Genomic DNA, 57,671 nt, shown 5'->3' on the forward strand with positions numbered 1-57,671 from the left:
TTCCAGTTCGCGAGGCAATTCCCGCGAAACGAATTACGAGGCCTCGGCGGCAATCCCCGCCACCAGAAGCCCATGCAGAAAATCGGCAGCGACCCGCTGCCCCTCTTCATCCTGAATGAGGTCGTTGCGAACCTCGATCATCACGTTCAAAAGACCGTTCGGCAGCGCATGAAGGCGCAGCGTGTGGGTCACACCGTCCTCCGGCCCATAGGGCTCGTTGCGCTCGACCTTGAAGGATGAACCCGCGGCATGTGCCAACATCGCATCGGCAAGCCGGGCGTCTGTATCGTGCAGAATGCCGATTTCCACCGCGCGCTGCTTGCCGTGATAGACCGGCGTAAAACTGTGGATCGTCACCAGAACGGGATTTTGCCGAGCCGCGACAAGCTCGCTGATGCGATCATGAAACGGAATATAGAGCGCCGAGGTGCGGGCGAACCGTTCCGCGTCACTCAAATCCGCATTGCCGGGAATGTCGTAGATTTCGCTGGCGACGGGCATGGCCGAGGGCGATTCCGGCGGGCGATTGCAGTCATAGATCAGCCGGGAATAGTTTTGGTAGACGACGGTCGCATCGAGACTGGCCGACAGGAGACGGGTGACGGCGAGAGCGCCGGGATCCCAGGCAATATGGCTTGCAAGCACGTCTTCGTTGAGGCCAAGGGTGCCGAACCGGACGGGCAGCCTGCGTGACGCATGTTCGCACACCAGCAGCACACGGCTCTTTCCGTCAGCATTTTCCACGGCAACAGGCCCTGCCTCATCGCTTGTGAAAAACTGGCCTTGCACCATCATGGTGAACCCCGCTGCCAACATCACTGTCCCCCGACAGCTAAGAAAAGAATTCTTCACTCACGACAAAGTGTCAAATGGTTTTTGAAATTTTCTCTTCATTTTTTCGATTGACTCTGCGCTACGCCCGTATCTTAATCAGTGCTAACAGACCGGCGAAAAGACCGGCTAGGGGAAAAATTTGCACAGTTCGGCCGCGACCGTTTCGGACGTCATTCAGGCTCATTACGAGAGCCTGACGCGTGCTGAAAAGCGTTTGGCGGAAAGTCTTCTCGGTAATTATCCGGTCTCGGGGCTGGGCAGCATCACCACCGTTGCGGAAAATGCAGGCGTTTCGACGCCGACTGTGGCACGAATGGTGCAGAAGCTGGGCTTTAAGGGTTACCCCGATTTTCAGGCGCGGCTGCATCAGGAGCTGGAAGCCACCATTTCCAACCCCATCGCCAAGCATGACCGCTGGGCTAGCAATGCGCCGGGCCTCCACATTCTCAACCGCTTTGCCGATGCGATAACCAACAATCTGCGCGATACGCTGAGCGACCTCGACACCGCCGATTTCGACAATGCCGCAGCCCTGCTGTCTGATCGCAAACGCAGCCTCTATTTCGTCGGCGGGCGCATTACCGGGGCGATTGCCGAATATTTCTTCACCCATATGCAGGTCATCCGCCCCAAGACGGCGCTGATGTCGTCCAACTCCAGTTCATGGCCGCAATTCATGTTGAACATGAATGCGGGCGACGTGCTGGTGATGTTCGATATCCGCCGTTACGAGCAGGACATGGTGACGCTGGCGCAGGTGGCACATGACAACAATGTGCGCATATTGCTGTTCACAGATCAGTGGACATCACCGGTTTCGCGCTTTGCCGAACATACGTTTCGCGTGCGCATCGAGGCCCCATCGGCCTGGGACAGCTCCGTTGTGACCCTGTTCGTGGTGGAAGCGCTGATCGAGGCTGTGCAAAACAACAGCTGGGACGAGACCCGCCAGCGCATGAACTCTCTCGAAGGCCTCTTCGAGCAGACACGCCTATTCAGAAAACCGGAAAAGGGAGAAAAATAGGAGGGCCGGGCGCAGCGCAGAATTCTGACAAACGGCGCAACACGAATTTTTTATGTCGTTTTTTAAATATCATGGCGACGACAGGGCGCAATGATGGCAATAAAACGGCAGGGGCCAGATGAGGGCGAAAACTCGCCTGAAAAAACCGTCACATAACGTTCATGCAACCCACGTATCAGCGTCGCCAGACGCATGAGACACAAGAGGAGACTAAACGTGATCTCGCACAGCCGCCGACTGCTATCGCTGACAACAGCACTGGTCATCGCATCTACCGCGATTGCCTCTGCCGCACCGAGCGAAGAACTCATCGCTGCCGCCAAGAAGGAAGGCATGCTGACGACCATCGCACTGCCTCACGACTGGTGCGGTTATGGCGACGTTATTGCCTCCTTCAAAGCCAAGTATCCTGAAATTCAGGTGAACGAACTGAACCCGGACGCCGGCTCTGCCGACGAAGTGGAAGCCATCAAGGCCAACAAGGACAACAAGGGCCCACAGGCTCCTGACGTGATCGACGTTGGTCTCGCATTCGGCCCGCAGGCCAAGAAGGAAGGCCTTCTTCAGCCTTACAAGGTCTCCACCTGGGACGAAATTCCTGACAATGTGAAGGATGCCGAAGGCTACTGGTACGGCGACTATTACGGCGTCATGTCCATCTTCGTGAACAAGGACCTCGTCAAGAATTCTCCGAAGGACTGGGCTGACCTTCTGAAGCCGGAATATTCCGGTCAGGTCGCTCTTGCTGGTGACCCACGCGCTTCCAACCAGGCTATTCTGGGCGTTCTCGCTGCCGGTCTTTCCACCGGTGCCAAGGACGGCAAGGAAGCTGGCGAAGCCGGTCTGAAGTATTTCGCCGAGCTCAACAAGGCTGGCAACTTCGTTCCCGTCATCGGCAAGGCCGGTACGCTGGCACAGGGTGCAACACCGATCGTCGTTGCATGGGACTATAACGCGCTGTCCTGGGCGAAGACGCTGAACGGCAACCCTCCGACAGAAGTCGTCGTTCCTGAAAAGGGCGTTCTGGCTGGCGTTTACGTGCAGGGCATCTCCGCCTACGCACCGCATCCAAACGCTGCAAAGCTCTGGATGGAGCATCTCTATTCGGACGACGGTCAGCTTGGCTGGCTGAAGGGCTTCTGCCACCCAATCCGCTTCAACGCTCTTGCCAAGGCAAACAAGATTCCAAAGGATCTCTTGGACGCCCTGCCACCAGCAGCAGCCTATGAAAAGGCAATCTTCCCGACACTCGAAGACGTCGATGCCAACAAGGCTGCCGTCACCGCCGGTTGGGACAAGGTTGTCGGCGCAAACGTGAAGTAACGACCAAAACAGCCGCCCCGATCTTTTCAAAGGCTAAGGCCTTTTCAAAAGCCGGGGCGGCTGATTTTATAAGAAAAGCCACGATAAGAGCGGCATTCGGGAACTTGGTATGACACCAGACAATATTGGCGCACCATTGCGGCCATCAGGACGTTTCCGCCTGAAGCTGGAATGGCTTGGCGTTTTGCCATTTGCAATTTTCATTCTGCTTTTTTTGATCATGCCGACGATGAAAATCGTCATCGGCGCTTTTCAGACGCCGGATGGCGGCTTTACGCTGCAAAACCTCGCGGATCTGTTTACGCCGTCGATTCTCTCGGCCTACTGGATTTCCATCAAGATCAGCGTCGCCTCGGCAGCCCTTGGCTGTCTGATCGGTTTTGGCGTGGCCACGGCCGTGGTGCTGGGCGGTCTGCCACCGAAAATCCGCGCACCTCTGCTGACATTTTCCGGTGTCGCATCGCAATTTGCAGGCGTGCCGCTGGCCTTTGCCTTCATCGCCACGCTTGGCCCAGTCGGTCTCGTCACCGTATTTTTGAAAACCCAGCTCGGCCTCGATCTGCGCCTCCTGGGCTTCAACATTCTGTCCTTCTGGGGCCTGACCGTTACCTATCTGTTTTTCCAGATCCCCTTGATGATCCTCATCATCACTCCGGCGCTGGACGGGTTGAAGCGCGAATGGCGCGAGGCTGCGGAAATTCTGGGCGCCAGCGGCTTTCAATATTGGCGCATGGTGGCCTTCCCCATTCTGCTGCCCTCTATTCTCGGCACATTTTCGCTGCTGTTTGCCAACGCTTTCGGCGCGGTTGCGACGGCAATTGCGCTCACCGGCTCATCGCTCAACATCGTGCCTATTCTGCTGTTTGCGCAAATCCGCGGTGACGTGCTGGGCAATCCCAACCTCGGTTATGCGCTGGCCTTCGGCATGATCCTTGTGACCTGCATTGCCAACACGCTCTATATCTGGATGCGCACGCGCAGCGAAAGGTGGCTGAAATGAAGCGGTTCTTCGCCTGGGGCGCGCTGCTTTTCGGCCTGCTCTATTTCGCCCTGCCGCTCATCGGCATGACCAATTTCTCGCTGAAAATGCGTCGCGGCGAATATTCCTTCGACGCCTACGCCAAGGTTCTCGGCGATCCGCGCTTTCAGGAAACCTTCAGCTTTTCCGTCATGATGGCGCTGGTTACCATCATCTTCGGTGTGCTGCTGGTGGTGCCGACGGCCTATTGGGTGCGGCTGAAACTGCCCGCGCTGCGGCCCGTCATCGAATTCATCACGCTTCTGCCGCTGGTCATTCCGGCCATCGTCATCGTCTTCGGGTACATCAGGCTCTACAACACCTCCAGCTGGCTGCCGCTGACGGGAACGACATCTGGCACCAACCTGCTGTTGATGTTCGGCTATACCACGCTTGCCCTGCCCTATATGTACCGCGCCGTCGATACCGGGCTTCGCACCATCGACATCACCACGCTGACGGAGGCCGCGCAAAGCCTCGGTGCCGGATGGACGACCATTCTCGCACGCATCATTCTGCCGAATGTGCTGGTGGCTGTTCTCTCCGGTGCATTTTTGACCTTCGCCATCGTCATCGGTGAATTCACCATGGCAGCGCTTTTGAACCGCCCGGCCTTCGGCCCTTACATGCAGTTGCTGGGTGCCAACCGCGCCTATGAGCCAGCGGCGCTCGCCGTGATTTCCTTCGGCATCACCTGGGGCTGCTTAGGCCTGATCCAACTCGTTTCGCGATACCAAAAAGGCACGCCTCCCAAGGCCTGAGGATATTTTATGAGCTTTTTGACACTTCAGAACATCAAAAAATCCTTCGGTCAGGTTCAGGTCGTCCATGATTTCAACATGGCGATCGAGCAGGGAGAATTCGTTTCCTTCCTCGGACCATCAGGTTGCGGCAAAACCACCATCCTGCGGATGATTGCCGGTTTCGAGACGCCGAGTGCTGGCAGCATCGTCGTCAAGGGCAAGGACCAGACGACGCTGAAACCGAACCAGCGCAACATCGGCATGGTGTTTCAGGCCTATGCGCTGTTTCCCAACATGAACGTCTACGAAAACGTTGCCTTCGGTCTGAAAATTGCTGGCAAGCCCAAGGCGGAAATCGATGCGCGGGTGAAGGAAATGCTGGCGCTGATCCATCTGGATCACTTGGCCGACCGTTACCCCTACCAGATGTCCGGCGGGCAGCAGCAGCGCGTGGCGCTGGCGCGCGCGCTCGCTCCCAAGCCGCAGGTTCTGTTGCTGGATGAACCGCTGTCTGCGCTCGACGCCAAAATCCGCGTCTCGCTGCGCGAAGAAATCCGCAGTATTCAGCGCAAGCTCGGCATCACCACCATTTTCGTCACCCACGATCAGGAAGAGGCGCTTACGATATCCGACCGCATCGTGGTGATGAATGCCGGACGCGCCGACCAGATCGGATCGCCCTTCGACATTTATAACAAGCCCGCCACGCGTTTCGTCGCATCCTTCGTGGGTACGTTGAACCTCATCGACGCCACCGTTGTGGATGCATCGACCAGCACGATCCTGATCGGTGATCAGCAGGTTTCGCTGAAAAAGCCGCTGGGCAAAGGCAATGGCGAGAAGGTCACTGTGGCATTGCGGCCCGAGGCCGGTTCTCTGGGTGAAGCCAATGTCGGCGATGTCGCAATTTCCGGCACCGTGACCTCCAGCCACTTCCTCGGCTCGGTTATCCGCACACGCATGGATGTGGGCGGAGCGACGCTGTCATTCGATATGTTCAACGATCCCGGCAAGACACCGCCCGCCATCGGTGAGCGGATCACGCTGAAATTTGCATCAGAAGATTTGATGATTGTGGCAGACTGACAGCGCAGGGCGGTCTGCACGTCTTTCACCGCAATGGATGGCAGCGGGTGTGGCTCACCCCCCTCTGTCCTGCCGGACATCTCCCCCTCAGGTGGGGAGATCGACGTGTTGCGACCTCTTGCCCATCTTGAAGGCTGCGAAATAGAGCGGCGAGCATGCGCCTTGCCGATCTCCCCCCTTGAGGGGGAGATGCCCGGCAGGGCAGAGGGGGGTAAGCCACACGCGCTGTCACCCAATGTATTTCAACGCGCCAAGCAAAGAACATCTTCTCAAAAAGAGATTCCGATTGTCACTCCAACGGTATAGTGACGACGGTATCAGGAGAGACACCACCGGCCATCGGTGAACGGGTAACGTTGAAACTCGCATCAGAAGATTTGATGATTGTAGCAGACTGACGCACTGTTTCTGACTGGGAGATCGGGCTAGACAAGGTCACCTCAGGAGAAAACGCATGCGCGCATTGTTCTACGAACGCTTCGGTGAAGCACCACTCATCGCCAACCTGCCGGACCCGGAGCCGACGCCGGGCGGCGTGGTGATTGCTGTAAAGGCCACCGGCCTTTGCCGCAGCGACTGGCATGGCTGGATGGGCCATGACAGCGACATCCGCCTGCCGCATGTGCCCGGGCACGAGTTTGCGGGCGTGATTTCCGCAGTCGGCAAAAACGTCATGCGCTTCAAGGTCGGTGACCGCGTGACGGTGCCGTTCGTCTCCGGCTGCGGCCACTGCCAGGAATGCCGTTCTGGCAACCAGCAGGTTTGCGAAACGCAGTTCCAGCCGGGCTTTACCCATTGGGGTTCCTATGCCGAATATGTCGCCATCGACTACGCCGACCAGAACCTCGTCCATATGCCCGATGAGATGGCGTTCGCTACCGCCGCCAGCCTCGGCTGCCGCTTCGCCACCTCGTTCCGCGCTGTTGTCGATCAGGGTCGACTGAAAGGTGGCGAGTGGCTGGCGGTGCATGGCTGCGGCGGCGTGGGCCTTTCCGCCATCATGATCGGTGCCGGGCTCGGCGCACAGGTGGTCGCCATCGACATTGCCGAAGACAAGCTGGCGCTGGCGAAACAGCTGGGCGCGACCGCCACGATCAACAGCCGCGAGGTGGCTGACGTGGCCGAAGCGGTGCGCGACATCACCGGCGGCGGCGCGCATGTCTCGGTCGATGCGCTGGGCCACCCGCAAACCTGCTGCAACTCCATCACCAACCTGCGCCGTCGCGGTCGGCATGTGCAGGTGGGGCTTATGCTGGCCGATCATTCCATGCCGCAAATTCCGATGGCGCGCGTCATTGCCCATGAGCTGGAAATCTATGGCAGCCACGGCATGCAGGCCTGGCGTTATGATGATATGCTGGCGATGATCAGGTCGGGCAAGCTGATGCCGGAAAAGCTGATCGGCAAACACATCTCGCTCTCCGACGCAGTGACCGCCCTGCCCGAAATGAACAGTTTCAAGGATAGCGGCATCAGCATCATCGACCGGTTTGAGTGAGGCCCAACAAACAGGAAACCGCATGCTCTATCTCGACAGCATCACCGCAAAAGACGCTTTCGATAACGCCGCGGAATACCCCTTCTCCGTTCCGGCCCTCAAAGGCCTTGAGCGGCTTGAAAAAAAGACGCCAATCACCTTCTTTGCCGGAGATAATGGCTCCGGCAAATCCACCCTGCTGGAAGCGATTGCGGCTGGCATGAAGGCCTATTCCATTGGCACACATGGCCAGGTGGCGGGCGACATTTATCTTCAACATGCGGAAAAGCTGGCGGGTGCACTTTACTTTGCCAGAAAGAAATATCCCAAGGTGCGCATGTTCATGCGATCCGAGGATGTGCTGGGATATGTGCGCCGCCTGAACGAGGAAAAGCTCGATGACTTCAGGTATTATAGGGACAAAGCGTTACAGGAAGGCGACTCCCTCCCCGAGGAAACACCCGATACCTTCGGCAACATCGTTAGAAACAACCCTCTCGAGCAGCGCTCCCATGGCGAAGGATTTCTGGATATTTTAGAGGAGAGGCTGCACGGCGCGGGTCTCTATTTCCTCGATGAACCGGAAAGTCCTCTTTCACCGCTGAAGCAACTGACGCTTGCCACCATCATCCAGCAGGCCGCCGATAGTGGTGCGCAGTTGATTATCGCGACCCATTCGCCGGTGTTGCTGGCGATACCGGAAGCAACGATCTACTCCTTCAGCGAGGGTGGCATTACAGAGAAGCTTTACGACGAGCTGGACAATATCCAGTTTCTGCGCCGCTTCCTCGACCGCCCTACCAAGTTTCTGGACGACTAATCAATCGGCATCGTCCCGGCGGCTATGCTCACGTCAGGCTGCGGCCATAACCGCCAAAATCGTCATCAGCGCTGAAATTCGATTGATCTTGCTGGCCGTGTAAGACGCAACCCCATCCCTGCCACGCACCAGACGGGCGCCGAGATAGAGTACGGTGTGGGCCACGAAGAAGAAGACGAGCGGGCCGATGATGAGGGCGCCGACGCCCTCGCCCCATTTGCCATCGCTTGCGGCACCGGTCACGACATGGGCGCTGAGGATCGTGAGGGTGATGAAGACCAGCAAGAGAGAAGAAAGCTGCTGCACGTTAATCTCCAATGAGGACACCAATGGAAGTCACAACCTTTGAATACATTCAAATAGTCTAATATTATATAAAGGCGTTATCAACAATTGTGCCTTCTGGCGGAAACTCACGGCAATACTTAGCGCCAAAACAGCAAAAAGCGCGGAACGATCCGCGCTTTTTCTGTGTCAAATCAATGCTTAAGAGCCGACTTCGGAATCAGGCCCACAATCCCCTGAAGCGAATTATCAGGCGGCGGTCTCCACCTCTTTTTCGGCCTCGGTCGGCACATAGTTGAGGACAGGGCCGAGCCAGCGCTCGACTTCTTCAACCGCCATGCCCTTGCGCTGGGCATAGTCCTGCACCTGATCGCGTTCCACCTTGGCGACGCCGAAATAGTAGCTTTCCGGGTGACCGATGTAGATGCCTGATACGGACGAGCCGGGCCACATGGCATAGCTTTCGGTCAGCACCACGCCCGTTTCTTCCGTCGCATCCAGCAGGCGGAACAGGGTTTCCTTTTCGGTGTGGTCGGGCTGAGCCGGGTAGCCCGGGGCTGGACGAATGCCAGCATAGGCCTCACCGATCAGATCGTCAGGGCCGAAGCTTTCGTCAGCCGCATAGCCCCAGAACTCCTTGCGCACACGCTCATGCATGCGTTCGGCAAAGGCTTCGGCGAAACGGTCGGCCAGTGCTTTGACGAGGATGGAGGAGTAATCGTCATTGGCCCGCTCGAAGCGTTCGGCAATCGCCACTTCCTCGATGCCCGCCGTGACAACAAAGCCGCCGACATAATCGGTGACGCCGGTGTCCTGCGGCATGACGAAATCAGACAGCGCCACATTGGGACGGCCATCGCGCTTGGACAGCTGCTGGCGAAGCGTGAAGAAGGTGGCGAGGTCTTCCTTACGGCTTTCATCCGTAAACAGGCGGATATCGTCGCCCACCGCATTGGCAGGCCAGAAGCCTATGACGGCGCGCGGGCGGAACCACTGCTCGTCGATGATCTGCTTCAACGTGGCCTGCGCATCCGCAAACAGTTGCCGCGCCGCCTCGCCCTGTTTCTCGTCCTGGAGAATGGCGGGGTAACGTCCCTTCATTTCCCATGTTTGGAAGAAAGGCGTCCAGTCGATGTATTTTGCCAGCTCTTCCAGATCATAGGCCTCGAAGGTCTTGGTGCCCAGGAACTGCGGTTTGACCGGCTGGTAGGCCGTCCAGTCCACCTTGTGGGCATTGGCGCGAGCGCGCGACAAAGGCAGGCGCAGCTTTTCCCGCTCGTTGCGAGCGTGAGCTTCGGCCACCTTGGCATATTCAGCGCGGATACCATCGATATAGGCGGGCTTCTGATCTTCCGACAGCAGCGCTGACACCACACCCACTGCGCGTGAGGCATCGGTCACGTAGATCGCCTGACCTTTTTCATAACGCGGATGGATTTTGACCGCCGTATGGACGCGGCTGGTCGTGGCACCACCGATGAGCAGCGGAATGTCGAAACCCTGACGCTCCATTTCAGCGGCCACATGCACCATTTCATCCAGCGACGGCGTGATGAGGCCGGATAGGCCGATGACATCGACCTTCTCGGCAATCGCCGTTTCCAGAATCTTGGTGGCGGGCACCATGACGCCGAGATCGATGATCTCGTAATTGTTGCAGGCGAGAACGACGCCGACAATGTTCTTGCCGATATCGTGCACATCACCCTTCACGGTCGCCATTAGCACCTTGCCGGCGGCCTTGCGCTGATCGCCGCCATTGAGGCGCTTCTCTTCTTCCATGTACGGCAGAAGAACGGCGACAGCCTGCTTCATGACGCGGGCGGATTTGACCACCTGCGGCAGGAACATCTTGCCCGAACCGAATAGATCGCCGACCACATTCATGCCTGCCATCAGCGGACCCTCGATGACATGCAGCGGACGGGCAGCACTCTGGCGCGCCTCTTCCGTATCGGCATCGATGTAATCGGTAATGCCGTTGACGAGTGCATGTTCCAGACGTTTTTCCACCGGCCATTCACGCCAGGCCAGATCCTGCACCTTGGCTTCGCGGCCCGGACCGCCACGGAACTTTTCAGCCACTTCCAGCAGCCGTTCGGTGCCATCAGCGCGGCGGTTCAGCACCACGTCTTCGCAGGCCTCGCGCAGTTCCGGGTCGATGCTTTCGTAAACTGCCAGCTGCCCGGCATTGACGATACCCATATCCATGCCGACCTGAATGGCATGGTAGAGGAACACGGCGTGCATGGCTTCGCGCACCGGCTCGTTGCCACGGAAGGAGAAGGACAGGTTGGAAACACCGCCGGAAATATGCACCAGCGGCATGGTTTCGCGAATGGTGCGGGTGGCGTTGATGAAATCGACGCCGTAATTGTTGTGTTCCTCGATACCGGTGGCGACGGCAAAGACGTTGGGATCGAAGATGATATCTTCTGGCAGAATGCCCGCTTTTTCGGTCAGGAGCTTGTAGGCGCGGGTGCAAATCTCCACCTTGCGCTCGTAGGTGTCGGCCTGCCCTACCTCATCGAACGCCATGACGACGACGGCGGCACCGTAATGGCGCACCAGACGCGCCTGCTCCAGAAACTTCTCCTCGCCTTCCTTCAGCGAGATGGAGTTGACGATGGATTTGCCCTGAACGCATTTCAGGCCAGCCTCGATGATCTCCCACTTGGAGCTGTCGATCATGACAGGCACGCGGGCGATATCCGGCTCGGCGGCGATGAGGTTGAGGAACTCGACCATGGCCTTCTGGCTGTCGATCAGCCCTTCATCCATGTTGATGTCGATGATCTGCGCGCCGTTTTCCACCTGATCACGGGCGACAGCGAGAGCGGCGGTATAATCACCAGCGGTGATGAGCTTGCGGAACTTGGCAGAGCCGGTGACGTTGGTGCGCTCACCCACGTTGACGAAGGGAATGTCCTTGGTCAGCACGAAGGGCTCAAGGCCCGACAGCGACATGAAGGAGCGGTGTTCCGGCACCTTGCGCGGCGGATATTTGGCAACGGCTTCCGAGATCGCGCGGATATGCTCCGGCGTCGAACCGCAGCAGCCGCCGACCACGTTGACGAGGCCTTCGCGGGCGAATTCCTCGACCTGTGCCGCCATCATTTCGGGCGTTTCGTCATACTGGCCAAATTCGTTTGGTAGGCCTGCATTCGGGTAAGCGCAGATGAAAGTGTCGGCCACTTCCGACAATTCCTGCAAATGCGGACGCATCGCGCTGGCACCCAGCGCGCAGTTCAGGCCGATGGTGAAGGGGTTAGCGTGGCGAACGGAATTCCAGAAGGCGGACGGCGTCTGGCCGGACAGGGTGCGGCCGGACAGATCGGTGATCGTGCCCGAGATCATCACCGGCAGATGAATGCCCTTGGCGGCGAAGCGCTCTTCGCAGGCAAAGATCGCGGCCTTGGCGTTCAGCGTGTCGAAAATGGTTTCGATCAGAATGAGGTCGGCACCGCCATCGATCAGGCCGTCGATCTGCTCGCCATAGGCAATGCGCAGATCATCGAAGCTGACGGCGCGGTAGCCCGGATTGTTGACATCCGGCGAAATGGATGCAGTGCGGTTGGTGGGGCCAATGGCACCGGCCACGAAACGGCGGCGTCCGTCTTCACGCTCCGCGCGCTGGGCGGCACGGCGCACGATGAACGCGCCTTCGCGGTTCATGTCATAGACGGCACCTTCCATCTCGTAATCCGCCTGCGCAATGCGCGTGGAGGAAAACGTGTTGGTTTCGAGAATATCTGCACCCGCCATGGCGTAGCGATAATGGATTTCCTCGATAGCATCAGGCTGGGTCAGAATCAGAAGGTCATTGTTGCCCTGCTGGTGACAGGCGCAGCCGATGAAGCGATCACCACGGAAATGGTCTTCATTGAAACCAAGCCCCTGGATCTGCGTGCCCATGGCACCATCGAGAACAAGGATACGCTCCTGTGCCGCCTGACGCAGCGCCTTCAGGATTTCCGCGCCGTCTCTTTTGCCCCCTACAGGACCAAACAGATCATCCAACATCGGCACACTCCTCATTCTCTTGCTGATTTGCAACATCTCAGTCACATAAAGATATCTTTATGTCAATATATGGCCGATTCACAGCGATACGATTGCGTTCTACCTCAAGGGTACGAAATTTCCGTTATGGATGACACTGTTACGTCCTAAAGATATAGACAATCGCAACAGGCATATCACGAGGAGGAAATGATGACCGAGGCGGAACACGCGAAAACCAATTGGAGCACCCTGCCCTGGCACCGGCAATGGCTGGTCAAGCAGGCCGAGGGTCTGTTCGACTTCTTCCAGTACCGCGCCATCAATCCCAAGGGTGGCTTTTTCGATCTCGACCGGCAGGGCGCGCCGTTGCAGCCCGACAATCCGGTTCGCGGCATTCACATGTCGGCGCGCATGGTTCATTGCTTCTCCATAGGCCATCTGCTGGGCCGCCCCGGCTGCGGCGATGTCATCGACCACGGCATGACTTATTTGTGGAACCACCACCGCGATACGGAGCATGGTGGCTACTTCTGGCAGGTGGATGAGAACGGCCCTGTCGATGCCAGCAAGCAGGGTTATGGCCATGCCTTCGTGCTGCTTGCCGCCTCCTCGGCGAAGGCCGTGGGCCATCCGCTGGCAGACCAGATGCTGGCGGACATTACCGAGATTCTCGACACGAAATTCTGGGAACAGAAACACGGCGCCATCAATGAAGAATTCTATCGCGACTGGTCTCCCATCGAGAATTATCGCGGCCAGAACTCCAACATGCACCTGACCGAAGCGCTGATGGCGGCGTTTGAGGCAACGGGCGACAAGACCTATCTGACCAAGGCCGAGCGCATCGCCGACCTCGTCATCCGCCGTGCGGCCGGTGCCCTCGATTTCCGCGTGCCTGAGCATTTCGACGAGAACTGGGTGCTGGACAAGGATTATCGCGGCAACGAAATGTTCCGCCCCTCCGGCTCCACCCCCGGCCACTGGCTGGAATGGGCACGCCTCATCCTTCAGCTCTGGGTGCTAGGAGACCGCAAGCATGAGTGGATGCCGACAGCGGCGAAATCGCTCTTCGTGCAATCCATGTCGCTGGGCTGGGACCGCGAAAAAGGCGGCTTCTTCTATACGCTGGGCTGGGACAATGTGCCCGCCAAGCGCGAGAAGCTCTGGTGGCCGATGTGCGAGGCCGCCGGTGCGGCCCACTTCCTCAACGAGCATCTGCCCACCGACGAATTCTACGAAGACAGCTATCGCCGCATCTGGAGCACCATCGCCACCAGCTTCCTCGACCATCAGAATGGCGGCTGGCTTGAGGAGCTGACGGAAAATCTGGTACCCGCCAACACAATCTTCCCCGGCAAGGGTGATATTTACCACGCGCTGCAAGCCTGCCTTATCCCGCTATTTCCAGCGGATGGCAGCTTGACGAAGGTGATTTCGGATAAGGGCGGGCGGTTTTAAAGAACATGTGAGATTGGCAGGGGAGCCAGCCTCTCCGCCGTCACCCTCGGGCTTGTCCCGAGGGTTTAACGAATCCCAACGTTCAATGTGATTAGATCCTCGGCACAAGGCCGAGGATTGTTTGCTGCTATCAAGCTATTGTCGGTGCGGGACTGCGCGCCCTTCACAGCGCGCAGTCCCGGCAGCAGGCGACCGTCCGAGGATTGGGACAACACCCCACGTCATCAAGGTTCCCTGCCGCCTTTGCTTCACCGCTTGGAGAGTTGATTGGGCCGCTGATTGCCACGCCCGCAAACAATCCGAAGCCTGCAAAGGATAGCAGACCTATGGACTTTTTGCACACACCACCCCTTCGTTGCCTCGGCGTCGATGTCGCCAAGGACAATCTTGTTGTCAGCGATGGGAAACGCATCATCACCTTTGCCAACGATCGCTGCGGCATCCGTAAGCTGCGCAAGGCGATGCAGCCCGACTTCATCATATGCGAGCAGACCGGTGGCTACGAACTCATGCTTCTGGAGGCGTGCCTCAAGACCGGCATCGCCTGCCATCGTGCCGATGTGATGAAGCTCAAAGCCTATATCCGTTCTCTCGGAACTTTGGGCAAAAGCGATGCTATCGACGCGACACACATGGCCGCCTATGGCTATGAGCGATGGGCAAGACTGGCGTTATGGCACGCGCCAGACCCCGATGAGGTTGAATTACAGGCGCTTGTGCGGCGCCGGGCCGATCTTGTGGCATTCAAAGTCGCCGAGCAGAACAGAGCGGGTGCGCCGGGTGCCAAGGCCGTGGCCGCCTCGTTCAAAGCCATGCTCGCCACCATCAAGCGCCAGATAGACATGCTCGACATCCAAATCGCTGCGCTCGTCGCCAGAAGCATCAATCTTGCCCGGCGCATCAGGATTTGCACAACGGTGAGCGGCGTTGGCACAATCAGCGCCGTAAGCCTTGTTGCCCAGATGCCTGAGCTCGGCTCCTTGCATCGCCGCCAGGCCGCAGCCCTGGCAGGAACCGCTCCACATCCCAGTGAAAGCGGAAACGCCAAGGGCCGGCGACGACAGCGCGGCGGAAGACCTCAGGTCAAAACCGCTCTGTTCATGCCGGCAATGTGCGCCGCCCAGGGAAAGGGACAATTTGCCCCCTTCTACAAACGCCTCATCGAAAGCGGAAAACCGCCAATCGTCGCCATCGCCGCAACCATGCGCAAAATCATCATAACCATAAACGCAAGGCTCAGAGACGACTTAGCGCAACAGAGTTGATGACGAAAGTCGTGGTTCAGCCCTGCGTCAAAACCCTAGCGTTTCCTCGAAATCGTCCCAGGACTGATACATCTCATAACGACCGACGCCCTTGATCGGCACGTGGCCGTAATAGGGAGACAGCTGAAACTCGGCAGCGCTTTCGCTCTTTTTGGCAACCGCGCCGACATAGATAGCCGAGGCGAGCCCGGTGCGGTTGGCGCCGTGTTCGCAGTGGATGAGGATGGGCTTCGGCGCATCCTTCATGATGCGCACCAGTTCTTCGGCGCGGGCCTGCGGCAATTCCTTGCTGGAACTCAGCGGGAAATCGATGAGGCTGACGCCATTGGCATTGGCCGCGGATTTCTCGTCGTCGTACCACCCTTTCGGGTTCTCATCGCGCAAATTGATGATGGTCTTGATGCCGAATTGCTGCGCGTATTTCGCCACATCCGCACCGCTTGGCTGAGCCGAGCGGTAGAGTTCTCCCGGCAGCACTTCATGGAAGTTTCCGGTCAGCTGGTTGATGCCCATATGTGCACCGACCGATGCGGGAACCGCGACGAAGCAAAGCACGGCTATTTTCAAAACCTTGGACAGGGAAACCAAAATGCAGACCTTCTGGAGCAATTCAAGAATTGCCCGGCAGATGGCATCGCCGCCAGTCACATACAAGCCCCTAAAGGTTGCAGGCCGGTCTGGGCGGGTTAACGCGGCGCAGCCGTAGTCACGCTACAAGTGTTACGGGCTGGCTCTTATTAGCAGATTTTCCGACACCGATATTCGGCTTCAAAAAATCGTGAGAAAATCCGCTACAGCATCGTCAACGCGCTATTCGAACTCCGCCGAATTGATGGTGACTCGCCATTCGAGATTCTTCGGATCGACATTTTCATTGTTGCGCAGGCGGAACGGGCGGCATGCGGCATAGCTCTCATGCGCCTCCAGCCGGCGCTCGCTGACCTGATAGGGATCGAAGGAAACGGAAGCGCGGAACGCCGCTTCGAAACCTTCCAGCGTATAGGTCAGCCGCCGCACCGGAACGTTGTTGGTGTTTTGAAAGGTGATGCGAATGGGCGCGCTGGCCTCCGTGCAGGACGGATCGAACGACGCCGTGGCGATTATCGCCTCCACCCTTTCGCCCGTGCGCAGCCAATCGAACAACACCCACGCCGCCGTGGCCGCCCAGACGACGGCCAGACCGATGACGACGGGCTTCAGGTGCTTCGGATAGGCGATCAGAAACAGCAGCAAGGCTGCGGTCAGTACAATGCCAACAATCATGAATTGGCCCCGGCCGCGTCGTTACTTGCGTGATGTGTCAATGAATGCCTCCCCAGCAGTGAGCGAAATGTCATAAGGCGCGTCAGCGTGTGTGGCTTACCCCCCTCTGTCCTGCCGGACATCTCCCCCTCAAGGGGGGAGATCAGCAAGACGGCCTCTCGCCGCTCTATCCGCAAGGTTTGAGATGGGCGAAAAGCTTGCCGCAGTTCGATCTCCCCCCTTGAGGGGGAGATGTCCGGCAGGACAGAGGGGGGTAAGCCAAGCGCGCTGACGCCTATGGTCACCTACCGCTCTATCATCCACTGACTCTATGTCCACCCACCACCATGTCAAGGCGAACAGGCAATCACTTACACGTTAAGCGCCTATGGAACTTGACGAATTTACCCGCCGCCACGCGCCTGACACGCATCAGAAATCCCAATCGTCATCCTCCGTGGCAACCGCCTTGCCGATAACATAGGACGAGCCGGAGCCGGAGAAGAAGTCGTGGTTTTCGTCTGCATTGGGGGATAGGGCAGACAAAATGGCCGGGTTTACCTTGCAGGCTTCTGCCGGGAAAAGCGCCTCGTAACCGAGGTTCATCAGCGCCTTGTTGGCATTGTAATGCAGGAATTTCTTGACGTCTTCGGTCAGCCCGACGCCGTCATACAGCGCTTCGGTGTATTTCGCCTCATTGTCGTAAAGCTCCAGCAGCAGATCGAAGGCGAAAGCCTTGATCTCCTGTTTGCGGGTCTCGTCCAGATGCTCCAGCGCGCGCTGGAACTTGTAGCCGATGTAATAACCATGCACGGCTTCGTCGCGAATGATGAGGCGGATGAGATCGGCGGTGTTGGTGAGTCGGGCCCGGCTGGACCAGAACATCGGCAGGTAGAAGCCGGAATAGAACAGGAAGCTTTCGAGAAAGACGCTGGCGATCTTCTTCTTCAACGGATCGCCGCTATCATATTCACGCATGATGAGCGCGGATTTGCGCTGCAAGAACTCATTTTCCTCCGACCAGCGATAGGCATCGTCCACATCGGGCGTCGAGCAGAGCGTGGAGAAGATGGAGGAATAGGAGCGCGCATGCACGGCCTCCATAAAGGAGATGTTGGACAGCACCGCCTCCTCATGCTGCGTCGTCGCATCCGCCATGAGCCTGATGGCGCCGACACCGTTCTGGATCGTATCGAGCAGTGTCAACCCGGTGAAAACGCGGATGGTCAGCTGCTGCTCTTCCGGCTTCAGCGTAGCCCAGGACTGGATATCGTTGGACAGCGGCACCTTTTCCGGCAGCCAGAAATTCGATGTCAGACGGTTCCAGACCTCCAGGTCCTTGTCGTCTTCCATGCGGTTCCAGTTGATGGCGCGAACACTTTTGGCCGGCTTGATTTGCATATTCATATCGTCGTTCTCATCATCACAGTGTGCAGGAAACGCAGCCCTGCACTTCCGTGCCGGACAGGGCCATCTGGCGAAGGCGGATGTAGTAGATGGTCTTGATGCCCTTTTTCCACGCATAGATCTGGGCGCGGTTGATATCGCGCGTCGTGGCGGTATCGCGGAAGAACAAAGTCAGCGACAGGCCCTGATCCACATGCTGCGTGGCGGCGGCATAGGTATCGATGATCTTTTCAGGCCCGATCTCATAGGCATCCTGATAATAGTCCAGATTATCGTTGCTGAGATAAGCAGCGGGATAATAGACGCGGCCGATCTTGCCTTCCTTGCGGATTTCGATTTTCGAAACAATGGGATGGATCGAAGAGGTCGAGTGATTGATGTAGGAAATGGAGCCCGTTGGCGGCACGGCCTGAAGGTTCTGGTTATAAAGCCCGCCCTCCATCACCGCTTGCTTCAATGCCTTCCAGTCATCCTGCGTCGGAATGGCGATGCCCGCCTTCTCGAACAGCTCCGCCACGCGTGCCGTTGCAGGCTTCCATTCCTGCGTCACATATTTCTCGAAATAGTCGCCGGACGCATATTTGGAATTCTCGAAGCCCTTGAAGCTCTGGCCACGCTCCACGGCCAGCCGGTTCGACGCGCGAATGGCGTGATAGGCGACTGTGTAGAAATAGATATTGGTGAAATCGACACCTTCATCCGAGCCGTAATAAATCCGCTCCCGCGCCAGATAGCCGTGCAGGTTCATCTGGCCAAGCCCAATGGCGTGGCTGTCGTCATTGCCCTTTTCCACCGAGGGAACGGAGGAAATGTGGCTCATGTCAGAGACCGCAGTCAGCGCGCGGATGGAGGTTTCGATGGTCTTGCCAAAATCCTGCGAATCCATGGTGGAGGCGATGTTCAGCGAACCGAGATTGCAGGAGATGTCCTTGCCCATCTGGTCATAGGACAGGTCTTCATTGTAGGTGCTGGCTTCGCTGACCTGCAGGATTTCCGAGCATAGATTGCTCATGGAAATACGTCCGGCAATCGGGTTGGCCCGGTTCACCGTGTCTTCGAACATGATGTAGGGATAACCGCTTTCGAACTGTATCTCCGCAATCACCTGGAAGAAATCACGGGCTTTGATCTTCTTCTTGTGAATGCGGCTGTCGGCCACCATCTCGCGGTACTTTTCCGTGACGGAAATTTCGGTGAATGGCACGCCATAGACGCGTTCGATATCGTAAGGCGAAAAGAGGTACATATCCTCGTTGTTCTTCGCCAGTTCGAAGGTGATATCGGGAATGACGACGCCAAGCGACAATGTCTTGATGCGGATTTTCTCATCCGCATTCTCGCGCTTGGTATCCAGAAAACGCATGATATCCGGGTGGTGGGCGTTGAGATAGACCGCCCCTGCCCCCTGCCGCGCACCCAGCTGGTTGGCATAGGAAAACGCATCTTCCAGCAGCTTCATGACCGGGATAATGCCGGAAGACTGGTTTTCGATCTGCTTGATCGGCGCACCAGCCTCACGAATATTGGTGAGCGACAGCGCCACCCCGCCGCCGCGCTTGGAGAGCTGCAAGGCAGAATTGATGCCACGCGAGATGGATTCCATATTGTCTTCCACCCGCAGCAGGAAGCACGACACGAGTTCGCCGCGCTGCTTCTTGCCCGCATTGAGGAAGGTCGGCGTCGCGGGCTGGAAACGCCCGGAAATGATCTCGTCTACCAGATCGCGCGCCAGCTGCTCATTGCCCTGCGCCAGCGTAAACGCCACCATGCAGATGCGATCTTCGTAGCGCTCCAGATAACGTTTTCCGTCAAAGGTTTTCAGCGTATAGCTGGTGTAGTATTTGAACGCTCCGAGAAAAGTCGGGAAGCGGAACTTCTTCGCATAGGCATAATCGAACAGATCACGCACGAAGTTGAAAGAATACTGATCGAGCACCTGTTGCTCGTAATACCCCTCACTGACCAGATAATCGAGCTTTTCCCGCAGATTGTGAAAGAACACCGTGTTCTGGTTCACATGTTGCAGAAAATACTGCCGGGCCGCCATGCGGTCCTTTTCAAACTGAATGTGCCCGTCCTCATCGTAGAGGTTCAGCATGGCGTTCAGCGCGTGGTAATCCAGCGTCGGTTCAGTGGATTTCACCGCATGACCCTGCGAGGGCTTGGGGGAAATGGTGGTCAACGTATCCAAAATCGTTCCAATCCATGTTTGACATTGGCGACATCTTCGGGCGTGCCCAGAAGCTCGAAGCGATAGAGAAACGGCACCGCGCATTTGCGCGATACGATGTCTCCCGCCGAGGCGAAGGCCGCGCCGAAATTCGTGTTACCCGCGGCGATGACGCCACGGATGAGACTGCGGTTGGCAACTCTGTTGAGAAAATGAATGACGGGCTTGGGCACCGCCCCCTTTAGCCCGCCGCCGCCATAGGTGGGCGTCAGCAGCACATAAGGCCCGTCCACCTCGGGCGCCTCTTCATCTGCCGAAAGCGGCAGACGCAAAGCCCGCACGCCCAGCTTTTCGACAAAGCGATGGGTATTTTCCGAACGGCTGGAATAATAAACGATAAGGCCCATCACATCCCCGGCTGGCTGAAACGCCGCACGCTTTTCTGGAGCGCAGCGGCTATAGGCTTAGGCTAGAGCGCCGATCATATCCGGGCGGAAGCCTGCCCAGTGCTGCTCACCGGCAATAACCACAGGCACCTGGCGGTAGCCCAGCCCCTGCACCAGCGCATAGGCATCAGCATCTTCGGAGACATCGACGATCCTGTAATCGATGCCCTGACGGTCCAGCGCGCGGGTTGTGGCAGTGCATTGGACGCAGGCGGGTTTGCTGTAGACAGTAATGGTCATGATTTCCTCTTGGGATTGGACAAGCGAGAGCGAACGCGCAACCGGACGAAGCGCGTGGGCGACATGGCAATGAAAGCGAACACAGGCCGACTGGCACCGCACCTCACAGAAGATGCGACGTCATCCGACAGACGCAGACTATCGGGAACGGCTTACGCCACCCGCAAACAGTCACACGAGGGTTGAACACCTTCGCAAAAAGGCACTGAACAAGAAAAACAAACTGGACATGGACTTCACCCCGAAGCAGCTCATGCAGGACATTCGGGAACACGACACGCGCGGCTCCATGCCGCAACAGACCGTAATAGCTCCCGGACACCCCGCCCGTTGACGTAATCGCTCTAGGCAGGTCTCCTGGCTCGCGGATCAACGTATCTATCCCACCTTCCCGGATCGACATGACCCAGTGGCATTTTGGAACAGACACTCACCACTTACAGTTGCGGGGGCAGCTACGGCTTTTGAACGCTCATCATGAACGCACCGTATTCCCATCTTAGCCTCACAAGTCTTGCGACTCGAAGGAACCTAGAACACTACATATAGTAGACGAGGTTAATTTCCCGTCAAGACTTATTGCGATTTGTGAGAAATGAGATGGGGAAAACGTTTAGGTCGGGCGGGACTGGCGGTGAATACGCCTGCCCGTTGCGGGCCTTGTGGCACCCTGACTAATGCGTCGAGGGTGCGCGTAGCGCGTCAATGAGGGCATAGATCACGGCGACCAGGACCAGCAGGGTCGTGCCGCTAAAGGGAAGTGGCAACATGATCTGCTCGGTTGCAAAGGCTCCGCCAACCACCAGAACGATCTGAACCGCAGCAAGAATCAGCATTGTGGTCAGGGGTAAGATCACGCCCCTATTCGCGAAGAAACGGCGGTAGCCAAAAACGAAAACGGGAATCAAGACGGCCGTCACGGCGAAAACATAAACCCTCAGCCACTGTGCGTCCGGCAGCGAATCCGGCGCCAGAAAGGCCAGCGGCATCAGGACATAGCTGCTGGCAGTTGCCGCAAGCAAGGGAGGCCAAACGACCACATTCATCCAGCGTATCGAACCCGTAGCCGCCTTCTTATCCTGATTGCTCAGCACGGCACGTATGGCAAAGACCACCAGGCCGACCGCGACAGCAATGATGCCAATTGCCAACAGAAACTGCGAGCCGCCGACAGCGCCAACTCGCAACATTTCAAAAGACGAAGACAGCTGAGATGGCAGCGTCATCAGCGCGGGCAGAAGCCACAAAATCCAGAAACCGGCGACGAGACTTGGCAGAACGACGAACCGCGACAAGAAAAGAAGTACGGCCACACCGCCGACCAGCGACGCGATGATGACCGCCACGCCAAAGGAACCGGCATCGGCCAGAAAACCCATGGTCGATACCATCTGCGCAATGCCGGAAGCCTGCGACACGGCCAGAACCAGTGCGAGGATATCCTCAACCACGACCAGCGCTACGCTGTTTTCCAGACGCGGAACAAAGAGGCGAACGATCTGCCCCAGCGCAAACGCCGTCAGAATAGAGCCCACCCCCAACGCTAGAATCGAGAGCTGAGAGGGAAGACCATTCCTCGATTGCGCTTCCATGAAAGCAGGATCGAGCCCCGGCATCGCAATATTCCAGCCAATCATGGCCACAACCGAAATCAAAACCACCTGTCCAAGAACGACAAATATGCTGCTTTTGCTGGACTCGGAGCTATCAACCGTAACGCTCATGGATTATCCTCTTTATACAACTTAAGATCATAACCAAACTTATCGGCATGTCACGGATTTCTCGAGTGGAATTGGTATCATAACAGATCTCAAATTCAGCTGGGATAGGCACAATTACAACCGTGAGCATCTTGAAAGGTTAGCTGCATGAAGAACATCCTGTTTGTCTGCAGCCAGAACAAGCTGCGCAGCCCTACCGCCGAACAAGTCTTCGCAAACTGGCCTCGAATCGAAGTCTCTTCTGCCGGTACCAACAATGATGCCGAAAACCCGCTCTCCAGCGAGCAGATCGCCTGGGCCGACATCATATTCGTGATGGAAAAAATCCACCGCACAAAAATACAGAGCAAATACCGCGCTGCTTTAAAAGGTAAAAGGCTGATATGCCTCGACATTCCAGATAACTACACGTCCATGGACCCTGCGCTGATTACAGTGCTGGAAGCAAAGGTACCGAGATATCTTTAGGCCATAAGGTCGTGCCGGATACGGCGGAGAGATGAAAATGGTGGGCCCGGAGAGAGCGCCCACCATCGTTCAAAACCCTTAGAAACCGGGCTTGCTTGGATGGATAGGGGGACACAATGTCCCCCTTTTGTGTCCCACTTAACAGGCTACCAATGAGTAAGCAACTAGTTGCGGGGGTGTCGTAGTGGCTCAACTTTCAGTGCAAAATCACATGCAGAGCGAAGGTAATAATCACGGTGACTGCTCCGAGCCCTACCGCTATTTGCTTGGTGACGAAGCATATGTTCTGTAACAAATAAGATGCGTGATTTCGGTCGTATTTGTAGCCTTTATCTCTTCGAGTTAGCGCATGTTTCACCGACATGTAGGCGCAAAGGTACTGAAAATAGTCACAAGCAATCGACAGAAGAGCCAATATACCTGCGCTGTTCAGCCACACCTCGTATTGTTCAACGTATGATTTCGAAAACGCTGCATCTGATGACTGAACCGCGAACACCCAAGCGATGATACCGAACCCAACAAATCGGGTTGTCTCGCTCAGGCGACCCGTTACCGTTGCCTTCTGCTCCAGTCTCTCTTGGTATTTTTGGTCTAGATCGTCCGCCAAGGTTTCATCCTTCGTTGTTAATCATGGGACCGGGATCATCGGTATCGGAGCCATCGTCAGGGTCGTCTGATTGCTTATTGCGTTCAATAATTGTGTCATAGACCCGCTTAACAAGCCCGTTCGCAGCAGCTTGTCTAAAGCCGTCATCGTTGATCAGTTTGGCAAATATCTCTTCGTTGCCATCCATGCGCTCGATAAACATGCTCTCTAGCATTGAATTAAAGACTAACGCGAAGTTGTCGAGTGTGTTTGCGCGCGCAGCGTCTTGAAGTCGCTGCTTGCCGGTGGCGACCTCGACAACTTGATCAAAAAACAACTCGTCGGCCTTATTGAAGTCGGTCCCAAAGCGCTCGTTAAGCCGGTCCACGAGCAGGCTGAGTTGAACCGCTTCGTCTTTGGATGCTCCGGTTCCTACTTCAGTAGGCCCCTTGAGCGGCGCGGCATCGCCCTCTGATAGGTCGATTGAGCCTTCGCTGATCTTCTGAAGTCGATAGAATTGAAGCTCGACCTCATCACTCAGCTGGAAGGGGTTATCTTCAGCTCTCTTGGGTAGTTTGGGGATCAGCAAGCGCAGATACGTGTAGAGCTTTTCCTGCTCGGAATCCTGGTAGGGAACGATTTGCGAGAGAAATGCATATAGATTGCGGAAGCTGCTGAGCTTTCCGCGCAACAACTCTTGGTCATTCTCCTCCAGTGTGGTGAAGCGCTCAACTGCCAGATCGATGATTGCATTCATGCTACGGTGATCTGATCGGGTAGGCTCTTTCCTGTTCTTGAACCAAATCTCACAGACTTGATCGACCTCATCGATGCTGAACACACGCCATTCTTCGATGCTGTGCTGTAGCTCGTACAACTGATGCGCGTCGGGTATTTCACCTGCGTCCGTCGTCTCGTAATAGTCTTTAAAGGACTGAAATATCTCGCTGCGCTCGTTCACGAAGTCGAGCACGAACGTATCTTCTTTTCCCGCGGTGCGGCGGTTCAAGCGTGACAACGTTTGTACAGCCTGTATTCCGGACAAGCGTTTGTCTACATACATCGTATGCAGAAGGGGTTGGTCGAAGCCTGTCTGGTATTTGTCAGCGACTAATAGAACCTGATACTCTTCAGTACCAAACTTTTCCGGTAGTTCGGTTTCTTTAATCCCGTTGTTCATCCCGACTTCGGTATATTCCTTGTCCGGAAAGTCTGGGTCTTTGACGCTCCCAGAGAAGGCGACCAGCGCTTTGATATCTCGGTAGCCATGCTCTCGAACATATTTGTCGAACGCCAATTTGTAGCGCACGGCATGCAAGCGAGAGCTGGTTACCACCATCGCCTTGGCACGACCACCAATCTTGTGCCGGGTGTGATGGCGAAAGTGCTCAATAATCACTTCCACCTTTTGCGCAATGTTATGTGGATGCAACCCCATGAAACGTGCAAGCTGTTTGGCCGCTTGTTTGCGCGGCACTTCCGGGTCATCATCGATTGACTTGATCAGACCGTAATAGGCCTTGTAGGTCGTGTAGTTCTTAAGCACGTCCATGATGAAGCCTTCCTCAATGGCCTGCTTCATGGAGTAATGATGAAATGGTGGGCGGCCATTGGCTCCAGGCTCGTTGAAAACTGCTAGCGTTTTGAACTTGGGCGTTGCAGTGAACGCGAAGAAGCTGATGTTCTTCTGGCGTGGACGCTTGAGCATCTCCTGAAACAACGCTTCCTTTGCCTCGTCGGAAAGGTTTTGCTCCTCATCGTCATCAATGATCTGCTCAGCAATCGCTGCCGCGATCCCCTCGCGGTTCAGCACCTTGCGCAGCTCCATTGCGGTTTCCCCGCTTTGTGAGCTGTGCGCCTCATCCACGATCACAGCATAGGTCTTGCCGGTCGTGTCGATCTGTACGCCTTCACCTTTATTCTCAAGCGTATCCAACGCCTTGGCAATAAAGGGAAACTTCTGAATTGTTGTAATGACGATTGACACGCCACCAGAAAGGGCCCTGGCCAGCTGCCGAGTGTTCTCGTCGATTTTTTCGACCACGCCCTGCTTGTGTTCAAACTGATAGATTGTGTCCTGCAATTGCTGGTCCAAAACACGACGGTCGGTGACGACAACAACGGTATTGAACACCTTCTGGTCATGTTCATCGTGCAAGCTCGACAGGCGATGTGCCAACCAAGCGATGGAGTTGGACTTGCCGGACCCGGCAGAGTGCTGGATCAAATAGTTGTGGCTCGGTCCTTTCTTCTTGGCATCAGCCACAATCTTTCGCACGGCATCCAGTTGATGATACCGCGGAAAGATCAGGGATTCCCTGCGGTGGCTTTTGATGCCACGCTCCGTTACGACCTTTGTTTCCTTGACTTCAAGGTGCAGGAACCGCGCAAGGATATCCATCAGGCTATCCTTGGTCAGAACCTCCTCCCACAGATAGGCTGTTCGATAGTTATCTCGGTTTGGTGGATTGCCTGCACCGTGGCCATGCCCCTTATTAAAAGGCAAAAAGAAAGTCTTCGGCCCGTTCAGCCGCGTTGTCATATAGGCGAGATCGGTGTCGACTGCGAAATGCACCAGTGTCCGTTCCTTAAAGCGGAAGATTGGGCAATTCGGGTCTCGGTCCTTTTTGTACTGGCTCTTGGCGCGCTCAACCGCCTGACCAGACATCTGGTTTTTCAACTCCATCGTTACGATAGGTAGGCCATTGACCGCTAGCACCAGATCGAGGGAGAGGCTCTTTTGCTTAGGGTCGTAATGAACTTGCCGTGTGGCCGTGAGACGGTTGGCAGCATAATCTGCGAGCGCATCAGGGTTCATACCTGAAGCAGGGGCGAAATAAGCCAGCTTCCAAGTCTTGCCAAAGCACTTAAACCCGTGGCGCAGAACATGCAGCGAGCCCTTGGCCGACAGTTCCTTACAGAGCGAGTCCAGCAGCGTGGCCCTGGCTCGGTCGCCGTGGAACTCCTGCAAGCTGGCCCAGCGTTTGACCTGCGTCGCCTCCACGAAAGCGATAACATCATCAGGGAACAGTCCACGCTCGGCGTCAAAGCCATCTGGATCACCCAAGGCATATCCGCCAGCGGTGGTCAGGCTTTCAGTGATGGCATCTTCAAAGCGGTTTTCAGTGTGCTTGCTCATAACCCACAATCTATACGATAATTTTTTGCGTGTCGTTTTCCAAATCTTCGAGCGCCAATTCATCGATGTCACTGAAGAGGTAATGACGAATATCAGGGTAGTCTTTTAGGTATTTGCCCTCGGGATCCAGATCAGGACCGGGGTTTTGGCAATCTGTGAAAACGTATTTGGACACCTCAAGCTGCGCGTCCTTGTTGGAATAGGCCGCGATCAGTTTGTGCAGCGTGTAGCACCACGCTTCACCTGCATGCAGCTGAAGCATGACGTCAGAGGCCGGAATGAACGTCCGCGCTTTCTTGAACTCGATGCAATAGGCCTTCAGCCGGTTTTCATACGCCTGAAACAGGACAAAGTCGCATTTACGCATCCAAGGGCGTTTGCCATTGTCATCGAGGAAATGGAAAAGCGGATTCTTGCAGGCATCAAGACGCAGGCCAAGAACACGGCCTGAAAACCTCAGCTTTGCTTTCAATCGTTCCTTGGTGGTCTCATCCGTATCGGCTAGCAGGATTTCGTTTGCGGCAAGATTCTCACGCTCCTTGGCCTTACAAAGCTGGCCATAGTGAGGGACGTTGCCTTTGCCGCTGGTCTCGCGGATGTCCAAGAATGTCTTGAGGTGGGACAGATAGCCATCTGCATTGATTGGCATGGCTACGCGACCTTGAACTTTCCAGTGACAGCATTGGTGATCAGGGCGGTTCGGTACTTTCGAAGCTTCTTGATAGCCTTTTCTACGGCCTTTTCGATGTTGGAAATTTTCAATGTCTCTTGCTTAATGTATGCAGCAATTTCGCTTTGTTCCTCAATTGGCGGCAGCGGGATGCGGAGTTTTGCGATGTTGTCGACGGACAAACCCGGCTGAGCAGCAGAAACTGAATATTGGTTCAAGTTCATGGCTCGCAAAAGCTCACCCATCCAATCGACGTCGAATTCGCGCAATGGGTTGGCTACCAATGCATGTTCAGAGGCCCAAAACTTGCCCGAGGCATAATTGATGTTTCCGCACAGAGCGCCTTGCCTCCCTACCAAGACGAAATCGCCTTTGTGAGTATATCTGTCGGTATACCCGCGAAACCCGTTGCCGCCATACACTGGAAAGTCACCCGCGTCGGCAATTCTCTCTGAGGTAATGGCTTCACCGCTCCGTAGTTGAACTATGTGCTGAACTCTCGGGTTCACCCAATATGGAGGCATCTCATCAAGCCAGTCGATGCCGCTGGGTTTCATGGGGGCGTTGGGGTTGAGGCCTTTGGTGACAGCGTGGGCGATCAGAGCGGTGCGTTGTTCGGCAAGAAGGCGCACAAGCTCTTCTTTCTTGGCGATCAAATCATCAATCTCTGCTGTCTTCTCATCCAAGAAATCCGCGATAGCGGTTTGTTCTTCGATAGGGGGAAGTGGCAGAGGAAACTTGCGAATATCTGATTGAAACAAGTGGGGTACGCCTTGTCCATCTTTCATCTGTTGTATTTTTGATTGAATGACGTCTGATTCGATCCAACGATAAAGAAAAGCGCCGTCGACATTGTTTCTTCGTGGCCGAACAATGGCAATCGAGCTGTTTACCGTCGCAGGTCTGGGCAGCGCACGTACATAATTTGTCGTTCCCAGAGTTGATCCGTCTTTCGCAAGCAAGACGTCTCCTGGCTCGATCATTATCTCCGGCGATTCTAGATATCGTTGCTCATTGATGTAATTCACATTCTCATAGTCAATCTTGTTGCCCTTGATATTTGGCGTGGCGAGGAAGACGTAGCCTTCATCGACATATTCAGACGCAGTTAAACCCTTCCACCCAAGACGCGCTTTGACTGTACATTGAAAGTCGACCCTGCTCGTTTCCCATCCCTTAGGCACCTGCCCAAGCCATGGAACGCCACTGTCCTTGTATGCCGAATAAGGGTCGTAGCTCATGCGGTGATCCCCTTAAGCATTTCCATGATTTCACGGGTGACATCCTTGATGTCTTTTTCGATCTTCTCCAAGGCACGCGGCGGCTCATAGACATAGAAATGCCGGTTGAGCGGAATTTCATAACCCATCTTGGTTTTCTTGTGATCGACCCAAGCATCAGACACATGCGGATGCACCTCTGCGGCTAGGTAGACCTCGACATGATCGTGTACAATGGCAGGCAGCTGATCGTCTGTCAGCTCACCTTTACCTGCGTTTAGCATCGGCAGTTCGATATCCTTTGGCAGCGGCACCAGTTCAGTATCGCGCAGCTCGGTATCCGGCTCGGGGTTGCCCTTGGCGTCAGCACAAATGTCGGCGGTCTCATCCCGTTCCGACAGTGCGCTGAGAATTGCCTTGCGGATCGGCGCTTCGAGCTTGATTCCTGCCTTTTTGAAGGCAAAATTTAGCATCTTGGTGAATTCATCCCGGTTCTTGACCAGTACGTCTGGCATGTTTTCCAACACCGCGACAATTTGGGCTTGCAGCGCCTTGCCTGCCTCTTCTTCCGCCGCGATTGCGGCGCTGTCCTTGCGCTTCTTGCTTTCGGCCAGTTTGGCAAAGGCCATCTCGCCTGCCAGCCGCGCGATACGCTTGGCGGTCGCTTGGAAGTTTAACTTCAGGGGTCGCTCAACGGTGATCTTGAGATAACCAAAGTCACGATTTTCGAATATCTTGGAGCAGATTTTCTCTTTTGTTTTGCCGTCGATGATCACACGCGACGTATCGTCATGTTTAAACTCAGCATAGAGGCGGGTAATCTCGTCGATGTGATCGTTAGACAGCTCGTTGCGCTTGTTGCCAAGGCTCTTGCGCATCTTCTGGAAATGCTTGGTACCGTCAATCAGTTGCACCTTGCCGCGCCGGTCTGAACGTTTGCGGTTGGTGACAATCCAGATGTAAGTTAAAATACCGGTGTTGTAGAATATCTGATCTGGCAGCGCGATGATTGCGTCGAGCCAGTCATTTTCGATGATCCAGCGACGGATGTTGCTTTCGCCCGATCCAGCGTCACCCGTGAACAGGGGCGAACCGTTGAAGACGATGGCGATCTTGGAGCCATCTCCGCCTTCTTTAGGGCTCGGGCGCATCTTGCTGATCATGGTTTGAAGGAACAATAGCGCCCCGTCATTTATACGTGGCGTGCCTGCGCCAAAGCGGCCCGAGAAGCCGAGCGCGTCGGCCTCCTTCTGAACAATAGACTGCTGGGTTTTCCATTCCACGCCAAAGGGCGGGTTGGCCATCATGTAGTGAAATTGCTTATCCGCATGGCCGTCTTCAGTCCTGCCATCGCCGAGCGTATCACCGAAATGGATGTTGTCGATGGGCTCATCCTTGATAAGCAAATCGGAGCAGCATATCGCATAGGATTCAGCATTGTACTCTTGGCCGTAAAGGATCAGGTTCGCCTGAGGGTTCTGCTCGCGGATGTACTCTTCCGATACCGATAGCATTCCCCCTGTTCCACAGGTCGGGTCGTAGATCGTTCGTGCAATGCCGGGCGTGTAGACGTCTTCGTCCTTAGTATACATCAGGTGCGCCATTAGCTGAATGACTTCACGCGGTGTAAAGTGGTCCCCCGCTTCTTCGTTGGCTTGCTCGTTGAACTTGCGTACGAGCTCTTCAAATATGTAGCCCATCTGCAGATTGCTGATCGTGTCTGGGTGCAGGTCAACTTCCGGCTTTGCAAACTCCTGTACGATCAGGAACAACCGGTTGGCGTTATCCAGTTTTTCAACCTCCTGATCGAAGCCAAACTTGTCAAAGATGTCCTTCGCCTTTGGTGAAAAACTATCAATGTAGGTGATCAGATTACGCGCAATCTGGTCTGGTTCTCCAAGCAGGCTTTCAAAGTCGTACTTGCTGGTATTGTAAAGTGGCTGATCGCGCTCTTCGGTCGCGGTCTTACCGAGGATCTTATGGATTGCTTCTTCGCTGTGCCCTTGCGCTATCAATTTTTCATATTGCGCACGCACTTTGTTCCGTGTGGGAGCAAGGACACAGTCCATACGGCGCAGCACGATCATTGGTAGCATCACCCGCCGGTACTGAGGCGGGCGATAAGGGCCACGCAGCTTATTCGCAATATTCCAGATGAAGCCTACAAGTTGGTCATGGTTATGGCTCACACGATTTGCTCCACTGAATGAATCACGGCTACTACAAGTTGGCAATGTGCTTAGACCGAGCGCACTACAATCCTCAAGCCTAATTGTCTTGATCCTGTTTGTTTGCGCTTGCTTATATCTTTCCCCAGCTTCGGAATTTGGCGAATTTTTGCGAGGGTGTATTTAAGAACCATTGTGAAGCAGTTTTCCCCATGGGGTACTACCAGTTTACGGTGGTTGAATTGTCACCCTGAGATGTGGGTGATCTTATTGCACTAGCTTTCGAGCTGACAGAACGGACATAAGGCCGGACTACGGGGCTTTGTCCGTATGGGTATACCCTATCGTACATCCAAAATGACGTACTAAAGTATGTACGATAGGGTTGACTATGATAATCGTACAGGCTTATCAACGGACACTACCTTAACGGATAGAGGAATGTGCCGTGTCCAAGACCGTACTCTACGCTCGCGTATCAACGATAGACCAGACAATTGACCACCAGCAAACGCAAGCCGAGCAAGCAGGCTTCGTCATTGACGAGGTGATTGCAGACCATGGCGTGTCGGGCGTAAGCACCAGACTTGCGGACAGGCCGCAAGGCAAGAGGCTTTACGATAAGTTGCGCCACGGTGACGTGTTGGTTGTTCGGTGGGTAGATAGGCTTGGCCGTAACTACGAGGACGTGACGGACGCCATCCGCCATTTCATGCGGCAAGGTGTGATCGTGAAAACCGTGATTAACGGAATGACTTTTGACGGCGCGACGGCGGACCCGATACAGCAGGCCGTCAGGGACGCGTTGATTGCGTTCATGGCCGCGACGGCGCAAGCTCAGGCGGAAGCGACGAAAGCCGCTCAGCGGGCCGGAATAGAGGCAAGCAAGGGTGACACTGAACGCTATCGGGGCAAGAAGCCGAGCTATGACCGGAAGACTTTCGAGCAGGTTGTTGACATGCTAGCAATCGGGAAAGGCGCGTCCGAAATTCATAGCGTCACCGGCTTGACCAGACAGACCGTGCTCAGGATCAAGGGCGATCAGGCCGGGGCGGAAACGGCTCTAGCCAAGTGGGGTATGTGATGCCGCTGCTTGCCTCTAAAACTCTGCCTTTAAACGGCTTTCTGTGGTTTCTACCAATCTGGACACTAATAGGAAATAGCACTCTGCATGAATTAGCTTTCACTGATGCTGTATCGGTCTATTCCCAGTTGAAAGCACAGCTTTAAAGCCGGATACAAGCTGGCTGCAATATCAAGCCAATGCTGGCTGATAGGATGCTGATCTATGATAGCCGATAGTCCGGTTGCGGATTGGAACGGTGACGGAAGCCTTCCAGACCCTAATAGGAATAACAGGTCGGTTGCCGAACAGCCGTTTAATACCAAATCTCAACAATCAATGTCCGGTGTATCAGTGTATTCCCAGTTAGATATACAAGGTTAATATACAGATGTTAATGCATTTATGAGATATCTGTTCATTGTATATAACTAGATTTCATTATACAAACATACCCATGGTATATGTAGATTCATATCAATATATAAGAGGTCTATTAATACGGCGATATCTAGCTATTTAGCCATCAATACTGTTCAAGGCCACGCCAGCTAAACGGATTTCAGCACTAGCAACAAATCACAAGTATGCAAGCCCCAATCCGGCCTGCAAGCCTGAGCGTACGGTAATTGATTCATGAATTATGCTTTCAGAATAAATACAAACAACAATTACAGACCATTGTGTTTATTTTCTGCAATGACCACGTTCACTCAGATTTATTATTATAAGGTACAAGCTATATGAACGAATTTCATTCTATGGAGCAAAATACGGACTGGAAGTACTAAAGTTTCTATGGTTTAAACTTAGTAACCCCCGCATATTTCCGATCTCGAATGCCGCGCCATTTGATTTGGTCTTCGGTGCCTGCTCTTTCGGCCACAAGAGTCCGCCAGAGCGCAAGCGGGGCTTTGAGTTGGCAATCAGGCCTCGAAATGGAAAACGCTCGTCAGCGGGCAAATACGGGAATTTCATTGCTTTCTAAAATAAAGACAAGCCTCTGATATTGTTTAATGTTCTCGTACACATGTCTCGTACCGTTATCCTGTCTTGAGCGACTATTCGCCCTAGCTGTAAAGGAAAGCCTGTTAGCACCATGGTTGCCTTTTCCCGGTCCATGTCCGCGCCAAACCTTCTGATACAAGTATGTCGGCAATGGATCGGCCATCCCGTACCAGCACCCGAAGTTTGCGCCCGTACTTGTCTTCGTCTCGTCCCTGCCCTGCCTGCATCTGGAAGGGACCAGCATTGACCAGCTCCATGAGCCGTATCGTCGCCCGTTCTCCTCGCGCCTTTTCATCCGCACAACGAGGTGTGCCGACTTCCGGTGTATCGATGTCGGCAATGCGTATTTTGATACCGTGGCTCCAAAGTGTATCGCCGTCCACGATGCAGTTGACGCGAACAGCTCCGCTACAATGCCCGTAGGTCACTCTGGGCCTGTTGACTGTCAGTGAGACATTCCGCGGCATCTGCTCATTGCGCCCGTAGGCAGGGACAATCTGCTTGCTGGTTACGGAAGGCTGCGCGACGGCTGTACTGTCACCAATAACACGAGATGCACCCATGCCGATAACAAAGCTCCCGGCCATAGCAATGGCAACGATCCCGATGAACGAGCCTGTTGAAACTGATCGGGCGTTATGTCGTTGCGTGGACGGCATCACATTGGACATGGCAACACTCTCCCTTGCCCGCGATGGATACACACAGGCCGTATAGGTTCGCCTAACCGCATTGTTGCAATTTTAGGAAATGCTGAACTCAGGCGTGCGAGGTCGCTGGTATCGGGGCTGTTCCGTCCTTGGGATACTTCGCTTGCAGATAATCGTCGTAGCGCATCCCGAACATGTCCTTGAACAAAGTCTCGATGTTGAAGCGGACGATTTGGCCCATCATCATGGCGGCAGCCTCCTCATTTGTTTTTACCTGCCTGATAATCTCGTCACGATGAGCGAGTAGTTCCGCCTCGGTAATATCAGTGCCGGTTTCTTCCTTGTGCATGGCGCGTATGAACGGCCCTAGTGCCGCATGGCTGTTGGCCCACTGGATGTTTGCGGACAGCAGTTTGCGGATGTCGGCAAGGGCCTTCGGATAATCGCCATGCTGCATGTTGCGACCGTGCTGGTCCCGCAGGTAGTTGCCCAGACTGGCGATGAAGGACTGTTGCACACCTCCGGCAATGCGTGGTTCCATGAGGCCGACAAGCTCCTCCGGGATGTCGCCCGTACCATAGCTGTAGAGGCACAACGTATTGGTGGCGTAGTAGACGGAAAACCGTCGCACCCAGTCGTCTTGCTGCGCTGGTGCCGATGCCCGGTTCTTGTACAGCCAATAGACGCAACCTGCGATGATAGCTAGAACGATGATTTCCAAGATGCAGCCCCCGTACAAAAGGGGCGTAAGCGCGGTGCGTCCCCGCGTGCTTGCCCCTTGATCTCTGGTGATCGGGGAGTTGGAAAACCGAATGGATACGGTCCCTATGGCCTTTAGTCCGAGAACCTGTTGCATACGCCACAGGCTCCCCGACCATAGGTCAAGGAGATAGCGCCGTTACAGGTCGGCACTCGTACCTATCCATTCGGGGTTTCCACGCCCCAGAACCGCACGTACGGCTCCAAGGTCTGTTTCCCGCATTCGGGAATCGCTGTCAATCCTGAATAGCAGTTTCAGGCTTCTGCGCTGGCTGGCTGTAGTCAAGCTTTTGTATCGCCTCGCTTAACTGCTGAAGCGTATAGCCTTCTTTGAAATACTGCCGGTGCGTCATGCCTTCCTGCTCATGCCCGATGATTGACTTCACTATTGCGGGCGATACCCCTGCTTGCAGAAGCCGGGTGTTGACGGTGTGCCGAAGGCTATGGAAGACGCGCGTCTTGGTCTTCAATCCCAGTTTGACAAGAAGCTTGTCGTTAAACCAGCGGCTTTGCTGGCGTCCCCATCCATTTTTCGGATCGTAGGTAAAATCGGGGAACAGCTTGGTGGCTTTTCTATCCTTCATGGTCTGCACATAACCGAGTATACCGGCGTCAATGAGCTTCTGATGAATAGGTACTAGGCGACGAGCGGCTGATGTCTTCAGACTCTTGCGGTCGCCTTCCTCGTTCATGTCGAACACCCACACGCCATCTTGCTCGCGGATATCTTTCAGGTGCAACTGCGCGATCTCGCCAAGGCGGGAGCCCGTATAAATGCCAATGAGCGTTGCCCATTTCTGATAAGGCTTCGTAACCAGTCCACGTCCATTGTCCAATACAGCCTGTAGAATCAACCGTATTTGCTCGTCAGTATAGGCATCACGACTATCTTCCTTGTTCCTGTTGGATTGTCTTACAGTAAGACCGGAAAACAGGTTTTCAGTGATATGGTGGTTCTGCTTTGCCCATTCGAAAAGTTCGCTGTAGGTTTGCAGGTACTTATTGATTGTAGGAACCTGTATCGTTTCCACGTTGGCAATCCCAAGCACTTCTGCCAATGGCTTGCCTCGTGTCGCAGGGTTCTTGGAACGGTTGCGAGGATAGGCAAGCAGAGTGTCCTTGACCCGCTTTGCTTCCATCGCTGTCAGCGCCCGTACATCGGTACTGCTACCAAGGATTTCCTCAAGCAGCTTGATATGGTCAGCTTTCTCTATGATGGTTTTCGCTGCCCATGCGTTGCCGCGCTGTCTTTCCTTGCTATAGGCGGCGGCAACTTCTGCAATTGTCATGCCTGCCGTAGCATCGGGCTTTGCTGTACCCATGATAGATAAGGTTGGGACGTTCTCAAAATCATAACGCTGTAACGACTTGTCGTAGGCAAGAACCGCCTTCACGAAGCCATGGAAGGACAGCTTCATTTCCCGTTCAAGCCAGACATATTCGGCGCTACCCTTGCTAATACTCAACTCGTACTTATCAATGAAACGGTCGAGAAGATTGTCGTCCGATTGTACAAGGGAGAGCGGAGCATCTGTTTTTCTCGCTTGCTTCGCTACTAGCTTCTGCGTCTCATAAATCTGTCGATCAAGCTCGCTCAAAGGGCCAGTTTCATGCATCTCAGCCTTAGCCTGTTCAAGCAACTGCCGGAAATGATCGATTAATACGCTTCTCAGTTCCTCGTGCCGCATCCCGTACGCAATTCCATGCTCATTCAATCGTTCTCCTATCTGGCTCAGAGAACGGGACAAGCGCAATGCTTTTCGTGGTTCACGGGTCTGTAGTGAAAACTTGAGCGTCGAAGCTTTTTTCTGTGGATGTAGCTGCTTTGGTATGGGCCAACGCAGATAGAAAACCCCGCATCGCGACTTCACGAGATAGGACGGATTGAACAAACCAATGTTCCCCTAGGATGTCTCCCCAAGAAAACCCGGCATCTAAGTCATTGATTTTAAACGAAATGGTGGGCCCGGAGAGACTCGAACTCCCAACCAAGCGGTTATGAGCCGCCGGCTCTAACCATTGAGCTACAGGCCCTTCCGAAGGCTTGAAAGCCTGTTGGAATGCGCGGTTGCAATGGTTCAACCCGGCGCGGATTTGGCTTTAACGCAATTTTGTGAAGGCGACAAGTCATCGAAGCGTTGGACATGGGGACTATGCCGTATTAGCCACATAATCTCCTGCGACACCCACAACAGGGACGCTAAAAAAGAGGAATCTTAATGACATCGACACTAGCACGCTCCTTGGCGCTTTGCGCTTTTACCGCAGTTGCGGTTTTGCCCATGGCCGTATCTGCTCAGGAAACCGCAAAGCGTGAGCCGGTCATCAGCGTTTCCGGTGAAGGCGATGCGGCGGTGGCGCCTGACATGGCCATTCTGTCTTTCAGCGTGGTGAAGCAGGCCGAAACCGCAGCGGCGGCGCTGAGTGAAAACAGCAAGGCCATGACCGAGGTTCAGGCCGCGTTGAAATCCGCCGGGATTGCCGACCGGGATCTGCAGACCAGCAATTTTTCCGTGCAGCCGGTTTACAAGCAGTTCGAGCCCAAGGACGGTGTTTATGTCCCGCCTGAAATCACGGGGTATCAGGTGACCAACGGCCTGACTGTGCGCGTGCGCGAGCTTGCCAAACTGGGCGAGATTCTCGACAGCTCCGTCAAGCTTGGCATCAACCAGGGCGGCGATATTGCCTTTACCAATGACAAGCCCGAAGCGACGGTAACGGAAGCGCGCAAGGCGGCGATTGCAGACGCGATTGCCAAGGCCAAGACGCTGACGGAAGCCGCCGGCGTGAAGCTGGGTCGCGTTCTCGAAATCAGCGAGAACATGCAGCGGCCCATGCCCGTTCCGCAGACCATGATGCGGGCGGCGGCGATGGAAAAATCCGACAGCGTGCCGATTGCGGCTGGCGAGAACAGCTACAAGGTCAATGTCAACGTGACATTCGCACTGGAGCAGTGAGACAGACGGAGGCGCTGAACTGCGCCTCCTTTTTCTTTGCGCACAAAAAGAAATCCCCTCGCCGTGAGACCATGGCGAGGGGATTTTTGTTTCAGCCTTTGTGCTGTGTCGGGTTAGCGACGGATAACCGGGCAACCGCGGACATTGGCGAAGACGACGCGGTCGCGACCGTGGCGGTCAAAGCCTGCAACGACGACGCGGCGCGGAGACACATCCACCACGCGGGCGCGACGAAGGCCCATACGGCTTGCCTTTTCCTCAGCCATCCAAGGCGAGCAGCGGTCGCGGTCACGACCCGGACGACCCCAGCCAGGACCGCCGTGGCCGCCATGGCGGTAACCGTCCTGCACGTAAATACCATATTGAACATCTGGCCCTGCCGACGCCGTGGAAGCTGTCGCAGAAATGCCGCCGAGGGCGATGAGGGCCGCAACGCCTGCTTTTGCAAATGTGCTGATCATTGTCATACTCCGTTTCCTGACGTTCGCCGGAATGCCCGGTCGATTGGCGTGACGATAAGTGCCGTCGTGTGAATGTTTTCAGAACCGACCGTTCAGCCAGCGTTCATGCCAAAAACGGCGAAAAAAACAGGAAGTTCCGACCTTATGCAGACAAATGCAGCACGATTTGACGCTCATGCGGCTGGTTTCTGTGTTCGAAGAGATAAATGCCCTGCCATGTTCCCAGCACCAGCTTTCCACCCGAAACAGGGATGCCGATGGACACCTGCGTCAGGGCCGATTTGATATGGGCAGGCATATCATCCGGCCCCTCCATGGTGTGAACGACCCATGCCATGGACGGATCACTGGACGGCGGGACAAGCCGCGCGAAGAATGTTTTCAGATCACGCTGCACATCCGGGTCGGCATTTTCCTGAATCAGCAACGAGCAGGACGTGTGGCGCACGAAGACAGTCAGCAGGGCATCATCAACAGAAGAGTCTTTGACAAAAGCCTTCGCTTGCTCTGTGAATTCATAAAGCCCCTGCCCTCTTGTGGTGATTCTCATGAGTTTCTGTGGCAATGAAATTTTCGCTTTTCTATCTGGAACCAAATTTGGACTTCATACGTTTGATGAAATCACGCGATGTTCTGTGCGCTTTTCCAACGTTGATAATCTCAAACGTGACGGGGCACAAAAGGGAACCACACAAAGAATGTACGAATATACCGAAGTACAAAACTACAATGCCCCTGACCCAGTTCCGACTCAGTTTTGCGATACAAAATTTTTAACGGAAAATCGTTTATTAGAGACTGTAAGCCTTAGCCCAGTTTTCCATCGAAAGACGAATGTATGACGTCGCCAGTTCAGCAGGTCGATCTCACCAACTGCGACAGAGAACCCATTCACATTCCGGGTAATATCCAGCCCCACGGCTGTCTGATCGCGTGTGACAGCGCAATGCGCACCGTGCTGCGCTATTCGTTGAACTGCAACGAAATTTTGGGCGCCTCCGGCGACATTCTCGGAAAGCCTATCGAAGAGCTTCTCGGCAACGACATCGTCCATGATCTGCGCAATGCGCTGACGGTGACAGCCAATAGCAGCCGCCCGGCCATGCTGCCGAAGGTGAAGCTCGCCAGCAGCAAGTCTTTCGACATCGCAATCCACCGGTTCAAATCCGTATCGATCATCGAGCTTGAGCCCGCAAGCGACGATTCGCAGCCACTGCACACCGCACAGCTGATGATCGACCGTATTCGCGAAGCCGACAATGTCGACAGCCTGATTTCCCGAACAGCCCGTCTGGTGAAGGCCATTCTGGGTTACGACCGGGTGATGATCTATCGCTTCGAGCAGGATGGCGCCGGCAAGGTCATTTCCGAAGCCAAGCAGCCGGAGCTTGAGAGCTTTCTCGGTCAATATTTCCCGGCCAGCGACATTCCCCAGCAGGCGCGTGCGCTTTATCTGAAAAACACGTTGCGCATCATTTCGGATTCCAATGGCGCGCGTATTCCGATCGAGCCGGTGCTGGACGCTTCGGGCGAACCGCTTGATCTCTCCTTTGCGCATCTGCGCAGTGTTTCGCCCATCCATTGCGAATATCTGCGCAATATGGGCGTTTCTGCTTCCATGTCCATTTCCATCATCAATGATGGCGAGCTGTGGGGGCTGATTGCCTGCCACCATTATTCTCCGCGTATTCTGCCGATGTCGATGCGCATTGCTGCGGAAATGTTCGGGGAATTCTTCTCGCTTCACCTTCAGGCGCTGAAGCAGAAGAAGAAGCTGGCGACAGCGCAGGATGCCCACGCGTCGCTGGACAAGTTTCTGCGTCTTGCCGCCCACCACAACAATATCGAAGAGCTTCTGGTCGAAAACCTGCCGGATTTCAGCAGGTTGCTGCCCTGCGATGGCGTCGGCGTGTGGATGAACGAACGCTGGTACAGCATCGGCTCCGTGCCGCCGGATGTCATGGCACCCCAGCTGGGCCGCCTCGTCAGTTCCGTTTCGGAAGGGCGCGTATGGGCAACCCATGCGCTGTTTAACCATCTGCCGGAAGCGGAAGACCTGTTTGGCGAAACTGCTGGGCTGCTGGCCGTGCCGCTGTCGCAGGTCAAGAACGACTATCTTATGTTTTTCCGCCGTGAACTGGTGCAGACACTGAACTGGGCAGGCAACCCTGACAAATCCTATGACACCGGCCCGTTGGGCGACCGCCTGACACCGCGCAAGAGCTTTGCACTGTGGAAGGAAACCGTTCACAAACAGGCGCAGCCTTGGACCGAGGAAGACCGGCAGATTGCCGAAGCTGCGCGCGTGGCTTTGGTGGAAGTCGCCTTCCGCCACAGCGAACTGATGGCCGGGGAGCGCGCGCAGGCGGAAGTGCGCCAGCGTATGCTCAATGAAGAGCTGAACCACCGCGTCAAGAACGTTCTGGCCATCATCAAATCGCTGGTCGGCAACCCGACGCAGGAAGGCCGCACGCTTCAGGAATACGTCACGGCTTTGAAGGGCCGTATTCAGGCACTGTCCTTTGCCCATGACCAGGTGGTGCGCGGCGAAGGCGGCGGACTGCTGCGCGACCTGCTGGATGCCGAACTGTCGCCCCACCGCTCGCCCGATAGCGAAATCGAAGCGCATGGCCCGAACGTACTGCTGGATTCGCGCGCATTCTCAGTGATGGCGCTGGTGCTGCACGAGCTGGCCACCAATGCCGCAAAATATGGCGCACTTGCGCAGGCAGGCGGCAGGCTTTCCATCCTGTGGGAGCTGAACGATGTCGGTGACTGCGTGATCTCATGGCGCGAAACGGTGCCCGGCACCGTCACCCCGCCAACCAGAACCGGCTTCGGCTCGGCGCTCATCAGCCGCAGCGTGCCATACGATCTCGGCGGCAAGAGCCGCATCACCTATCAGCCACATGGCGTGGAAGCGGAAATCATTCTGCCCGCCCGCCATGCCAGTGCCGGTCCCTCCCCCGTCAGCCAGGACGTGACGGTGGGTGGCCAGACCGACTACACACCTTATGCTGCGGAGGAATCATTGCGCGTATTTCTTGTCGAAGATCAGATGCTGATCGCCATGGATGTCGAGTATATGCTGGAAAGCCGTGGCATAACCAATATCGAGACCGCAACGTCATCGGCCATGGCGCTGGACAAATTGAAGACGCTAACACCAGATGTCGCCATTCTGGACATCAACCTAGGCTCGGACACGTCCATTCCCGTGGCCTATGAGTTGCTGCGCCGCGACATCCCCTTCATGTTTGCCACCGGCTATGCCGACGGCATCATGATCCCACCGGAATTTTCGCACGTTCCCGTCATTCGCAAACCGTATGACGAGGATTCGCTGCTGGGGTCGATTGGGAAGCTGGTTGGCAAGCAGGTCGTGGCCTGAGCTTAATACACGTCAGGAAGCTTCAGGCGCTTGACATCGTCAGCAGAGAGTTTCTGTCCGATCTGGAAGCGAAAATCGGTGACGATGTAATTGTCGATATCGACCTCGCAGCGGTAGTTTACGGGAAACCACTGCGGGCCGACATTAAAAGCGCCTTGGGCGTCCATAACATTTCCGGCGATTGGAAAGTTTCGCCCGGTATGAGGTTGCAGCCCTTCGAATGGTAACTGCCCTCTTCTCTGGTCGTTGATCTGCGCTGTCACCTCAGCCATGCACAGCTGTGCCACTCTTTCTACCGGGGGCAAATTGCCGAGAATCTGCCGCAGCATCGGGCGTGGACGCGTGCCGCTCGCCAGAATTTTCTTGGCGGGCTTGAGGTTTGGATTACCCTCTCCGTCCTGGGCCGCTTTGGTTTCCTCAACCGGCTTCTTCACAATGTCTGGCTTGGGTGTCGGAACGGCAACGGCGGCCATATCAACAGGCGCCTCAGCTTCCACAGCGGGGATTTCTCCTTGCTCAGCGGTTGCCTTGTTTGATGATGGCGTGGGCGGCGGCGTTACATCCTTTTGGGCCTCTTCGGCAGGCTTTGGCTCCGGCTGCGACGTCTGCGGCTCATCCGCCGGCTTTGGCTGCTCCTGCCCGCCGGTTTCTTCTTGCTTGCCAGGTTCGTCACGCTCATCCAACTGAGTTTTATCAGGGCGGACAGCGATCAACGGTGTTTGTGCCCGAGGCGGCGGCGGAGGTGGTTGCGGCTTTTCTTCCGCGGGTGGTGGTGGCTCTTCCGCCTTTTTCTCTTCCGGCTTCGGCGGCTCCTCTTTGGGAGGCTCTACCATTTCGACGTTGACGGTCTCCGGCTCGGGCTCGGCTGGTGCTGGCGTATAGCCCGACCATAAAAGATAAGTCCCTCCGACAAGAACATGCAGCATGATCGAGAGCGGAATCGTCCAGCTCCCCTGCCACCATGTTTTCTTGTCGGTCTTTTCCATCAGAACGTCATGTCCTTTGCTGCGTCAGAGATAATCGTTTTGAACGCAAGCACCATCCCCAAAAAAGAAAAACCCGGCCAGAAACTGACCGGGTTCAAAGTCTTCCACTGCGAAAGCTTAGCTGTCGAGGAACGAGCGCAGCTTGCGCGAACGGCTCGGATGCTTGAGCTTGCGAAGCGCCTTGGCTTCGATCTGACGAATACGTTCACGGGTAACCGAGAACTGCTGTCCGACTTCTTCCAGCGTATGGTCCGTGTTCATGCCGATACCAAAGCGCATGCGCAGAACGCGCTCTTCGCGTGGCGTCAGCGAAGCCAGAACGCGGGTCGTTGTTTCGCGCAGGTTGGCCTGAATGGCGGCATCGATAGGCAGAAGCGCGTTCTTGTCCTCGATGAAGTCACCCAGATGCGAATCCTCTTCGTCACCCACGGGGGTTTCGAGCGAGATCGGCTCCTTGGCAATTTTCAGAACCTTGCGAACCTTTTCCAGAGGCATGGCCAGCTTTTCAGCCAGTTCTTCCGGAGTCGGTTCGCGACCGATTTCATGCAGCATCTGACGCGATGTACGAACGATCTTGTTGATCGTTTCGATCATATGCACCGGAATACGGATGGTACGGGCCTGGTCGGCAATCGAACGGGTGATTGCCTGACGAATCCACCACGTCGCATAGGTCGAGAACTTGTAACCGCGACGATATTCGAACTTATCGACAGCCTTCATCAGGCCGATATTGCCTTCCTGAATGAGATCGAGGAACTGCAAACCGCGGTTTGTGTACTTCTTCGCAATCGAGATAACCAGACGCAGGTTGGCTTCCACCATTTCCTTCTTGGCAATGCGCGCTTCGCGCTCGCCCTTCTGGACCATGGAAACGATGCGGCGGAATTCGGCAATGGAAATGCCGGTTTCCTGAGCGAGATTCTGGATTTCCTGACGGATATCGCGGATCGTGTTGTTTTCTTCGCGCGCGAATTCCTTCCAGCCCTTGGCGGCCAGATTGGCAATCGACTTCATCCAGTTCGGATCGAGTTCCGCACCGTGATACTGCTCAAGGAAGCCGTCACGCTTGACGCCGTAAGATTCGGCAAGGCGCAGCAGACGGCCTTCGTTCTGCATCAGGCGCTTGGAAATGTCGTAGAGCTGCTCGACAAGGCTGTCGACGCGGTTCTGGTTCAGCGACAGCGACTTCACAGCCGTGATCAACTGATCCTTCAGTTCCTTGTAGCGACGTTCCTGACCGGTGGACAGCGTGCCGGTGCAGGCAAGGCGCGCCTCGACCTGCTGATCCTGAAGCTTGCGCAGCTTCTTGTAGGTGTCGGCAATCGTATCCAGCGTTTCCATGACCTGCGGGCGCAGTTCGGCTTCCATCGCAGCCAGCGAAAGATTGGACTCGTCGTCGTCCTCCTCTTCCTCTTCATGCGGAAGGCCTTCGCCACCAACATTCGTCACATCGTCATCGCCACCGGGATTGCGCAGACGGCGGACTTTTTCTTTCTCTTCAGCAGCCTTGCGGTCTGCTTCAATCTTCTCCGGGCTCTGGAACTGCGGTGCAGCCTTGGCTTCCGGACCGGAATAGGTGGTTTCGAGATCGATGATCTCACGCAGCAGTGTTGTGCCTTCGTTGAGTTCGTCGCGCCAGATGATCAGCGCCTGGAACGTCAACGGGCTTTCGCACAGGCCGGAGATCATCGTCTCGCGGCCAGCCTCGATGCGCTTGGCAATCGCGATTTCGCCTTCGCGTGACAAAAGCTCTACCGAGCCCATTTCGCGCAGATACATGCGCACCGGGTCGTCGGTACGGTCTGTCGGCTCTTTCTTCTTGGCGGTTGCTAGGGCCGTGCCGCTGGAAGGCGCAAGTTCGCCACCCTCGGACTCTTCAGCCTCAGCATCGTTATCGTCGGCTTCAGGCGCAGCCTCTTCGGCGTCCTCGTCCTCGATGACGTTGATACCCATTTCACTGAGCATCGCCATGATGTCTTCGATGCGGTCAGGATCAACCTGATCCGACGGCAGAACCTCGTTCAGCTCATCCATGGTGACGTAGCCGCGCTTCTTGGCGGCCTTGATCATTTTCTTGACCGCGTCATCCGAAAGATCGAGAAGCGGCCCATCCGTCGCGCCATCGCGTTCGTTTTCAGCTTCTTCGTTTTCTTTGACTTTGGTTGCCATCTATCTCGTCGCTTTCCCTGACGCTAACATCCGCTTCGCCGCAAGGCCGTTTACCCCCAAGGGCACCCGGCTATGGCCGCGAATCACTGTCAAACACCTAACGGAATGATCTTTAATTGCCGATTAACCACGGCTGCCAACGGCGGAACATCAAGACAGTGCATCCGGAAATGCTTTTGCATGCAGTTTCGATCCGCCAAGGCCCATTCCACCTTACTTTTCCTGGAATGGTGATTCCCGCTATTTCCCGTCGCGTCAAGCCTTTATGGCTAGAGCGAGGGTTAAAAACCAAAAAAGCCGTCATTGCGGCGACATTTCGCGGGCCTTCACCAACTTATCCCCTATTTAGGTCGATCTGCGAAAAAGACAAGCCTGCAACACGTTAAAAGGCCTATCCGTGACTATAGGCCGCTCCCTTGACCCGCCCCGACATGACGCCGAATCCATCGATGATCGCTTCCTGATTTTCCATCCGACCGATCTCCAGCTGCACCTCGGAAAGCGCGCGCATTAACAACGCTCCGCGCTCACCGTCGCCATCTGCAGTAACCTCAGCGATTTCTCTTTCAAGTTCACTTTTCTGCCTGCGCAACGCTTTCGCTCGCTTATATAAAGAGAGTGACTGAACATAGCCTTCCCGCGCGTCTTCAAGCGCTGCATGGATACTTGCGGTCCACTGGCGATTGTAACGTATCTGCTGATCCATCGTGGAAATCAGGGCACTGAAACCATTATCGTGAAGATTCTTTATCAATTCACTAGCTGACAGGTTAGCTGCATGCTCTGCTGTGTAAGCCAAGAGATGAGACCAGAGCTTTTGCAATTCGGCATGATCATATTCAATGCAAGATATTTCATCATACTCTTCCAATAAAAGTTCAGGGTGGTTCACAATCGTGAACGCTAGAACACTTTCTCTCAAAGCAGGTGCGCGAACTGAGGGGGATGTCTTCACCAAAGAGTTCAACTTTGCACTTGCAATTGTACCTTGCTCCAACAGAGCCTGACCCGGTCCAGGTGCAAGACCACTCGGCGCTTGACGACGAGTTTGTCCCTGACCTCTAGATCCTTTTTCAAACTTAGAGTTTCTGCTCTGAAACTGCGGCTGAAAGAACGCATTCAGCCGGTCGCGCATGTCCTGCTGGTAAAAGCGGCGCACGCTTTCATCACCGATAACGGACACGATCTGCCGTAGGCGGTTTTCCAACTCTGCGCGCTTTTCCGGCGTATCGAAGGTGACAGCCGCCGTCTCGCGGCTCCAGATCATGGCCGCTAGTGGCTTGGCTTCCGACAGAACCCGGTCAAACGGCGACCTGCCCTCGTGGCGCACCAGATCGTCCGGGTCTTTGCCGTCAGGCAGCAGCGCGAAGCTGACGGAGCGGCCCGGCTTGATATGCGGCAGCGCCAGATCAGCGGCACGGCTGGCGGCGCGAATGCCAGCTCCATCGCCATCGAAACACAGCACGGGCTGGGTCGACATCTTCCACAACAGATCGAGCTGGCTTTCCGTCAGCGCGGTTCCAAGTGGTGCCACGGCATTTTCCACGCCCGCCTGATAGAGCGCGATGACATCCATATAACCTTCAACGGCGATGACCGTGCCGGAGGATTGCGTGGCGCGCCGCGCACGGGCGAAATTGTAAAGGACGTTGCCCTTGTGGAAGAGCTCCGTCTCATTGGAATTGAGATATTTGGCCAGCGCATCCGCCGCCATGGCACGACCACCGAAGGCGATAACCTTTTCCCGCGACGAGAGAATGGGAAACATGATGCGGTCACGAAAACGGTCGTAGGAAACAGGCACATTCTCATGCACCACCAGGCCACAAGCCTCCATCTGCTCCTTGGCGATACCCTTGGAGGCCAGATGCTCCTTCAGCGCGTTGCGGCTATCGGGAGCGAAACCCAATCGGAACGTCTCGATGGTGCGGCCCGTCAGGCCACGATCCCGCAGGTAGGCGCGCGCTCTGGCACCCGCTGCCGTCTGCAACTGATCCTGAAAGAACAGCGTCGCCATTTCCATGACGTCCTGAAGCGACGCCCGCTCGCGCTCGCGCCGCTCCGCCTGCACATCCGGCTGCGGCATGGACACGCCCGCCATATCGGCAATCTGCTGAACAGCTTCGGGAAAACCCATGCCATCAAGATCGGTTAGAAAACGAAAATGGTCGCCGGAAACACCGCAGCCAAAACAATGGTAACGGCCTTTACGGTCCTCACAATGGAAGCTGGGGCTCTTCTCCCCATGGAAGGGGCAGCAAGCCCAGTAGTCACCCTTGGACGCGTTGCTCTTCTTCCTGTCCCACGTCACACGTCTGCCGATAACATCTGAGATGTTCACTCGGTCACGTATCTCGTCGAGAAATGAGTTTGAAAAGCGCATCTTTACCTGGGATCACTGCCTGTCTTCGGCCAGTCTTTTATATAAGCGCAGCTGGCTGTGATTACCAAGGGCAGAAACGGATGATGCCCGTTATTCACAGACCTCTTGACAGGAGTGTATATACAAATGAATATACACGAAAGCGCAGGACGTGCTGACGAACAGTGTTTTTAGGAACGCCCTATGCTTGTGTCTAAAGAATTTGCCTCGTTCGAATGGGACGAGAACAAACGCAAAACGAATTTGGTTAAGCACGACATCGATTTCGAAGATGCCTTGGAAGCGCTTAGCGAACCACATATCGAGCTTTTATCCAACAGAAACGGAGAAGTCCGCATCTGCGCTATTTGCCCTCTGGGTCGCCGCCTCATAACTGTCGTTTATACGATGCGCGGCGATATATGTCGGATTATTTCAGCGCGCGCGGCGAGAAAAAATGAGCACAAACTCTACCACGCGAATGACATTGGATGAGCTTCGGGCCAAGCGAGCGCGCGGCGAGAAAAGCGCGACAGACTGGGCGCGCGTCGATGCATTGACCGATGAAGACATCGAGCGTGCGATGCGCGACGATCCTGATTGGGCGGAATGGATCGATGTCGATTGGTCGAAGGCTGAAGTCGTCGTGCCCGTTAACAAGAAATCGATCTCGATCCGGCTGGATGAGGATGTCATCGACTTCTTCAAATCCACAGGCAAGGGATACCAGACCCGAATGAACGCGATTTTGCGCCATTATGTGCGCGAGCAGAGAAGCAATAAGAGCTGATAGCAGGCCTCGAAGAGGCCATTGCCTAAGCGCCAACTTCTGGCAAATTTAGGGCAAAAAATCCCTGCGAAACATTATGTTTTTGTAATTTGAAGGCGGGGCGAAACAGGCCTAATTTCGTAGCATCGGCATGATGCCGAGCGTGTGCGTAATGCTTGGTGCCAGGCGCCATCCCCCAAGAGAGCCTGACTATGCGCTTAAACCGCGAGCGCACCTCAAGCATAAAAAAGGCAGGGCAACCACATGCGCCCTGCCTTTTCCTTTTTCAGCGTTACTTCAACAATTCCTTGATGAGACCGGAAGCCTTGCCGAAATCCAACTGGCCAGGGTAGCGCTCTTTCAGAACGCCCATGACTTTGCCCATATCGCGCAGGCCGGAGGCTTCGGTTTCCGCAATCACGCCTTCGATGATGGAGCGGACCTCCTCTTCGGGAATCTCTTCCGGCATGAAGCTCTTGATGATGACGATTTCTTCGCGCTCGTGCTCGGCAAGTTCCGCGCGTCCGGCCTTGTCGTAGATACCGGCGGATTCTTCGCGCTGCTTGATCATCTTGGCCAGAATCTGCAGAATTTCCTCGTCGGAAACCGCGTCCTTGCCGATGCCGCGATTGGCGATATCGCGGTCCTTGACGGCGGCCTGGATGAGGCGGATCGTCGAAATCTGGCGCGTATCGCGGGCTTTCATGGCCTCTTTAAGGGTGTTGGCGAATGTATCGCGGATCATGTTTCTCTCCTTGAAAAAGCCGTGACATCCGGCAAATTCCGGTCAGGCTTTTCCTCCATAATTTTGCCGGTGACATAAACGAGCAAGCGGGTGTCGGCAAATCATTTACATAAGTCTCTGAATCGACTGGATTTTAAATCCAGCTAATCCACAGGGCTGCGGTTGACCGTTCGCGCCCCTTTCGTTATTTTCCGGCACCTGCACAGGATTTTAACGAAGGTTACGACGCGAAGGCTTTCGCGCGCCCTTATCCGCGAAAAAAGATGACCGCTTTGCACCTGCCTTTCAAGAGGCGGGCCCAAGTGGCAGAAACGGAAACGAGATGACCGAGACAGCACCCTGGACCACCCGCAAACCCACCGCCATGCTCGTTCTGGCAGATGGCACCGTGATCGAGGGAACCGGCATCGGCGCAACCGGCAAGGTTCAGGCGGAAGTCTGCTTCAACACCGCATTGACCGGTTACGAAGAAATCCTGACCGACCCGTCCTATCTCGGCCAGATCGTTACCTTCACCTTCCCGCATATCGGCAACATCGGCACCAATGACGAAGACATCGAAGACCTGACGCCCGCTGCACGGCGCGGCGCGGTTGGCGTGATCTTCAAGGCCGACATCACCGAGCCATCCAACTTCCGCGCGGTCAAGCATCTCGATGCGTGGCTGAAAGCCCGCGGCATCATCGGCCTTTGCGGCGTCGATACGCGTGCTCTGACGGCCTGGATCCGTGAGAACGGCGCACCAAACGCGGTCATCGCCCACGACCCCAACGGCGTTTTCGATATCGAAGCGCTGAAAGCCGAAGCCAAGGCCTGGAGCGGTCTCGAAGGTCTCGATCTCGCCATCGAAGCGACATCCGGCCAGTCATCGGTCTGGGCCGAAACGCCTTGGGAATGGAACAAGGGTTACGGCACGCTGGGTGAAGCAGATGCCAAGTACCACGTTGTCTGCGTCGATTTCGGCGTGAAGCGCAACATTCTGCGCCTCTTTGCCGGTCTGGATTGCAAGGTCACCGTCGTGCCCGCACAGACATCTGCCGAAGACATCATGGCACTGAAGCCCGATGGCGTGTTTCTCTCCAACGGCCCGGGAGACCCGGCGGCAACCGGCAAGTATGCCGTGCCGGTCATTCAGGACCTGATCAAGACGGACCTGCCGGTCTTCGGTATCTGCCTTGGCCACCAGATGCTGGGTCTCGCCGTCGGCGCCAAGACCGAAAAGATGCATCAGGGCCACCATGGCGCCAACCACCCGGTCAAGGACTTCACCACCGGCAAGGTGGAAATCGTCTCTATGAACCACGGCTTTGCGGTGGATACGAAGTCTCTGCCAGAAGGCGTTGAAGAGACTCATATTTCCCTGTTCGATGGCACCAATTGCGGCCTGCGCATCACCGGCAAGCCGGTCTTCTCGGTCCAGCACCACCCGGAAGCATCCCCCGGTCCGCAGGACAGCCACTATCTCTTCCGCCGCTTCGTCAACCTGCTGCGTGAGAAGAAGGGCGAACCGGCTCTCGCAGAGCGCTGATAAGACTCTTGAAGTTGCGAATAACGATATGGCGGCCCGCTCTCAGCGGGCCGTTTTCATTTCACGTTTTACCATCAGATAGAAGCGTGTGGTCAGCAGAATGGCAGCGGTCGACAGACCGACCACGAAGCCGAACCAGACACCGGGTCCCCCAAAGCCGAGCGGAAAAGCTGCGACCCAGGCAAGCGCCAGACCGATGGGCCAGTAGGAAATCAGCGCAAGGATCATCGGCACACGCGCGTCCTTGAGACCACGCAGAAGACCGGCGGCCACCGCCTGCATGCCGTCCACCAGCTGAAACACACCGGCGATGATGACCAGCGTTCCGGCATAGGCCAGAACTTCCGTCGCACCCGGAAGCGTGGGGTCGAGGAACCAGCTTGCGAGATATTCAGGCGCAAGAGCAAACAGCAGACCCCCGCAGGCCGCGATAGCACAGGCAACGCCGTACACCGTGACTGCTGCACGCACGAGATTGGGGTAATCCTTCTGCCCATGCGCCACGCCGATCCGCACGGTTGCGGCCTGCGCCAGCCCAAGCGGGATCATAAAGGCAATCGAGGCCAATTGCAGCGCAATGCCGTGTGCCGCCAGCTCAAGCGTTCCGATCTGCCCCATAAGAATGGAGGCCGCCGAAAACAGGGTCACTTCGGCCAGAATAGTGACGCTGATCGGTAGGCCAAGGCGGATGACCTCCCACAGCGCATGAAAATCCGGCCGCCAAAAACGCACGAAGAGTTCATAGCGCCGCGTCTCATCCCGCGTCTGAATATAGATGACGATGAACGCCAGACTGAAGGTATTGACGATAACAGCCGCATAGGCAGCGCCGATCATGCCGAAAGCGGGAAAGCCGAAATGGCCGAGAACCAGCGCATAGGCCAGAAAGCCATTGAGCAGCAGCATCGAAATGGTGGCATAAAGAATGATGCCCGCCCGCCCGATGGCGCTGACGAGGCCGCGCATGACGTAAAACAGAAGCGCTGGCAGCAGGCCGAATTGTGCGACAGCAAGATATTGGCCGGTTTGCGCGGACACCGCCGGATTTTGCCCCAGCGAGAGAAGGATTTTCTCGGCGCTGAGGAACAACGGCACCGTCAGCAGCCAGTAAACGGTGGCCACCCACATGCCCATGCGCAGGGCTCGGCGAGCAGATGTCGCATCGCCCTGCCCATAGGCATTGGCGACCATGGGAACGACGGCGACGGAAAAGCCCGAGCCGAAAATGAACACGACGAAATAGAACTGTCCAGCCAGCACCATGGCGGCCAGCTTTTCTGCGCCCAGCTGGCCGACAATGACCATATCCGTGGTGTGAATGCCAAGCTGCGCCAGCTGCGCGCCGATCAGCGGAATTCCCAAAGCTAGCGTCGCGAGCAAATGCGCGCCCCACGAGTTGGCACCCACATGAGCGTTTTCAACCGCAACCGACGAAGACATGACATCACCTCAAAAAAGCAAAAGCCGCTTCCCTGCGAATGAGGAAAGCGGCGCGGCACCTGAATAGGATATTTAAAAGAAATGCGCAAGAATGCGGCAAACGCGCAAAATCTCGTCATGCAAAAATATTTATAAAATTAAACAATGGCTTATGTCAAAAACTGCAGGCAGCTGGTGAGAGCATTAATCTTTATTCACGCGAGGCTGATAGGGGTGACTGGCAAAAGCTATGAGATTTCTGGGTGCATGAAGCACGCCACACGCGCCAATGGCATGTTTCTATCAAAATCCGGTATTACCGGTCTCTTCTCGAGGTCCAGAAATTGTCCAAGAAATCCAATTTGATGACGCGGATCGTCGTCGCGGCGTCCTGTGTCGTTGTCGCGGCCTTCGCGGGCTTTTCCATTTATATTGATGGCTTGCAGCGCGACGCGGCCAACCATTTCGTTGAAGACAAGATCAATGCCGCTGGCAAACAGTCGGCGCAGAGCATCGCCAACTGGCTGAACGGCCGTATCATGATGACCGAAATGGTCGGCGCCTCCATGGTCAAGGCGACCGATCAGGAGCGGCTGGAACTTGCCCTGCACAATGATGTTCTGGCGCGCGAATTCAAGTCTACCTATTTTGGCGATGAAGCCGGTGTGTTCAACAACTTCCCATCGACAAAGATGCGCGACGGCTACGATCCGCGCCAGCGTCCATGGTATCAGGCTGCCGTCAAAGCAGACTCCACCGTGCTGACGGAACCCTATGCCGATGCCACCACCGGCAAGCTGGTTGTCAGCGCCGCCCTGCCCGTCAAGCGCGATGGCAAGCTGGTCGGTGTTGCCGCCAGCGACTTCATGTTGACGACGCTGGTCTCCATGATCGGTTCCGTCGATGCTGGCAATGAAGGTTATGCGTTTCTGGTCAACAAGGATGGCAAAATCCTCATCCACCCCGATGAAGCGATGATCAACAAGACGCTGACCGACCTCTTCCCGGTCGCGACGCCGACGATTTCCCAGACTGTCTCGCAGACCCAGATCAACGGCGCGGACAAGATCACCAGCTTCATTCCCGTCCCTGGTCTGCCCTCTGTACAATGGTCGGTCGGCCTCGTCATCGACAGCAACACGGCCTTTGCCTCCATTTCGCAATTCCGTATTGCCGCCGTCGTCGCCACCATTCTGGCCGTTGCCGGTATGATCGCCTTCCTCGCTTTCCTCGTAAACAGCCTGATTGCCAAGCCAGTCACGCAGATGACGTCTGCCATGGACCAGCTGGCCGCAGGCAATCTGGATGTCGCCATTCCCGGACAGGAGCGCAACGACCAGATCGGATCGATGGCCGCAGCCGTCGCCGTATTTCGCAGCAATGCGCTGGAGCGGCTTCGTCTGGAAGGCGATGCAGCACAGACCCGCACCCTTTCCGAACAAGAACGCAGCGAGCGCGAGCAGCTGTCGGCAAAGGATGCCGCCGACATTCAGTTCGCCGTCGATTCGCTGGCGCAAGGCCTTGCCCATCTCTCGGACGGCAATCTGAACTACCGCATCAACACGCCCTTCGTGGCACACATCGACCGTCTACGCGAAGACTTCAACGCTTCCATCAGCAAGCTCAATGGCGCCCTCGTCAATGTCGGCCAGAATGCGCGTGCCATCGATGCCGGTGCGAGCGAAATTCGCCACTCCGCCGACGATCTTGCCAAACGCACGGAACAGCAGGCGGCATCGGTGGAAGAAACCGCAGCAGCGCTGGAAGAAATTACCACCACAGTCAAGGATTCGGCAAAGCGTGCCGAAGAGGTCGGCCGTCTGGTGGAGCGCGCCCGCAGCAATGCCGAACAATCCGGCGTGGTCGTTGGCGATGCGGTGAAGGCCATGGAAGGCATCGAGCAGTCCTCCTCCGGCATTTCCAAGATCATCGGCGTTATCGATGAAATTGCTTTCCAGACCAATCTTCTCGCTCTGAATGCCGGTGTGGAAGCTGCCCGTGCGGGCGAAGCAGGCAAGGGCTTTGCCGTTGTGGCGCAGGAAGTGCGTGAACTGGCACAACGCTCTGCCAACGCCGCCAAGGAAATCAAGACCCTCATCAGCGCCTCCACCACGCAGGTCGAAGCAGGCGTTTCGCTGGTTGGCAATGCTGGCAAGGCGCTGGAAACCATCGTGGCGGAAGTGCAGGAAATCAACAAGCACATCAACGCCATCGTTCTGGCCTCTCGCGAACAGTCCACCGGATTGCAGGAGATCAACACGGCGATCAACACCATCGATCAGGGCACGCAGCAGAATGCCGCCATGGTCGAGGAACAGACTGCCGCAAGCCACGGCCTCGCTTCGGAAGCGGCAGCGCTCAATGCCCTACTGGCCCAGTTCCAGCTGGCCAATGAGCAGGCGCAGCGTTACAGCCGCGCGGCCTGATAAAAAAATGGCGTGGCCTGCAAGGGCCACGCCATTTATCCTTCCAAATCCTTTTTCAACGTCTCCAGCATGCCAACGGCGTGCGCCGCATAAGCCCCGATCCAGCGATCATGAATGGCTTTGATCGGCAGCGGATTGAGATAATTCCACCGCTCCCTCCCCTCCCGTTTTGCAATCACCAGATCCGCCGCCTCCAGCACTTTCAAGTGCTGCATGACCGTGCAACGGTCCAATTGGGGGAAATGCGTACAGAGTACGCCGGTGGTTTTAGGGTCGTCTTTCAACACATCCAGCATCTCCCTGCGAATCGGAGCCGCCAGCGCTTTGAAAATTCTGTCGTTTTCTGCATCTCTTGACATGTTATATTTTTATAACATAATTGCGCCTAGAACAAGAGGAGGAGAAAATGGAATTAAAATTCAAAGTGGCAGGCAGAATATCAAAGCCGGTCGATGAGGTCTTTGAGGCCATCGTCAACCCGCAGCAATTGTCCAGATATTTCACCACGGGCGGCGCGAAAGGCAGACTGGAAACCGGCTCAACCGTAATGTGGAACTTCCACGATTTTCCCGGCGAATGCCCCGTGGAGGTCGTCAAGGTTGAGAAGGACAAGGAAATTGTTCTGCAATGGGATGCCAATGAAGACAAAGACCATACGAGCACCAGCTACAAGACAATCGTGACGATGACGTTTGAAAGCATTGACGGCAACAGAACACTGGTCAGCATTGCCGAGGAAGGCTGGAAGGAAACGCCGAAGGGCCTGAATGCTTCCTATGGCAATTGTCACGGCTGGACACAAATGCTCTGTTCTCTGAAAGCTTATCTGGAGCACCGCATCAACCTGCGTGAAGGCATGTATAAATGACAGAAAAGCGCTGGGCGGTTTTCGCCGCACAGCGCTTTGATTTTTTAAACCTAAGCCTCAGATATCAGCCGAAAACGTATCGCAATCCTCAAGCCGTCCGCTGTCGAAACCCCGCTTGAACCATTCCGCACGCTGGGCAGATGTGCCGTGGTTGAAACTATCAGGTACGACATAGCCCTGCGATTTCTTCTGCAACGTATCGTCCCCAATCTGGTGCGCGGCATTCAATGCTTCTTCCAGATCGCCGGTTTCCAGAATGCCCTTCTGCTGGGTGGACTTGCCCCAGATGCCGGCATAGCAATCTGCCTGCAATTCCACGCGAACCGACATCTTGTTGGCTTCCGTCTCGCCCATGGATTGGCGCTGGCGGTTGAACTCCGGCAGAACACCGGTCAGGTTCTGGACGTGATGGCCGACTTCATGGGCAATCACATAGGCCTGTGCGAAATCGCCCGATGCGCCGAAACGCCGGTCCAGCTCGCGGAAGAAGTCCGTGTCCAGATAGACCTTGCGGTCAACCGGGCAATAGAACGGGCCGCTGGCGGAAGAGGCATTGCCACAGGCCGAGCGGACTTGACCGGCAAACAGCACAAGTGTCGGCTTTTCATAGGTCTCACCGGCGGAGCTGAATATCTTGCCCCAGGTGTCCTCGGTTTCCGCCAGCACAGTGCGTACGAAAGCGGTCGTCTCGTCGCTAGACTGGCCCTGCGGACGTGTGCCCGTCGTCTGCTGGTTGCTGCTGCCGCCATCCATCGAGACATCGCCGCCGGATAGCAGCGTTAGCGGATTGATGCCCAGCGCCCAGCTGATCAGCAGGATCACGACAAGTCCGCCGATACCTATGCCGCCGCCACGCCCACCGCCGGTGGGCAGACGAAAACCACCGCCGCCCATGCCACCAGATGACATGCCGCGTCTGTCTTCAATATTGTCGGATTGGCGTCGCCCTCTCCACTGCATATTCAGTCTCCCCTTCAGTGCCTTGCTAAACGCTATAGTCTCGAAAGCGTTCCGGCTAGAGCATTTCCGGGTTAGCTGTTGGAGTAGATATAAGCTCCGCCCTTTTGAAGCGCGCGCTGGTAAGCTGGCCGCGCCCGGATGGTCTCAAGAAAGCGGCGGATGGCAGGATGTGCTTTTGCACCGTCCACGCGGCTCATCGCCGCTTCTACCGGAAAGCTCATGGCGATATCTGCACCCGTCAGTTCGCTGCCCGCGAACAGGCCGTCCTTTGCAAGCTCGCTTTCCCAATAGGCGGTGTGGTCGGCCAGCTGCGGATCGACCAGCTTGCTGGCTACGCCCTGCGAAATCATGCTTGCCACAGGCCGCAGGAAGAACGGAACCTGACCGGGAATGCGCGAAAACAACAGCTTCAGCAACAGCAGCGGCATGGCGGAGCCTTCCGCATAATGCAGCCAATAGACATAACGTCGATAGGCGTCCGTCCCCTGCTCCGGCCTGAAGGCTCCCTTGCCATATGTATCGAGCAGATATTCGATGATCGCGCCGCTTTCGGCGTAAATCTTGCCGCCATCTTCGATGACCGGAGACTTGCCCAGCGGATGCACTGCCTTCAGCTCTTTCGGCGCCCGCATGTCCGGCCCGCGTTTGTATGTCTTCACCTCATAATCAAGGCCCAGTTCTTCGAGCAGCCAAAGAATGCGGTGCGCGCGGGAATTTTCGAGATAATGGACAATAATCATAAGGGCCTGCTCTTCCTTGTGGAAACAAACTTAATGCATTCAAATATCTATACGTTTTTAAGACCCGAAAGGATCAGCTGGCAACACAGTTATATATGGAGCCAACTTTCCTGTCAGAAAGCGAAGATTCGGGGTTCCGTTCAACAAAACATTTGCCTATAAGCCGCTTCTAGCCTGAAAAGATTTGAATTGCGCGCCCCCGACCGGTGATCCATCACCTTGGCCGGTTTTTTGCGCAACACGAAAAGCGGAACGAGAGCCATGCCGAAGCGCCAAGATATCAAATCCATCCTTATCATCGGCGCTGGTCCGATTGTCATCGGTCAGGCATGCGAATTCGATTATTCCGGTACACAGGCCTGTAAAGCGCTGAAAGAGGAAGGCTACCGCGTCATCCTCGTCAACTCCAATCCTGCCACCATCATGACCGACCCCGGTCTGGCCGACGCAACTTACGTCGAGCCGATCACCCCGGAAGTGGTTGCCAAGATCATCGCCAAAGAACGCCCGGACGCGCTTCTGCCGACCATGGGTGGCCAGACGGCGCTGAACACCGCACTTTCCCTTAAGCGCATGGGCGTGCTGGACCGCTACAATGTCGAGATGATCGGCGCGAAACCTGAAGCCATCGACATGGCCGAAGACCGCGCTTTGTTCCGCGAAGCCATGAAGCGGATCAACCTGGAAACACCGAAGTCGATGCTGGCCAACGCCACCGACATCAAGGATGCGGACCGCAAGACGCACGAAGCCGCGCGCGCCGATCTCAAGGCAAAGCTTTCCGGTGCGGAACTGGACAAGGCGCTCGACAACCTTGAAAACCAGTGGAACCTTGGTGAGACGGACCGCAAGCAGCGCTACATCAGCCACGCTCTGGCCGTGGCCGCGCAGGCCATCGATGTTGTCGGCCTGCCCGCCATCATCCGCCCGTCCTTCACCATGGGCGGCACCGGCGGCGGCATTGCTTACAACCGCTCCGAATTCTTCGAAATCATCGGCGGCGGTCTGGATGCATCGCCCACCACCGAAGTGCTGATCGAAGAATCGGTTCTCGGCTGGAAAGAGTATGAAATGGAAGTGGTCCGCGACAAGGCGGACAACTGCATCATCATCTGCTCCATCGAAAACATCGACCCGATGGGCGTCCACACCGGCGACTCGATCACCGTTGCCCCTGCGCTGACGCTGACGGACAAAGAATACCAGATGATGCGTAATGCATCGATTGCGGTTCTGCGCGAAATCGGCGTCGAGACCGGCGGCTCGAACGTACAGTTCGCAGTAAACCCGAAGGATGGCCGTCTGGTCGTCATCGAAATGAACCCGCGCGTTTCGCGCTCGTCGGCGCTCGCCTCCAAGGCCACCGGCTTCCCGATTGCCAAGGTCGCGGCCAAGCTCGCTGTCGGCTATACGCTGGACGAACTGGACAACGACATCACTGGCGGTGCGACGCCTGCGTCCTTCGAACCATCCATCGACTATGTCGTTACGAAGATCCCGCGTTTCGCTTTCGAGAAATTCCCCGGCGCATCGCCCATCCTGACCACGGCCATGAAGTCGGTCGGTGAAGTCATGGCGATTGGCCG

General features: G+C 55.8%; 47 protein-coding genes, 1 tRNA gene, 1 pseudogene and 1 riboswitch (1 of these 50 running past the window's edge). Of the genes and pseudogenes, 19 read left to right on the forward strand and 30 right to left on the reverse strand.

Annotation, left to right across the window (positions count from 1 at the left end; genetic code table 11):
• Positions 1–33: 33 nt before the first annotated feature.
• Positions 34–795: an N-formylglutamate amidohydrolase gene (locus AC27VJ_RS12375; protein WP_488684344.1), complete on the reverse strand. Its 762-nt coding sequence runs from the start codon at positions 793–795 to the stop codon at positions 34–36.
• A gap of 178 nt (positions 796–973) precedes the next feature.
• Here AC27VJ_RS12375 and AC27VJ_RS12380 point away from each other — a divergent pair, with 178 nt between their 5' ends.
• The 7 genes from AC27VJ_RS12380 (at position 974) to AC27VJ_RS12410 (ending at position 8,325) form a co-directional block, all read left to right on the forward strand.
• On the forward strand, positions 974–1,858 hold the full coding sequence (locus AC27VJ_RS12380) for a MurR/RpiR family transcriptional regulator (protein WP_488684267.1): 885 nt from the start codon (positions 974–976) through the stop codon (positions 1,856–1,858).
• Positions 1,859–2,074: 216 nt separating this feature from the next.
• Entirely contained in the window at positions 2,075–3,181 is a 1,107-nt protein-coding gene (locus AC27VJ_RS12385) for an ABC transporter substrate-binding protein (RefSeq protein WP_488684268.1), read from the forward strand.
• A gap of 109 nt (positions 3,182–3,290) precedes the next feature.
• A complete protein-coding gene (locus AC27VJ_RS12390) occupies positions 3,291–4,181 on the forward strand; it encodes an ABC transporter permease (protein ID WP_488684269.1) in 891 nt (296 codons plus the stop codon).
• On the forward strand, positions 4,178–4,960 hold the full coding sequence (locus AC27VJ_RS12395) for an ABC transporter permease (RefSeq protein ID WP_488684270.1): 783 nt from the start codon (positions 4,178–4,180) through the stop codon (positions 4,958–4,960). Before AC27VJ_RS12390 ends, AC27VJ_RS12395 begins: the two co-directional genes overlap by 4 nt.
• A 9-nt stretch (positions 4,961–4,969) precedes the next feature.
• Positions 4,970–6,028: an ABC transporter ATP-binding protein gene (locus tag AC27VJ_RS12400; RefSeq protein ID WP_488684271.1), complete on the forward strand. Its 1,059-nt coding sequence runs from the start codon at positions 4,970–4,972 to the stop codon at positions 6,026–6,028.
• A 454-nt stretch (positions 6,029–6,482) separates the two neighbouring features.
• Complete coding sequence (locus tag AC27VJ_RS12405; protein ID WP_488684273.1) at positions 6,483–7,526, forward strand: zinc-dependent alcohol dehydrogenase family protein; 1,044 nt, start codon at positions 6,483–6,485, stop codon at positions 7,524–7,526.
• A 22-nt stretch (positions 7,527–7,548) separates the two neighbouring features.
• On the forward strand, positions 7,549–8,325 hold the full coding sequence (locus tag AC27VJ_RS12410; protein WP_488684274.1) for an AAA family ATPase: 777 nt from the start codon (positions 7,549–7,551) through the stop codon (positions 8,323–8,325).
• Between the two features lie 33 nt (positions 8,326–8,358).
• Here the strand turns inward: AC27VJ_RS12410 and AC27VJ_RS12415 are convergent, their stop codons facing one another.
• Both AC27VJ_RS12415 and metH read right to left on the reverse strand, forming a co-directional pair.
• Positions 8,359–8,631, reverse strand: coding sequence for a hypothetical protein (locus AC27VJ_RS12415; RefSeq protein WP_113087561.1), 273 nt, complete (start codon positions 8,629–8,631; stop codon positions 8,359–8,361).
• Between the two features lie 228 nt (positions 8,632–8,859).
• Complete coding sequence (gene metH, locus AC27VJ_RS12420; protein ID WP_488684276.1) at positions 8,860–12,633, reverse strand: methionine synthase; 3,774 nt, start codon at positions 12,631–12,633, stop codon at positions 8,860–8,862.
• Between the two features lie 192 nt (positions 12,634–12,825).
• Here metH and AC27VJ_RS12425 point away from each other — a divergent pair, with 192 nt between their 5' ends.
• Both AC27VJ_RS12425 and AC27VJ_RS12430 read left to right on the forward strand, forming a co-directional pair.
• Positions 12,826–14,073, forward strand: a complete 1,248-nt coding sequence (locus tag AC27VJ_RS12425; RefSeq protein WP_488684277.1) for an AGE family epimerase/isomerase — start codon at positions 12,826–12,828, stop codon at positions 14,071–14,073.
• A 326-nt stretch (positions 14,074–14,399) separates the two neighbouring features.
• Positions 14,400–15,338, forward strand: a complete 939-nt coding sequence (locus AC27VJ_RS12430) for an IS110 family transposase (RefSeq protein ID WP_488684278.1) — start codon at positions 14,400–14,402, stop codon at positions 15,336–15,338.
• 27 nt (positions 15,339–15,365) lie between these two features.
• On the opposite strand, the gene AC27VJ_RS12435 is transcribed toward AC27VJ_RS12430, so the two are convergent.
• The 7 genes from AC27VJ_RS12435 to AC27VJ_RS12465 form a co-directional block, all read right to left on the reverse strand.
• Complete coding sequence (locus AC27VJ_RS12435) at positions 15,366–15,851, reverse strand: dual specificity protein phosphatase family protein (protein WP_488684346.1); 486 nt, start codon at positions 15,849–15,851, stop codon at positions 15,366–15,368.
• 297 nt (positions 15,852–16,148) lie between these two features.
• Positions 16,149–16,601 (reverse strand): hypothetical protein, encoded by a 453-nt coding sequence (locus tag AC27VJ_RS12440; RefSeq protein ID WP_488684279.1) that lies wholly within the window; start codon positions 16,599–16,601, stop codon positions 16,149–16,151.
• 411 nt (positions 16,602–17,012) lie between these two features.
• The gene (nrdF, locus tag AC27VJ_RS12445) at positions 17,013–17,987 is read right to left on the reverse strand and encodes a class 1b ribonucleoside-diphosphate reductase subunit beta (protein WP_488684280.1); all 975 of its coding nucleotides are present in this window, start codon (positions 17,985–17,987) and stop codon (positions 17,013–17,015) included.
• A 16-nt stretch (positions 17,988–18,003) separates the two neighbouring features.
• Positions 18,004–20,178: a class 1b ribonucleoside-diphosphate reductase subunit alpha gene (gene nrdE / locus AC27VJ_RS12450; protein WP_488684281.1), complete on the reverse strand. Its 2,175-nt coding sequence runs from the start codon at positions 20,176–20,178 to the stop codon at positions 18,004–18,006.
• Positions 20,166–20,564: a class Ib ribonucleoside-diphosphate reductase assembly flavoprotein NrdI gene (gene nrdI, locus AC27VJ_RS12455; protein WP_488684282.1), complete on the reverse strand. Its 399-nt coding sequence runs from the start codon at positions 20,562–20,564 to the stop codon at positions 20,166–20,168. The genes nrdE and nrdI overlap by 13 nt, the downstream gene beginning before the upstream one ends.
• 57 nt (positions 20,565–20,621) lie before the next feature.
• Positions 20,622–20,843 (reverse strand): glutaredoxin-like protein NrdH, encoded by a 222-nt coding sequence (gene nrdH, locus AC27VJ_RS12460; protein ID WP_353578021.1) that lies wholly within the window; start codon positions 20,841–20,843, stop codon positions 20,622–20,624.
• 330 nt (positions 20,844–21,173) lie between these two features.
• Positions 21,174–21,393: riboswitch (cobalamin riboswitch) on the reverse strand.
• Between the two features lie 124 nt (positions 21,394–21,517).
• On the reverse strand, positions 21,518–22,567 hold the full coding sequence (locus tag AC27VJ_RS12465) for a hypothetical protein (RefSeq protein ID WP_488684283.1): 1,050 nt from the start codon (positions 22,565–22,567) through the stop codon (positions 21,518–21,520).
• Between the two features lie 147 nt (positions 22,568–22,714).
• On the opposite strand from AC27VJ_RS12465, the gene AC27VJ_RS12470 reads away from it, so the two are divergent.
• Complete coding sequence (locus AC27VJ_RS12470) at positions 22,715–23,035, forward strand: low molecular weight protein tyrosine phosphatase family protein (RefSeq protein WP_488684284.1); 321 nt, start codon at positions 22,715–22,717, stop codon at positions 23,033–23,035.
• A gap of 196 nt (positions 23,036–23,231) precedes the next feature.
• Here AC27VJ_RS12470 and AC27VJ_RS12475 read toward each other — a convergent pair whose 3' ends face one another.
• From AC27VJ_RS12475 to AC27VJ_RS12495, 5 genes are read right to left on the reverse strand one after another with little or no spacing between them, the layout of a single operon-like run.
• Positions 23,232–23,645 (reverse strand): hypothetical protein, encoded by a 414-nt coding sequence (locus tag AC27VJ_RS12475; RefSeq protein WP_488684285.1) that lies wholly within the window; start codon positions 23,643–23,645, stop codon positions 23,232–23,234.
• A gap of 4 nt (positions 23,646–23,649) precedes the next feature.
• Entirely contained in the window at positions 23,650–26,763 is a 3,114-nt protein-coding gene (locus AC27VJ_RS12480) for a type I restriction endonuclease subunit R (protein WP_488684286.1), read from the reverse strand.
• A gap of 10 nt (positions 26,764–26,773) precedes the next feature.
• Positions 26,774–27,412: a hypothetical protein gene (locus tag AC27VJ_RS12485; RefSeq protein WP_488684287.1), complete on the reverse strand. Its 639-nt coding sequence runs from the start codon at positions 27,410–27,412 to the stop codon at positions 26,774–26,776.
• Between the two features lie 2 nt (positions 27,413–27,414).
• A complete protein-coding gene (locus AC27VJ_RS12490; RefSeq protein WP_488684288.1) occupies positions 27,415–28,674 on the reverse strand; it encodes a restriction endonuclease subunit S in 1,260 nt (419 codons plus the stop codon).
• The gene (locus tag AC27VJ_RS12495; RefSeq protein ID WP_488684289.1) at positions 28,671–30,842 is read right to left on the reverse strand and encodes a type I restriction-modification system subunit M; all 2,172 of its coding nucleotides are present in this window, start codon (positions 30,840–30,842) and stop codon (positions 28,671–28,673) included. The genes AC27VJ_RS12490 and AC27VJ_RS12495 overlap by 4 nt, the downstream gene beginning before the upstream one ends.
• Positions 30,843–31,269: 427 nt before the next feature.
• On the opposite strand from AC27VJ_RS12495, the gene AC27VJ_RS12500 reads away from it, so the two are divergent.
• The gene (locus tag AC27VJ_RS12500; RefSeq protein ID WP_488684290.1) at positions 31,270–31,905 is read left to right on the forward strand and encodes a recombinase family protein; all 636 of its coding nucleotides are present in this window, start codon (positions 31,270–31,272) and stop codon (positions 31,903–31,905) included.
• A 1,070-nt stretch (positions 31,906–32,975) separates the two neighbouring features.
• On the opposite strand, the gene AC27VJ_RS12505 is transcribed toward AC27VJ_RS12500, so the two are convergent.
• The 5 genes and pseudogenes from AC27VJ_RS12505 to AC27VJ_RS12525 all read right to left on the reverse strand — a co-directional run bounded on the left by AC27VJ_RS12505 (position 32,976) and on the right by AC27VJ_RS12525 (position 36,335).
• Positions 32,976–33,563 (reverse strand): thermonuclease family protein, encoded by a 588-nt coding sequence (locus tag AC27VJ_RS12505; RefSeq protein ID WP_488684291.1) that lies wholly within the window; start codon positions 33,561–33,563, stop codon positions 32,976–32,978.
• A gap of 88 nt (positions 33,564–33,651) precedes the next feature.
• Positions 33,652–34,263: a hypothetical protein gene (locus AC27VJ_RS12510; protein ID WP_488684292.1), complete on the reverse strand. Its 612-nt coding sequence runs from the start codon at positions 34,261–34,263 to the stop codon at positions 33,652–33,654.
• A 274-nt stretch (positions 34,264–34,537) separates the two neighbouring features.
• Positions 34,538–36,016 carry a site-specific integrase gene (locus AC27VJ_RS12515; RefSeq protein WP_488684347.1) on the reverse strand — a complete coding sequence of 493 codons (1,479 nt, stop codon included), beginning with the start codon at positions 36,014–36,016 and terminating at the stop codon, positions 34,538–34,540.
• A 24-nt stretch (positions 36,017–36,040) separates the two neighbouring features.
• Positions 36,041–36,172: pseudogene (locus AC27VJ_RS12520) on the reverse strand (DUF6538 domain-containing protein); the annotation flags it as partial.
• Between the two features lie 87 nt (positions 36,173–36,259).
• Positions 36,260–36,335, reverse strand: a tRNA-Ile gene (locus AC27VJ_RS12525).
• A gap of 185 nt (positions 36,336–36,520) precedes the next feature.
• Between AC27VJ_RS12525 and AC27VJ_RS12530 the strand changes: the two genes are divergently transcribed.
• On the forward strand, positions 36,521–37,258 hold the full coding sequence (locus AC27VJ_RS12530) for an SIMPL domain-containing protein (RefSeq protein WP_488684293.1): 738 nt from the start codon (positions 36,521–36,523) through the stop codon (positions 37,256–37,258).
• Between the two features lie 113 nt (positions 37,259–37,371).
• Here AC27VJ_RS12530 and AC27VJ_RS12535 read toward each other — a convergent pair whose 3' ends face one another.
• Positions 37,372–37,719: a hypothetical protein gene (locus tag AC27VJ_RS12535; protein ID WP_353577978.1), complete on the reverse strand. Its 348-nt coding sequence runs from the start codon at positions 37,717–37,719 to the stop codon at positions 37,372–37,374.
• 142 nt (positions 37,720–37,861) lie between these two features.
• A complete protein-coding gene (locus AC27VJ_RS12540) occupies positions 37,862–38,269 on the reverse strand; it encodes a secondary thiamine-phosphate synthase enzyme YjbQ (protein ID WP_488684294.1) in 408 nt (135 codons plus the stop codon).
• Between the two features lie 288 nt (positions 38,270–38,557).
• On the opposite strand from AC27VJ_RS12540, the gene AC27VJ_RS12545 reads away from it, so the two are divergent.
• The gene (locus AC27VJ_RS12545) at positions 38,558–41,110 is read left to right on the forward strand and encodes an HWE histidine kinase domain-containing protein (RefSeq protein WP_488684295.1); all 2,553 of its coding nucleotides are present in this window, start codon (positions 38,558–38,560) and stop codon (positions 41,108–41,110) included.
• A gap of 2 nt (positions 41,111–41,112) precedes the next feature.
• Here the strand turns inward: AC27VJ_RS12545 and AC27VJ_RS12550 are convergent, their stop codons facing one another.
• From AC27VJ_RS12550 to dnaG, 3 genes are all read right to left on the reverse strand, one after another.
• On the reverse strand, positions 41,113–42,096 hold the full coding sequence (locus AC27VJ_RS12550; protein ID WP_488684296.1) for a DUF930 domain-containing protein: 984 nt from the start codon (positions 42,094–42,096) through the stop codon (positions 41,113–41,115).
• Positions 42,097–42,213: 117 nt separating this feature from the next.
• Positions 42,214–44,268 carry an RNA polymerase sigma factor RpoD gene (gene rpoD, locus AC27VJ_RS12555; RefSeq protein ID WP_353577974.1) on the reverse strand — a complete coding sequence of 685 codons (2,055 nt, stop codon included), beginning with the start codon at positions 44,266–44,268 and terminating at the stop codon, positions 42,214–42,216.
• A 391-nt stretch (positions 44,269–44,659) separates the two neighbouring features.
• On the reverse strand, positions 44,660–46,651 hold the full coding sequence (dnaG, locus tag AC27VJ_RS12560) for a DNA primase (RefSeq protein ID WP_488684297.1): 1,992 nt from the start codon (positions 46,649–46,651) through the stop codon (positions 44,660–44,662).
• A gap of 183 nt (positions 46,652–46,834) precedes the next feature.
• On the opposite strand from dnaG, the gene AC27VJ_RS12565 reads away from it, so the two are divergent.
• A complete protein-coding gene (locus AC27VJ_RS12565) occupies positions 46,835–47,125 on the forward strand; it encodes a BrnT family toxin (protein WP_488684298.1) in 291 nt (96 codons plus the stop codon).
• Positions 47,088–47,420 (forward strand): BrnA antitoxin family protein, encoded by a 333-nt coding sequence (locus AC27VJ_RS12570; RefSeq protein ID WP_488684299.1) that lies wholly within the window; start codon positions 47,088–47,090, stop codon positions 47,418–47,420. Before AC27VJ_RS12565 ends, AC27VJ_RS12570 begins: the two co-directional genes overlap by 38 nt.
• Positions 47,421–47,691: 271 nt before the next feature.
• Here the strand turns inward: AC27VJ_RS12570 and AC27VJ_RS12575 are convergent, their stop codons facing one another.
• The gene (locus AC27VJ_RS12575) at positions 47,692–48,144 is read right to left on the reverse strand and encodes a GatB/YqeY domain-containing protein (protein WP_113088585.1); all 453 of its coding nucleotides are present in this window, start codon (positions 48,142–48,144) and stop codon (positions 47,692–47,694) included.
• Between the two features lie 322 nt (positions 48,145–48,466).
• On the opposite strand from AC27VJ_RS12575, the gene carA reads away from it, so the two are divergent.
• Entirely contained in the window at positions 48,467–49,672 is a 1,206-nt protein-coding gene (carA, locus tag AC27VJ_RS12580) for a glutamine-hydrolyzing carbamoyl-phosphate synthase small subunit (RefSeq protein WP_488684300.1), read from the forward strand.
• Between the two features lie 42 nt (positions 49,673–49,714).
• On the opposite strand, the gene AC27VJ_RS12585 is transcribed toward carA, so the two are convergent.
• On the reverse strand, positions 49,715–51,112 hold the full coding sequence (locus AC27VJ_RS12585) for an MATE family efflux transporter (RefSeq protein ID WP_488684302.1): 1,398 nt from the start codon (positions 51,110–51,112) through the stop codon (positions 49,715–49,717).
• A 323-nt stretch (positions 51,113–51,435) separates the two neighbouring features.
• On the opposite strand from AC27VJ_RS12585, the gene mcpU reads away from it, so the two are divergent.
• On the forward strand, positions 51,436–53,517 hold the full coding sequence (gene mcpU / locus AC27VJ_RS12590) for a methyl-accepting chemotaxis protein McpU (protein ID WP_488684303.1): 2,082 nt from the start codon (positions 51,436–51,438) through the stop codon (positions 53,515–53,517).
• A 35-nt stretch (positions 53,518–53,552) separates the two neighbouring features.
• Here mcpU and AC27VJ_RS12595 read toward each other — a convergent pair whose 3' ends face one another.
• A complete protein-coding gene (locus AC27VJ_RS12595) occupies positions 53,553–53,876 on the reverse strand; it encodes an ArsR/SmtB family transcription factor (protein WP_488684304.1) in 324 nt (107 codons plus the stop codon).
• 47 nt (positions 53,877–53,923) lie between these two features.
• Between AC27VJ_RS12595 and AC27VJ_RS12600 the strand changes: the two genes are divergently transcribed.
• Positions 53,924–54,385, forward strand: a complete 462-nt coding sequence (locus AC27VJ_RS12600; protein ID WP_488684305.1) for an SRPBCC family protein — start codon at positions 53,924–53,926, stop codon at positions 54,383–54,385.
• 57 nt (positions 54,386–54,442) lie between these two features.
• Here the strand turns inward: AC27VJ_RS12600 and ypfJ are convergent, their stop codons facing one another.
• Both ypfJ and AC27VJ_RS12610 read right to left on the reverse strand, forming a co-directional pair.
• Positions 54,443–55,345: a KPN_02809 family neutral zinc metallopeptidase gene (gene ypfJ, locus AC27VJ_RS12605; protein WP_113088580.1), complete on the reverse strand. Its 903-nt coding sequence runs from the start codon at positions 55,343–55,345 to the stop codon at positions 54,443–54,445.
• A 71-nt stretch (positions 55,346–55,416) separates the two neighbouring features.
• A complete protein-coding gene (locus AC27VJ_RS12610) occupies positions 55,417–56,085 on the reverse strand; it encodes a glutathione S-transferase family protein (protein ID WP_488684306.1) in 669 nt (222 codons plus the stop codon).
• A gap of 261 nt (positions 56,086–56,346) precedes the next feature.
• Here AC27VJ_RS12610 and carB point away from each other — a divergent pair, with 261 nt between their 5' ends.
• Positions 56,347–57,671, forward strand: partial view of a carbamoyl-phosphate synthase large subunit gene (carB, locus tag AC27VJ_RS12615; protein ID WP_488684307.1) — the 5' portion only. Its footprint extends 2,164 nt past the window's final position; the window shows 1,325 of its 3,489 coding nt (coding positions 1–1,325); its start codon is at positions 56,347–56,349; its stop codon lies off the right edge, out of view.

The organism is Agrobacterium sp. 20P9.1.2 (assembly GCF_057799395.1).

Coding starts and splice junctions, on each gene's coding strand:
- AC27VJ_RS12375 (WP_488684344.1), bottom strand. CDS start 795: ATGATGGTGCAAGGCCAGTTTTTCACAAGCGATGAGGCAGGGCCTGTT.
- AC27VJ_RS12390 (WP_488684269.1), top strand. CDS start 3,291: ATGACACCAGACAATATTGGCGCACCATTGCGGCCATCAGGACGTTTC.
- AC27VJ_RS12395 (WP_488684270.1), top strand. CDS start 4,178: ATGAAGCGGTTCTTCGCCTGGGGCGCGCTGCTTTTCGGCCTGCTCTAT.
- AC27VJ_RS12400 (WP_488684271.1), top strand. CDS start 4,970: ATGAGCTTTTTGACACTTCAGAACATCAAAAAATCCTTCGGTCAGGTT.
- AC27VJ_RS12405 (WP_488684273.1), top strand. CDS start 6,483: ATGCGCGCATTGTTCTACGAACGCTTCGGTGAAGCACCACTCATCGCC.
- AC27VJ_RS12410 (WP_488684274.1), top strand. CDS start 7,549: ATGCTCTATCTCGACAGCATCACCGCAAAAGACGCTTTCGATAACGCC.
- metH (WP_488684276.1), bottom strand. CDS start 12,633: ATGTTGGATGATCTGTTTGGTCCTGTAGGGGGCAAAAGAGACGGCGCG.
- AC27VJ_RS12425 (WP_488684277.1), top strand. CDS start 12,826: ATGACCGAGGCGGAACACGCGAAAACCAATTGGAGCACCCTGCCCTGG.
- AC27VJ_RS12430 (WP_488684278.1), top strand. CDS start 14,400: ATGGACTTTTTGCACACACCACCCCTTCGTTGCCTCGGCGTCGATGTC.
- AC27VJ_RS12435 (WP_488684346.1), bottom strand. CDS start 15,851: ATGGGCATCAACCAGCTGACCGGAAACTTCCATGAAGTGCTGCCGGGA.
- AC27VJ_RS12440 (WP_488684279.1), bottom strand. CDS start 16,601: ATGATTGTTGGCATTGTACTGACCGCAGCCTTGCTGCTGTTTCTGATC.
- nrdF (WP_488684280.1), bottom strand. CDS start 17,987: ATGAATATGCAAATCAAGCCGGCCAAAAGTGTTCGCGCCATCAACTGG.
- nrdI (WP_488684282.1), bottom strand. CDS start 20,564: ATGGGCCTTATCGTTTATTATTCCAGCCGTTCGGAAAATACCCATCGC.
- nrdH (WP_353578021.1), bottom strand. CDS start 20,843: ATGACCATTACTGTCTACAGCAAACCCGCCTGCGTCCAATGCACTGCC.
- AC27VJ_RS12465 (WP_488684283.1), bottom strand. CDS start 22,567: ATGAGCGTTACGGTTGATAGCTCCGAGTCCAGCAAAAGCAGCATATTT.
- AC27VJ_RS12470 (WP_488684284.1), top strand. CDS start 22,715: ATGAAGAACATCCTGTTTGTCTGCAGCCAGAACAAGCTGCGCAGCCCT.
- AC27VJ_RS12480 (WP_488684286.1), bottom strand. CDS start 26,763: ATGAGCAAGCACACTGAAAACCGCTTTGAAGATGCCATCACTGAAAGC.
- AC27VJ_RS12485 (WP_488684287.1), bottom strand. CDS start 27,412: ATGCCAATCAATGCAGATGGCTATCTGTCCCACCTCAAGACATTCTTG.
- AC27VJ_RS12490 (WP_488684288.1), bottom strand. CDS start 28,674: ATGAGCTACGACCCTTATTCGGCATACAAGGACAGTGGCGTTCCATGG.
- AC27VJ_RS12505 (WP_488684291.1), bottom strand. CDS start 33,563: ATGTCCAATGTGATGCCGTCCACGCAACGACATAACGCCCGATCAGTT.
- AC27VJ_RS12530 (WP_488684293.1), top strand. CDS start 36,521: ATGACATCGACACTAGCACGCTCCTTGGCGCTTTGCGCTTTTACCGCA.
- AC27VJ_RS12535 (WP_353577978.1), bottom strand. CDS start 37,719: ATGATCAGCACATTTGCAAAAGCAGGCGTTGCGGCCCTCATCGCCCTC.
- AC27VJ_RS12540 (WP_488684294.1), bottom strand. CDS start 38,269: ATGAGAATCACCACAAGAGGGCAGGGGCTTTATGAATTCACAGAGCAA.
- AC27VJ_RS12545 (WP_488684295.1), top strand. CDS start 38,558: ATGACGTCGCCAGTTCAGCAGGTCGATCTCACCAACTGCGACAGAGAA.
- AC27VJ_RS12550 (WP_488684296.1), bottom strand. CDS start 42,096: ATGGAAAAGACCGACAAGAAAACATGGTGGCAGGGGAGCTGGACGATT.
- rpoD (WP_353577974.1), bottom strand. CDS start 44,268: ATGGCAACCAAAGTCAAAGAAAACGAAGAAGCTGAAAACGAACGCGAT.
- dnaG (WP_488684297.1), bottom strand. CDS start 46,651: ATGCGCTTTTCAAACTCATTTCTCGACGAGATACGTGACCGAGTGAAC.
- AC27VJ_RS12565 (WP_488684298.1), top strand. CDS start 46,835: ATGCTTGTGTCTAAAGAATTTGCCTCGTTCGAATGGGACGAGAACAAA.
- AC27VJ_RS12570 (WP_488684299.1), top strand. CDS start 47,088: ATGAGCACAAACTCTACCACGCGAATGACATTGGATGAGCTTCGGGCC.
- AC27VJ_RS12575 (WP_113088585.1), bottom strand. CDS start 48,144: ATGATCCGCGATACATTCGCCAACACCCTTAAAGAGGCCATGAAAGCC.
- carA (WP_488684300.1), top strand. CDS start 48,467: ATGACCGAGACAGCACCCTGGACCACCCGCAAACCCACCGCCATGCTC.
- AC27VJ_RS12585 (WP_488684302.1), bottom strand. CDS start 51,112: ATGTCTTCGTCGGTTGCGGTTGAAAACGCTCATGTGGGTGCCAACTCG.
- AC27VJ_RS12595 (WP_488684304.1), bottom strand. CDS start 53,876: ATGTCAAGAGATGCAGAAAACGACAGAATTTTCAAAGCGCTGGCGGCT.
- AC27VJ_RS12600 (WP_488684305.1), top strand. CDS start 53,924: ATGGAATTAAAATTCAAAGTGGCAGGCAGAATATCAAAGCCGGTCGAT.
- ypfJ (WP_113088580.1), bottom strand. CDS start 55,345: ATGCAGTGGAGAGGGCGACGCCAATCCGACAATATTGAAGACAGACGC.
- AC27VJ_RS12610 (WP_488684306.1), bottom strand. CDS start 56,085: ATGATTATTGTCCATTATCTCGAAAATTCCCGCGCGCACCGCATTCTT.